This window comes from Polaromonas sp. (genome assembly GCF_012927485.1).
Taxonomy (GTDB): domain Bacteria; phylum Pseudomonadota; class Gammaproteobacteria; order Burkholderiales; family Burkholderiaceae_C; genus Polaromonas.
The window spans coordinates 113,513-171,183 of record NZ_JABBPC010000013.1 but is presented as its reverse complement, the minus strand read 5'-3'; the positions used below and the strand labels follow the sequence as shown (position 1 = coordinate 171,183).

Below are 57,671 nucleotides of genomic sequence, written 5' to 3'. Positions count from 1 at the left end.
CTGCTGCAGCCGAGATATCCCGCCGGATTACGGTCGCCTTATTGGTGACCAGTTCTTTCAATCCTTGTGCGGCTTGGTTGGAGCGCCGCTCCTGCACAAACCGAATCAGAGTCGAGAGCACGACCATGCTGCCAATGACAATTGCCGCCTTCAAGTCCTCGGTGAGGTAAGACACAACGGCCAGTGCGGTTAGCAGAAGGTTGAACGGATTCTTGTAGCTGAGCCACAGGTGTAGCCACCAGGGGAGCGGCTTTTCGTGCTCCACCTCGTTGGAGCCGACTTTTTCACGGACGGCATCGGCCTCGGTACTGGTCAGTCCCTCCCCATGGGTATCGAGCCGCTCAAATACCGCGGAGAGATCTTCAGTCGCGTCGCGCACCAATCGGCGGGCCAATTGGTCCGGTACCGCCCTGGGGGGACCTTCTGTCGACAAAGACTCAAAAATGACGCGGCGGCGAAAGAGGTGACTGGTGCGGCGTGATTTGAGGAACACTCCAAAGAGTTGGCCGAAGAAATTCATGGGTTTTCCTCTAATTCACCACAAGGGTCGCCAGGGTCTAGCGTCCTGCTGAAATACTTTTTTCAACGCAGATTTCCTGGGTGAACTTATTCCACCTGGTTTCGCTGGTCGCGAGGAGTCTCGTGCCAGCCCGTAGCCAGCCGCTTCTGCCTCGGTTAGTGTTTCGGCCTGGTTGCATCAGTTTCAAAAACGATTCGGCAGCGAGAGATGGAAATTTACTTGCGAGGGCTTGCCGCCAGATTGCAACAGCACCGGCATCGCCTATTTAGGGTTGTGAGGATCTCACCCTGCAATAACGGCGTCGGCATTCGCGCATGCTGATCGGCTGAAACCGCAATCGACATAAGTGATCTCAGCGGTCACGCCACTGGCCAGGTCGCTCAGCAAAAAGGCCGCGACATTGCCCACATCCTCGATGGTCACATTGCGGCGTAACGGTGATGCGGCGGCTACCATGCCCAGCAGTCTGCCGAAGTCCTTGATGCCACTGGCCGCCAGTGTCTTGATGGGTCCGGCGCTTAGGCCGTTGACGCGCATGCCCTTGGGTCCCATGGATTCGGCCAAATAACGCACGCTGGCCTCCAAGCTGGCCTTGGCCAGACCCATGGTGTTGTAGTTGGGAATGTTGCGCTGGGAACCGAGGTAGGTCAGGGTAAGCAATGCGGACCTGGCGTTGAGGTAAGGTAACGCGGCCTTGGCCATTGCCGGAAAGCTGTAGGCACTGATGTCGTGGGCAATCCTGAAGCCTTCGCGCGAAAGGCCTTCCAGGAAATCTCCTCCGATCGCTTCCCGCGGCGCGTAGCCAATGCTGTGGACAAAGCCGTCAAATGTGGGCCAGGTTTTAGACAAATCTGAAAATAGATTGTCGATCTGGGTGTCCTCGCCAACATCGCAGTCAAAGATCAGGTTGGAGTCAAACTCTGCCGCGAATTCGGTGATGCGGTCTTTAAAACGCTCGCCCACGTAGCTGAAAGCCAGTTCCGCGCCTTGTTCGCGGCAGGACTTGGCAATGCCATAGGCAATGGACCGAGTAGACAAAACGCCCGTGATCAACAGTTTTTTGCCCGTAAGAAAACCCATGCTTTAGCTCCAGTGTGTGCGAGTGAGCCAGCAAGCAACACTGGGGGTGCCATACCCTCAGGCCGCGAAATTTTGCCGACGTAATTAGTGCAGAATTGTCGCATGCGAATTTTGTTCTTTTTGCGGGCCCTTTTGACGGGTCTGCTGACGTGCCTTGGCTCGGTCTCATGGGCCGCGCAGGCATACGCTCAGTTCGGCGACATTAAGTACCCGGTCGGCTTCACGCATTTCGATTATGTCAACCCCGCCGCCCCGAAAGGTGGGGAGATCCGCATGGTGCCGCCCACTCAGCCCACTCACTTTGACAAGTTCAACCCGTTCACGCTGCGCGGCACTGCACCTTACGGTTTAGGAAGTTTGTTGATCGAGAGTCTGCTGACGGGAAATTTTGAAGAGCCGACCACCGCTTATGGGCTGCTGGCCGACGACGTAGAGGTAGCCGCTGACAAACTGTCTGCGACTTTTCACCTCAACGAAAAGGCGCGGTTTCACAATGGTGCGCCGGTGCTGGCCGCCGACGTCCTGCATTCCTACACGCAACTAACGAGTAAGCTCGCGGCGCCACAGTTCCGCACCATTTATGCGGAAGTAAAAGCGGTCAACGTGGTGTCAGAGCGCGTGGTGCGCTTTGATTTTCTAACGCCCAACCCCGAACTGCCGCTGGTGGTGGGCGGCATGCCGGTCTTCAGTCACGATTGGGGCAGAGTTGCCGGCATCGCCAAGCCTTTCGACAAGATCGTGTCCGAGATACCTATCGGATCGGGGCCTTACAAGCTTGCCAGCCCGACCATGGGGCGCGATGTGACCTATGTGCGAGACCCGGGTTACTGGGGGGCTGATCTTCCGAGTCGGAAGGGCCAGTTCAACTTCGACCGTATCAGTTTCAAAATTTATTTGGACGAAACTTCACGATTTGAGGGGCTGAAAGCGGGCGAATTCGATTTTTTACGAGAATTCATTTCGCGCAATTGGGCGCGACAGTACACGGGCAAACAGTTCACCTCCGGCGAGCTGGTAAAGCGCGCGTTTGAAAATCACAACCCTGGCGATTTTCAGGGTTATGTGTTCAACCTCCGCAATCCCAAGTTCCAAGATGTACGGGTGCGCAAGGCAATTGGCTTGGCGATGGATTTTGAATGGATGAACCGCCAGCTGTTTTACGGCCTCTACAAACGCGTCAACGGCTATTTTCCTAACAGTGAGTTTCATGCTGAAGGCTTGCCCCAAGCGGACGAGCTGGCCTTGCTGGAGCCTTTGCGGGGCAAACTCGATCCCGAAGTTTTTGGACCTGTGCCCGTTTCACCCGCTACCACGCCGCCCGGTAGCCTGCGCCAGAACCTGCGGCAGGCGCAAGCCTTGTTGCGTGAGGCGGGCTGGACTTATCGCGAGGGTGCGCTACGCAACGCGCAGGGACAAGCCCTTAGGTTCGAATTGTTGAACGATCAGCCTTCGCTGGTGCGGATTGTCGGACCATTTCAAAAAGCGCTTGAGAAGCTCGGCATCGCGATGACTTATCGCGTGGTCGATTTTTCATTGAGCAAACAGAAGATGGATGCTTTTGATTTTGAAATCACGACACTGCGCTTGCCCGGAAGCACCGCGCCTGGTGGCGAGTTACTGGAACTGTTCGGATCCAAAGCCGCCCAAACACCCGGTTCCTCCAACGTATGGGGCATTGCCGATCCTGCCGTGGATGCTCTTTTGCGGAAAGTCGTCAGCGCCAAAACCAGACCGGAACTCAGCGCCGCCATGCGCGCTTTGGACCGCGTGCTGACCCATGGCTACTACTCGGTACCGCAATACTATGGCGATGCGTTTTTGATCGGCTACCGCCCGGGCCGCTTTACGTTGCCAGAGACCATTCCGCCGTATTACCAGCCTGACAGCTGGGCCATGAGCACCTGGTGGGCGTCGCCCTCCAACAAGTAGCCGACCGGGAAATAAGCAAGATCTTATGGCAAACTATATTTTAAAACGACTGCTGCTGATGATTCCGACCTTGCTCGGCGTACTGTTGCTGACCTTTGCCATGGTGCAGTTCGTGCCCGGCGGCCCCGTAGAGCAAATGGTGGCGCAGTTACAAGGCCGGGATTCAGGCGGTGAGCGAGCTGCAGCGACAGGGGCGGGGTACCGCGGAAGGCAAGGTGTGGACGCGGAGCGAATCGAAGAAATCAAAGCGCTTTATGGTTTTGACAAACCGGTGCATGAGCGCTTTTTTCAGATGTTGGGACGCTTCGCTCGTTTTGACCTGGGCAATAGCTTTTACCAACACAAGGATGTGTGGCAGCTGGTGAAGGAAAAACTGCCGGTTTCAGTCAGTCTGGGCCTTTGGACATTTTTTATCAGCTACCTGATCGCCGTGCCGCTGGGCGTGGCAAAGGCTGTGAGGGCCGGCACCCGTTTTGACTTTGTCACCACATTGATCGTCCTGGTGGGCTATGCAATTCCGGGATTCGTGCTGGGCGTGGCATTGCTGGTGGTCTTTGGCGGGCAATTGCAATGGTTTCCGCTGCGCGGGCTGACCTCGGCCAACTGGGAGACGCTGGGCTGGGGCGCCCGCATTACCGACTACCTCTGGCATATCACGCTGCCGATCATCGCCATGGTGCTGGGCAGCTTCGCCGTGACGGCTGTGCTGACCAAGAATTCGTTTCTGGAAGAGATCCGCAAGCAGTACGTGCTGACGGCCCGGGCCAAGGGGCTTAGCGAGCGGCAGGTGCTCTGGAAGCATGTGTTTCGCAATGCGCTGATTCCCATCATCACGGGTTTTCCCTCGGCCTTTATTGGCGCATTTTTTACCGGCGCGTTGCTGATAGAAACCCTGTTTTCTCTCGACGGCCTGGGCTTGCTCAGCTACGAAAGCGTGATTCGACGGGATTATCCCGTCGTGCTTGGCACCCTCTATCTTTTCACGTTGATCGGCCTGGTGACTAAGCTGGTCAGCGATCTTTGTTATGTGTGGGTAGATCCCCGCGTGAAGTTCGATTGAGCCATGGCGACCGCTGCTCCATCGACCTTTTCTCCTTCTCTCTCACCGTCGCGCCGAGCCTGGATGCGATTCCGGCGGAACCGGCTGGGCTATTGGAGTCTGCTGCTCTTTTGCCTGTTGCTGGTACTCAGTCTTTTTGCCGAGGTGCTGTCGAATGACAAGCCGCTGATCGTTCGTTACAAGGGCGACTTGTACTTTCCGCTACTCAAAGATTATTCAGAGAAAACCTTCGATGGCGACTTTGAGACGCCTACCGACTACCTCGACCCTTTCATACGTAAAAAGCTGAGCCAAAGCGGTAATTGGGCAATTTACCCGCCCAATCCCTACGGCCCACGCACCATCAATTACTTTTCAAAAGAGCCGAATCCATCCGCGCCTTGCCGCGACAACCTGTTCGGTACCGACGATCGGGGGCGAGATTTGCTGGCGCAGTTAATTTATGGCTTCCGCTTGAGCGTGCTGTTCGGGCTGGCGCTGACCGTCATCGGTGTCGTGGTTGGCGTCATCACCGGGGCCATTCAAGGCTACGTGGGAGGCAAAACCGACCTGGTGTTTCAGCGCTTCATGGAGGTCTGGGGTTCCATGCCCGAGCTTTACCTGCTGATCATTTTCAGTGCCATCTTTGCGCCCAGCGTGGCGTTACTGCTGTTCTTACTCAGCCTGTTTGGCTGGATGGGGCTTTCCGACTACGTCCGCGCCGAGTTTTTGCGCAACCGTCAAATGGACTATGTGCGTGCGGCCAGAGCCTTGGGGGTGGGCAACCTGCATATCATGTGGCGGCACATCCTCCCCAATAGTCTGACGCCTGTGGTCACTTTTTTACCTTTTCGCATGAGCGCGGCCATTCTCGCCCTGACGTCGCTGGACTTTCTTGGCCTGGGGGTGCCGCCGGGAACGCCGTCTTTGGGCGAGTTGTTGAGCCAGGGCAAGGCCAATATCGACGCCTGGTGGATTTCGCTGTCGACGTTTGCGGTACTGGTCGGGACCTTGCTCCTGCTGACTTTTATGGGCGATGCCTTGCGCGATGCCTTAGACCCTCGAAAGGTCGATCAATGACGTCTCCCGCGCCCTTGTTGGAGGTCAAGAAGCTCAGCGTCGCCTTTGCCGGTAAAGCGGTGGTCCACGGCATCGATTTCTCCATCGCAGCCGGGGAAAAGCTGGCATTGGTGGGCGAGTCAGGCTCAGGCAAGACCGTCACGGCCTTAAGCCTGCTGAGGCTGGTTCAAAACGCCGAGATCAGCGGGCAGGCATGGTTTGGCGCGCAAGATGCGCGGCCAAAAGCGCCGGTGGATTTGTTCACGCTGCCTGAACGCGCGTTGCGCAGTATTCGGGGGCGTGACATCGCCATGATTTTTCAGGAGCCCATGACGGCACTGAACCCCTTGTTCAGCATCGGCGATCAGATTGCCGAAGTGGTGCAGTTAAAACAAGGTCTGACTAAAGCAAAGTCGTTGCAAATGGCTATCCAATTGCTATCAGATACCGGTATCACCGAGGCGGAAAAGCGGGCCTATTCGTATCCCCACCAGCTCTCCGGCGGGCAGCGTCAACGTGCCATGATTGCGATGGCACTGGCTTGCCAGCCCAAGCTGCTGCTTGCAGACGAGCCCACCACCGCGCTGGACGTCACGCTGCGCGGCCAAATTCTGGACCTGCTTAGCGATTTACAGCGGCGAAACGGCATGGCCGTGCTCCTGATCACACACGACCTCAACCTGGTGCGACGCTTCGCCGACCGCGTCGCGGTCATGGAAAACGGCCATCTCGTGGAACAGGGTGCAGTGGCTGAGGTGTTTGCCAATCCGCAGCACCCCTACACCCGTAAATTGATCGACAGTAAACCGGTTCGCGCCGTGGTCGAGGGGGCGGCCGACATGCCAGGCGTATCCGTTATGCAAGCCAGCCATGTCCGCGTGGCTTACCCGGTGGCCATTCCTGGCTTCAGGGGCTGGTTCAAAAGCGGTGAATTTGTGGCAGTTAAGGACGCTAGCTTCACTATTCCGGTCGGCAAGACGCTTGGCGTCATCGGCGAATCAGGCTCCGGCAAGTCCACCTTGGCGTTGGCCAGCCTGGGGTTGCTTCCTTTTCAGGGGAAATTGCAGGCGGCTGGCCAATCGTGGAGCAAGCGGGCCGCCCGTAACAAGGCGATTCGACGGCTTGTGCAGGTGGTGTTCCAAGACCCCTTTTCCTCGCTCTCACCCCGCATGACGGTAGAAGCCATTGTGGAGGAGGGCTTGTTGGTCCATGAGCCCTTGTTGACTCAAGCTGAAAGAAGGCAGCGGGTTGAGCAAGCGCTGGCGGATGTAGGGATGGGGGAGGGCGCCAAACCGGGCGCTAACGCACCGCAGTTTGCGGGTTTACTTCAGCGCTATCCGCATGAGTTTTCGGGTGGGCAACGTCAGCGATTGGCGATTGCGCGCGCGCTGATCATCAATCCCAGACTGTTGGTTCTTGACGAACCTACCAGTGCCCTGGATGTGACTATTCAGAAGCAGGTACTGGCGTTGTTGCAAGGCTTGCAGCGTCAGCGCGGGTTGAGCTATCTATTAATCACCCACGATGTTGATGTCATTCGGGCGATGGCCCATGAGGTCATCGTGATGAAGGACGGCGCGGTAGTGGAATCCGGTTCGGTGGAGGGCGTTCTGAACGCGCCGCGTCACCCGTATACCCGAGTCCTTGTGGCGCAGATGTAACCGGGTGCTGCCAGCCGATCAAGGCCTGCAAAATGTTTTGCATCTAGCCGTGTGGCACGTTACAATATCGACTTCACGACCAAATGGGCGGGTTTTCACCGCCCATTTTTTTTGGGCGTTTGTTTTTACGGACTGATTTAAAAAGACTGAATGGCCTTACAAGAAACGATTGAGCAAACTGTTACGGGGCTTGGTTACGAACTGGTAGAGATCGAGCGGACCGGCGGTGGGCTGTTGCGTGTCACGATTGACATGCCTTTCGTATCCGGAGCCGAGCAGTTCATCAATGCAGAAGACTGTGAAAAGGTAACGCGCCAGTTGCAGTTCGTGCTGGAAGTCGAGGGCGCCGACTATGTGCGGCTGGAAGTCAGTTCTCCCGGTATTGACCGGCCTCTGCGCACTGAAAAGGATTTTGAGCGCTTCGTCGGCGAGTTGATCGACATTACTCTCAAGGCGCCGATCGGTATCGCTGCCAGTGCTGGCTCGGCGGTTTCGGCGAGTCGCAAAAAATTCCGTGGCACGCTGGAGCGTGCTGAGACTAAAGATGGACTGGCCGGTTGGCAGATTGTGTGGACCGATGAGATCGCGGCCAAGCCGGGCCAGAAAGTCAGTAAAAATAAAATTCCCGCACCGCTGCAAGCGCTGGGTTTTACCCTCGACGAAATTCACCAGGCGCGCTTGGCACCTGTGGTTGATTTCAAAGGGCGCAAACCTAAAATCGCGCCGGTTGCAGATAGACCTATAGAGAAATAATTTAGAAAGGCAGGCATGTGAAATGAATCGCGAACTGTTGATGTTGGTTGATGCTATCTCACGTGAGAAAAATGTTGAGCGTGACGTCGTCTTTGGCGCTGTCGAGCTCGCGCTTGCCTCGGCTACCAAGAAGGTCTACCAGGGCGAGGTGGACATCCGCGTTGCGGTCGACCGCGATAGCGGTACTTACGAAACCTTCCGCCGTTGGCTGGTTGTGCCGGATGAAGCTGGCCTTCAAAACCCGGAAGCCGAAGAGCTGGTAAGCGATGCGCGCGACGAACTCCCCGATATTGAAGAGGGTGACTTCATTGAAAAGCCGGTGGAAAGTTTGCCGATTGGCCGCATTGGCGCGCAGGCCGCCAAGCAGGTCATTCTGCAAAAAATTCGGGATGCAGAGCGCGAAATGCTGCTCAACGACTTCATGTCGCGGGGCGACAAGATTTTTGTCGGCACTGTCAAACGCATGGACAAAGGCGACCTGATTGTCGAGTCCGGCCGCGTCGAAGGCCGCCTGCGCCGCAGTGACATGATTCCAAAGGAAAACCTGCGCTCTGGAGACCGGGTCCGCGCCATGATTATGGAAGTGGACACCACGCTGCGTGGTGCCCCCATCATCCTGTCGCGCACCTCGCCCGAGTACATGATGGAGTTGTTTCGTCAGGAAGTACCCGAAATCGAACAGGGTTTGCTGGAGATTAAATCCTGCGCCCGGGACCCCGGCTCGCGGGCCAAAATCGCCGTGCTTTCACATGACAAGCGCGTCGACCCGATAGGCACCTGTGTGGGTGTCCGCGGCACTCGCGTCAACGGCGTAACCAATGAGCTTGCCGGCGAACGCGTCGACATCGTGTTGTGGAGCGAAGACCCGGCCCAGTTTGTGATCGGTGCGCTGGCTCCGGCCAACGTGTCTTCCATCGTGGTAGATGAGGAGCGTCACGCCATGGATGTGGTGGTGGACGAGGAGAACCTCGCCATTGCCATCGGTCGCGGCGGCCAAAACGTGCGATTGGCTTCTGACCTGACCGGCTGGAAAATCAACATTATGGATGCCAACGAATCTGCAGAGAAGCAGGCCAACGAAACCGACACCAGCCGCAAGCTCTTCATGGAAAAGCTCGATGTAGACGAAGAAATCGCCGACATCCTGATTTCCGAAGGCTTTACCAGCCTCGAAGAAGTGGCGTATGTGCCGCTGCAGGAAATGCTCGAGATCGAATCTTTCGATGAAGACACTGTCAATGAGCTGCGAACTCGCGCCAAAGACGCTCTGCTCACAATGGAAATCGCCAAGGAAGAAAGCGCTGAAGGTGTTTCGCAGAATCTGCGTGACGTTGAAAGCCTGACCCCCGAATTGATTTCCAAACTCCTCAAGGCGGGCATTAACACCCGTGACGACCTGGCCGATCTGGCTGTGGACGAACTTACCGATATCACCGGCCAGTCTGCGGACGAAGCCAAAGCCCTGATCATGATTGCACGCGCTCATTGGTTTGCCAATGACGATACGGACACCGCTGCACCTGCAACGGCCCAAGAGCAATGATCATGGAGGCCAGCAGGAAAACCAAATATGTCCAGTACCACTACCGTCGCTGAATTCGCAGCTGAATTGAATAAATCCCCCGCCACCCTGATCGAGCAATTGAACAGCGCGGGCGTTGGCAAGACGCAGGCCAGCGATTCCCTGTCCGAAACGGATAAGCAGAAGTTGCTCGGCTATCTGCAAGCCAGCCATGGAACCGTCACCGCTGAGCGTAAAAAAATTACGTTAGTGAAGAAATCCACGACCGAAATCAAGCAGGCCGATGCCACGGGCAGGGCCCGTACGATTCAAGTGGAAGTTCGTAAAAAACGCACTTTCGTCAAGCGCGCGGACGGCTCTGATTTGCCGGTTGAAGAGATTCAGCCAGAAGTGGCCGCTGCGCCATCGATTCCGATGGTAGAAGATGCCGAGCTGATTCGTCGCGAAGAAGAAGCCAGCCGCCATGCAGAGTTGCTGCGCCGGCAGGAAGAGGAACTGGCAGAAAAACGCCGCTTGCGTGAAGAGCAGGAGGCGCAGGAGGCCGCACGCGAACAGGAACGCCAGCAGGCCATAGAAAAAGCCCAGGCGGCGGCCGAGGCAGCTGAAGCGGCCAAAAATGCCATGCAGGCGACCGTAAAAGCGAAAGCATCTGCCCCACGAGTCATGGCGGAGGCGTCAAAAGCCACTGAGGCTGTAACTGCCGTACAGACCAGCAAAGCGGCCGAAACGGCGGCGGCGCTAGCGGCCGTCAAAGCCAAAGCTACTGCGGAGTTCCAGGCGGACGCCGCCAAGGCCCAGGATCTACAGGAACGTCGCCGCAAGGCCGAAGCCGAAGCTGCCGGCATCCGGGCCATGATGTCCGCTCCTAAACGGGTGCTAGTACCTTTCGTCGACCCCAAGCTCGCCATGAAGGGCACGCTGCACAAGCCCGCCGTGACGCCGGGGGCAGTCAAGCCTGGCGCACCGGGTGCCGTTACAGCCGCCGGTGCCGCCGGCAAAAAAGAAGTCAAGTCCGAGAATTTGTCTTCTACCTGGAAAGATGACGCGGCCAAGAAGAAGGAACTTAAGAGCCGTGGCGCGCCAGTTATACCCGGGCGTGGTAATTTCCGCAGCGGCCCGCGTGGTCGCCGCAGCCCAGGCCGCGAGGTCCGCACCGACTCCACTTTTGTAGCCCCTACCGAGTTTAAGGTGCTTGAGGTTCATGTGCCTGAAACCATCACGGTGTCAGAGCTGGCGCACAAGATGAGCATCAAGTCCTCAGAGGTGATCAAGCACCTAATGAAGCTGGGCCAGATGGTTACTATCAACCAGCCGCTGGATCAAGACACGGCCATGATCGTTGTGGAGGAAATGGGCCACCAGGCGATCACGGCTGCGCTTGACGATCCGGAAGCGTTTACCGACGACGACGTGCAGGGTCAGCAGGCTGAAGCGCTACCTAGAGCGCCGGTGGTCACTGTCATGGGTCACGTTGACCATGGTAAAACCTCGCTGCTGGACTACATTCGCCGCGCTAAAGTCGCGTCCGGCGAAGCGGGGGGCATAACCCAGCACATCGGCGCCTACCACGTGGAAACACCGCGCGGCATGGTGTCCTTTCTGGATACTCCGGGCCACGAAGCGTTTACCGCCATGCGTGCCCGCGGTGCTCAGGCCACCGATATTGTGATTCTGGTCGTGGCCGCCGATGACGGCGTGATGCCCCAAACCAAAGAAGCTATCAAGCATGCCCGTGCCGCCGGTGTTCCTATCGTTGTGGCGATCAACAAGATCGACAAACCGGATGCGAACCTGGAGCGGGTCAAGGGCGAACTGGTGACCGAGGGCGTTGTGCCGGAAGAGTTTGGTGGTGATTCACCATTCGTGCCGGTTTCCGCCCGAACGGGTGCGGGTGTCGACGCCCTGCTTGAGCAGCTGCTGTTGCAGGCCGAAGTACTGGAACTTAAGGCGCCGGTCGATGCCATGGCCAAGGGCTTGGTCATTGAAGCCCGGCTCGACAAAGGCCGCGGCCCGGTTGCAACGGTGTTGGTGCAGTCCGGAACGTTGAAAGCCGGAGACGTGGTGCTGGCCGGTTCGACCTATGGCCGTGTGCGTGCCATGCTCGATGAAAATGGCAAGACAATTAAAACTGCGGGACCCTCCATCCCGGTGGAAATCCAGGGTCTGACCGAAGTGCCGCAGGCTGGCGACGAATTCATGGTAATGACAGATGAACGTCGTGTCCGGGAAATCGCCACCTACCGCGCTGGCAAGTTCCGGAATACCAAGCTGGCGAAGCAGCAGGCTTCGAAACTGGAAAATATGTTTTCGGACATGTCCGGAGGCGAAGTCAAGATGTTGCCCATCATCATCAAGGCTGACGTGCAGGGTTCCCAGGAAGCGCTGTCGCAGTCCCTTCTCAAACTCTCGACTGACGAGGTGAAGGTTCAACTGGTGTACTCCGGTGTAGGCGGAATTTCGGAATCCGATGTGAACTTGGCGATTGCCTCCAAGGCGGTGCTGATCGGTTTCAATACCCGCGCAGATGCCCAAGCGCGCAAGCAGGCCGAAAACAACGGTGTGGATATTCGTTACTACAACATCATCTATGACGCTGTGGATGAGCTCAAGGCTGCCATGTCCGGCATGCTGACGCCAGACAAGAAAGAAGAAGTTATCGGCACTGCTGAAATCCGCCAGGTCTTCAAGGTCAGCAAGATCGGCTCGATCGCCGGGTGTATGGTCACCGCTGGTGTGGCCCGCCGCACTGCCAAGCTGCGCTTGCTGCGCGACAATGTGGTCATCTTTACGGGCGAACTTGATTCGCTCAAGCGTTTCAAGGACGATGCCAAGGAAGTTAAAGAAGGATTCGAGTGCGGCTTGAACATCAAGAACTACAACGACATCCAGGAAGGCGATATTCTTGAATTCTTCGAGATCAGAGAAGTTGCAAGAACGCTTTAAGGACTTGAGCCATGAGTGATCTGAAAAAAATGTGGGGACAACACAAACGCTTTGTGTTCTTCGTCAGCTTGATGTTTGTGTTCCGGTCTGCCGTAGCCGACTGGAACTACATTCCATCTTCCTCGATGAATCCAACCCTGCTTGCCGGTGACCGGGTAGTGGTGAGCAAGCTAGCGTACACCCTGCGTGTGCCGTTCACCTTGCATCAAATTGTTCGCTGGGACAGTCCTCACGCGGGCGATGTCATCACCTTCGATTCCCCGAAGGATGAGCTCAACCTGATCAAGCGGGTGGTGGGTGTGGCTGGCGACGTTGTCGCCATGAAAGACAATCAGCTGTCGATCAATGGGCACCCGGTGGAACGCACCTTACTTGACGCGCGACGCGAGTTACCCACCGAGGCGGGTAGCTTGCAAGCCGAAGTTTGGGCAGAGCATCTGGGCAATGAAACCATCGAGGTCGCTCGCCTGCCTGCGGCCAACCGTTTCCGTGATTTTGACGCGGTGCGGATACCGCCCGGCATGCTTCTGGTTCTCGGTGATAGCCGTGATAACAGTAACGACTCGCGCTTCATCGGTTTCATTGACGTGGACCGCGTCACCGGTCAGGCGCTGCGCGTGGCGCTGTCGCACGATCCAGACCACTTCTATCTGCCACGCAGCAACCGCTGGTGGGTGCCTTTGCACAGTTAACCGCTCATGCGTAAAAAGTCATCTACCCCCAACCGCGCCTTTCGCGTTGCCGATCAGATCCAGCGGGATTTGACGGACCTGATCGCCCGTGAATTAAAGGACCCCCGAGTCGGCATGGTGACAATTCAGGCGGTTGAAGTCACGCCGGACTATGCGCATGCGAAGGTATTTTTTAGCGTATTGGTCGGTGATCCCAAAGAGTGCGAAGAAGCGCTCAATCAAGCCGCGGGTTTTTTGCGAAATGGCCTGTTCAAGCGGTTGATGACGCACACGGTTCCTACCCTGCATTTTCATTTCGACCGCACTACTGAACGTGCCGCTGACCTTAACGCTTTGATTGCCAAGGCAGTTTCTTCCCGCGCCCAGGACGACTGAGTTCTCGCCGTTTCCCTTTGACAGGTTCAGGGACAACGGTGTTAACTGAGCGCTCGGGCAGGCCCCTGCGCTGAGCCTGTCGGAACCCTATGACGCAAATCTCTTCTCATCGCCAGAAAATCCAGCGACGTCCCGTGCATGGCGTGTTGCTGCTCGACAAGCCCTTGGGCCTGTCGAGTAATCAGGCGCTGCAAAAAGCAAAATGGTTGCTGCGTGCCGACAAGGCCGGCCATACCGGCACGCTCGATCCCTTGGCTACCGGTGTCTTGCCCCTGTGTTTTGGTGCCGCCACCAAATTCAGCCAGATTCAGTTGGATGCCGATAAGACCTATGAAGCCATTCTGCTATTGGGTCAGAAAACTACTACTGGCGATGCCGAAGGCGATGTGATTGAAACGCGCCCGGTACCAGCGATCAGCCCCGAACTGATCGAGGCGACGACGCGGCGCTTTACCGGTCCACTGTCCCAGATTCCACCGATGTATTCAGCGCTCAAGAAAGACGGCAAGGCGCTGTATGAATATGCCCGAAAGGGGCTGGAGGTGGAGCGGGAGCCGCGGGACATCATTATTTACAAGCTAAATATGGTTTTGACCCAGGATGAACGAGCTCCTGCAGCCATTAAAATCACGGTGGTCTGTAGCAAGGGCACCTATATTCGGACACTGGGGGAAGACATTGGCGAGGCGTTGGGTTGCGGCGCCCACCTGGGTTCGCTGCGGCGGCTCGAGACGGGTGGCTTTGAAGCCGCGCAGTGCCTGAGTTTGTCGGCACTGGAAGCCATGACTGAGCCAGAGCGCGAAGCCTGTTTGCTGCCGGTGCAGTCGCTGGTAGCGGCATTCCCGTTGGTCACATTGGACGCCGATAATTCAACACGGTTTTTGAACGGCCTGCGTCGCCGAGGCGAACCCGGCCAGTGGGGTGCTGATGCGCCGCTGGTGCAGGTGTATGGTAGCGAACCGGCTGCGTTTCTGGGCTCGGCCCAGATCACGGCCGATGAATTGATTCCTCATCGTTTGCTGAGCCCGATTGAAATACGGGAGATCCTGCAAGCGACACCCCTTACCGCAGAAAGTGACACGACATCTCCCGCGTAGAGTTTTATCGCCGCGCCGTCAGGCGTCGGTAGACCGAATTTTTAACATCAACCTTGTACCCGTTTCAAGTCTCCAGAAAGCGAACCATGAGTGAAAAACAAATCCGAAACATCGCCATCATCGCCCACGTCGATCATGGCAAGACCACCATGGTCGATCAATTGCTGCGCCAGTCGGGCACCTTTGCCGAGCACGAGAAGGTGGTCGACACCGTGATGGACAACAACGCCATCGAGAAAGAACGTGGCATCACGATTCTGGCCAAGAACTGCGCCGTGACTTGGCAAGGCACCCACATCAACATCGTTGACACCCCGGGCCACGCCGACTTCGGCGGCGAAGTGGAACGGGCATTGAGCATGGTCGATGGTGTGGTGCTGCTGATCGATGCGCAGGAAGGCCCGATGCCCCAGACGCGTTTTGTGACCAAAAAGGCCTTGGCCCTGGGGCTCAAGCCGATCCTGGTGGTGAACAAGGTGGACAAGCCCGGTGCGCGTCCGCAATGGGTAGTCAACGCCGCGTTCGATTTGTTCGACAAGCTCGGTGCCACGGATGAACAGCTGGATTTTCCCGTGGTCTACGCCTCGGGCATCAACGGCTGGTCGTCGATGGAAGAGGGTGAGCAGGGCGAGCAGTGGGGCCCCGACATGTCGGCCCTGTTCAACACCGTGCTCGAACATGTGCCGCACCAGCAAGGCGATCCGGCAGCGCCGCTGCAACTGCAAATCTCGGCACTCGACTTTTCGACCTTTGTGGGCCGGATTGGTGTCGGCCGCATCAGCCAGGGAACGATCCGGCCCATGATGGACGTGGTGGTGATGGAAGGGCCGGATGGCAAGGCCGTCAAAGGTCGTGTCAACCAGGTCCTGACCTTCCAGGGTCTTGAGCGCGTCCAGACCACGGATGCAGGCCCCGGCGAAATCGTGCTGATCAACGGTCTGACCGACATCGGCATTGGCGTGACCATCACCGATCCCGTCAATCCGGCGCCGCTGCCGATGCTCAAGGTCGATGAGCCGACCCTGACGATGAACTTCTGCGTCAACACCAGCCCGCTGGCTGGCCGTGAAGGCAAGTACGTCACCAGTCGCCAGATCTGGGACCGCTTGCAAAAAGAACTGCAACACAACGTGGCCTTGCGCGTCAAGGAAACCAGCGAAGAAGGCATTTTTGAGGTCATGGGTCGCGGCGAACTGCACCTGACCATCTTGCTGGAAAACATGCGGCGTGAAGGCTTCGAGATGGCCGTCAGCAAGCCGCGCGTGGTTATGAAAGAAGTGAACGGAGAAAAGTACGAACCGATCGAGTTGGTGACTGCCGACATCGAAGAGCAACATCAGGGTGGCGTGATGCAGGCTTTGGGCGAGCGCAAAGGCGACCTCGTCAATATGGAGCCGGACGGCCGTGGCCGCGTGCGCCTGGAATACCGCATCCCGGCGCGCGGCCTGATCGGATTCACCAATGAATTTCTGAACCTGACGCGTGGCACTGGCCTGATCTCCAACATTTTCGACAGCTACGAGCCGCACAAAGGCGACATCGGCGGCCGCAAAAACGGTGTGTTGATTTCCATGGATGCGGGTGAAATCTTCACCTACGCGCTCGGTAAACTGGACGACCGGGGTCGCATGTTCGTCCGGCCTAATGACCCGGTGTACGAGGGCATGATTGTGGGTATCCACAGCCGTGACAACGATCTGGTAGTGAATGCCACGCGCACCAAGCAGCTGACCAACTTCCGCGTTTCCGGCAAGGAAGATGCGATCAAGATCACGCCGCCGATTGATGCGACGCTTGAATATGCGGTGGAATTCATCGAGGACGACGAGCTGGTGGAAATTACGCCCAAGTCGATTCGTCTGCGCAAACGTCACCTGACAGAGAGCGAGCGCAAACGCGCCGGCCGTTAATTCTGAAACAACACTGCCGTTAAGGTGATCAGGCTGAAAAGCTTGCCAAGGCGACATAAGGGTCACTGCCATGCGGTGGCCCTTTTGCCGTTCGCAGCGGTCGGCGCTGCGCCGGGTATTCCATGAAGCTGACACACGCCAAGGCAGTTGGCCTGATGGTTCTTGCAACCCTGATGTGGTCTATCGCTGGCGTCGTGACGCGGCAGCTGGAAGTGGCGCGTAGTTTTGAGGTGACGTTCTGGCGGAGTTTATTCACGCTGGCGGCGCTGCTGGTGCTGCTACCTGCTTTTCAGGGGCGTGTCGTTTTTTCGAAAATCCGCAATGGCGGCCTTGCGCTCTGGCTGTCGGGCGTTTGCTGGAGCGTGATGTTCACGGCCTTCATGGTGGCCCTGACGCTTACCACGGTGGCCAATGTATTGGTGGCAATGGCGCTCGGCCCCTTTATCACGGCCCTGCTTGCGCGTGCTTTTATTGGTCACCGGATTCCTTCGCGCACCTGGTCGGCCATTGCGCTGGCCAGTATTGGTATTGCATGGATGTATGGCGGACAGGTGGACCTGAACAGCCAGCTGGCTGGCACGCTGGTGGCGCTGCTGGTTCCACTGGCGAGCGCCTGTAACTGGACCGTGGTGCAGCACAGCCGCACGCAGGGTCAGAATATCGACCTGGTGCCTGCCGTGCTGGTCGGGGCGGCACTCTCGGCACTGTCGACCTTGCCGCTGGCGTTCCCTTTTTTAGCGACGCCGCATGACCTCGGCCTGCTGGCGGTGCTCGGGCTGTTTCAACTGGCAATTCCCTGCGTGCTGGCGGTGAAGTGCGCTGGGGTTCTGAAGGCGCCCGAGGTCGCCTTGCTGGCTTTATTGGAGGTTGTTTTTGGCATCTTGCTGGCATGGTTTGGTGCCAATGAGGTGCCGGGTCCCAGCGTATTAACCGGCGGCGTGCTGGTCATCACTGCGCTGGTAGTCAACGAATGGATTGGATGGAGACAGCGATTATGAGTACTGAAGTTATGGTGACTGAAAAGAAAAATGATGACCTTCTTGCAGTGCGCTGCGGCAGTGTCGGAATGATCACACTGAACCGGCCCAAGGCGCTCAATGCGTTGTCGCTGCAGATGGTGCGCGATTTGCTCAATACCCTGCTGGCCTGGCGTGATGATCCTGCGGTTCTGGCTGTGGCGATTCGAGGCACCAACAAGGTGGGGCGGCCCGGGACCCCTGAAGGTCATTTTGGCGGCTTTTGCGCTGGTGGCGATATCCGTTTTTTCTACCGGGCCGCGCTGGCCGGTGATGCGGTGCTGGACGATTTTTTCACCGAGGAATATACCCTCAATTACCTGATCCAGACCTACCCCAAACCCTTCATCGCCTTCATGGACGGCATTGTGATGGGCGGCGGCATGGGCATCAGTCAAGGTGCGAGAGTGCGCATTGTCACCGAGCACACCAAGATGGCCATGCCAGAGACCCAGATCGGACTATTTCCGGACGTCGGAGGTGGCTATTTCCTGAGCCGCTGCCCGGGCCACATCGGCGAATATCTGGCGCTGACTGGTGACGTCATCGGTGCCGACGAAGCGATCCGTTTTGGTCTGGCGGATGTCAAACTGGAAGTGGCCAGCCTGCCCGCCCTGTGGGAGGGATTGGCCGCTCAAACTTTTGACTCGACGATGGCGCTTGAGTCCTGGATCACTGCTAATTTGAAAGTGGGCAGCGGGCGTTTTGCTGGACTGGAAACTGAATTCGATACCTATTTTTCGCTGCCGACCGTGGGGGAAATCATTCGGGCGTTGGAATCGGCCAAGAGCGACTGGGCACGCAAGACCGCTGCCACGTTGCGCAAACGCTCGCCGCTGATGCTGCATGTGGCACTGGAGCAGATTCGCCGTGCCCGCACAATGACCTTGGCCGATGATCTGCGGATGGAGCGGGACATGGTGCATCATTGCTTCCATCTGCGCTCAGGCACAAGCAGCGAAACCGTCGAAGGCATCCGGGCGCTGGCGGTCGACAAGGACTATTCGCCGCGCTGGAACCCACCGCGCATCGAAAACGTCAGTGCAGAGGTGGTGCGCCAATTCTTCGTCAGCCCGTGGCTTCCAGAGGCGCATCCGTTACGACATCTGGGTGTCTGATTTACAACGCGCCGCAATGCATCAGGCTGTCGCGCTCCGCAGCGCAGAGCAGGGGACGGCGGGACCTGTATAAGCTCCAAAATCGAAAATACAGTACTGCATAAAAATTCCATTTTTTTAGACCTCGCATTGATCCTGAGTTATTCGAACTAAACCAACTATGCGGCTGTGCGGTTCTTTTTCATCTTCGACGCGCCAAACCTCGCAAGGATCGCCGTGTGAATAATGAGGGCGATTAATGCCACGCAGGCTGCCAGCAACGGCAATCGCGACAAGCCGCCTGTGGCGATGATCACGCCACCGAGGGCGGCCCCGACCGCGCCTCCAAGGTAGTTCGCCGAGCTGTTCAAAGCGACGGCGGCGGCACCATGCTCAGGTTGTAAGTCGAGCAAGGTGTGTTGTTGCGGCGCTTGTGAGGCCCAGCCCGTCGCCCCCCAGACCAAAAATGGAAGATATCCCAACAAGGGCGAGTGAAGCGCGGTCGGCAGTAGGGCTAGCGCCAACGTCAGCAGGGTGAGGAGGCCCAGCATCAGATGCAGGGGGCGCTGCGTCCAATCGATCGCGGCCCCGATCAGGAAACTACCCGCCATGCCGCCCATACCCCACGCCCAAAAATAGGAAGTAGCCGTGTCGATGTTCGCGATGCCTTGCAGGATCGGCGCAACATAGGTATAGAGGCCAAGACTGGCGACGGCGGTCAGAAAAGATACGCCAACCGTCGCCGCCACGAGCGGATTGGCTAACATCCCGGCTCGTTGCCGCAACGACGGCGGCGGCACGGCGGGAATATCAGGGAGGCGCAGCAGAATGCCGATCAACCCGATGAGGCCCAGGGCTGTCACAAGCCAAAGCGTGCCCTGCCAGCCGATCCGGCTCGCCACCCACAATCCGACCGGCACGCCGATCACTGTTCCGGTACTCATGCCGCCTAAGGTCAATCCGAGGGCGCGGCCCTTTTGTTCTTTGCTGACCAGGGCGACAGCTGCCGCGACGGCGATCGGTGAAAACAAACCGGCGCCGAGACCCGCAACCGCGCGAGCTGCCAACAACCACTCAAGACTGCCAGCAAGTGCGCTGGCGGCATTGGCACAAGAAAACACGGCCAGCGCCAAGGCAAGGATTTTCCGGATTGGCTTGCCGGCGAGTAGCGTCGCGAAAACTGGTGCGGCCAGCGCGTAGCAGAGCGTGAAGACGGTCACGGTCTGACCGACCTCCGAGGGGGTGGCATGGAAGGTAACCCCGATTTCCGGCAAAAGACCGGCGACGACATAGGCATCCAGGCCGAGCGCGAACATGCCGAGAGCGAGAAGAAAAATATTTTTCATGGTGGTCTATTCATGTACTATGTATTACGTACCTAATACATAGTACATCAACAGGAGTCACCATGAACGCACGCGAATTTTCCCACCCGGAAACGGCAGACCTTAGCCTGCATCGGGTGCTGTTCGCCTTGAGTGATCTGACCCGGCTTGCCATTGTTTCCGGGCTATTGCGCATCACCGAGAGTTCGTCCGGTGACTTGTTGGAGGGGGGCGTGCCCAAATCGACGATGACCCATCACCTCAAGATACTGCGTGAAGCGGGTGTGACCCGCACCCGGCCAGAGGGTATGCGTTGCATGATTTCGCTTCGGCTGGAGGACCTCGGAAAGCGCTTTCCTGGTTTGTTGGAAAGCATCATGGCGCATAACTTGCAAGACACACGGCCGCGTTGATCGCCCGGTGTTGGCTGAAGCGGCTTGTTGCGTATAAGCACGAGCGCGGATTGCATCGCCGCCAAGAAGCTGGCGGAACCTCGTGGAGGCCCCCTTTAACGACTTACGCTACACCGTAACCGTCTCGATCTTCTCGGTTAATTCCAGCCAACGTTCTTCCAGCGTACCCAAGTCGTTTTCAATCGCCTTCAGGCGTCTGCCGGTCTGGGCGATTTCAGCTGCATTCGTGGTGCTCGTCAGCAGGGATTGCAGGCTGACCTGTTCGTTGCTTAAAGCTTGCATCTGGCGATCTGTCTTTTCCAATTCCTTACGCAGCGGTTTGGAGCTATCAGACTGTTGCTGACGGCGTTGGGCGTCGTCCTTTTTGTTAACGGATCGGTGGGTTTCAACGGCGCCTCTCGACTTCGACGGCTCCGCGCCAGTTGCCACGACTTTACTAGCGTTGGCAGCAGGCGCCGTAGCGCTGTTTGTCGACTTTTTGGCTTCTTCGCGCTGGCGTTTGGCTTCATCCAGCAGGTAACGCTGGTAGTCGTCCAGATCGCCGTCGAACGGTTCAACGCCGCCCCGCGATACCATCCAGAACTCGTCACAGACCGCCCGCAACAGCGCGCGGTCATGGCTGACCAGCATCACGGTGCCTTCGAATTCGTTGAGCGCCATTGCAAGTGCTTCCCGCGTGGCCAGGTCCAGGTGATTGGTCGGCTCATCAAGCAGCAGCAGGTTGGGGCGCTGCCAAACGATCATGCAAAGGACCAGCCGAGCTTTTTCTCCCCCGCTCATGCTGCCTACGGCCTGCTTGACCATATCACCGCCAAAGTTGAACATACCCAGAAAACTCCGCAAGTCTTGTTCGCGAGTTTGCTGACCGCTGATTTTTCCGGCAGCGGTAACTTCCTTGACAAGGCGGATCATGTGTTCGAGCGGCGTGTCGGCGGGACGCAATACGTCAAGCTCCTGCTGCGCGAAGTAACCGATGTTGAGGCCTTTGCCTTCGGTCATATCGCCGCTGATAGGGGCGAGCGCGCGCGCGACGGTTTTGACAAGGGTCGATTTACCTTGACCGTTGGCCCCCAGGATACCAATGCGCTGGCCGGCTAACACCGATTTACTGACGTTCTGCACGATGACGGTGGGCGGCGTGCCCTCGGGCGCCTCTTCGGGTGCCGGATAGCCAAAGTAGGCATTCTGCATCGACAGCATGGGGTTGGGTAAATTGGCTGGTTCCTTGAACTCGAATGTGAAGTCAGCTTCAGCCAGCAGCGGCGCAATTTTTTCCATTCGATCCAGCGCCTTGACCCGGCTTTGTGCCTGCTTGGCCTTACTCGCCTTGGCCTTAAAGCGGTCAATGAATTTTTGAAGGTGGGCGATTTTGTCCTGCTGCTTGGAAAACGCGTTTTGCTGCAAGGCCATCTGCTCGGAGCGCAAGTCTTCGAATGCGCTGTAGTTGCCGCCGTAGCGCGTTAGTTTGGCGTTTTCAATGTGCACGGTGATCTGCGTTACCGCATCGAGGAACTCGCGGTCATGACTGATGACCAGCATGGTGCCGCTGTAGCGCTTGAGCCAGGCCTCCAGCCAGACCAGGGCGTCCAGGTCCAGGTGATTGGTCGGCTCATCCAGCAGCAGCAGGTCGGAGGGACACATCAGCGCGCGCGCCAGTTGCAGGCGCATGCGCCAGCCACCGGAAAAGCTGTTGACGGGATTTTCCAGCTCGCTGAGCTTGAAACCCAGACCAAGAATCAACGCCTGTGCGCGGGCCTGGGCATCGTGCGCGCCGGCATCGTACAGGCTCATGTAAGCGTGCGCCATGCGATCGCCGTCGCCGCTTGCCTCGGCGGCATCTACCTCGGTCTGCGCGGCCAGCAACACCACGTCGCCATCGACTACATAACCGGTAGCGCTTTGCTCGGTTTCGGGCATGTCCTGCGCGACCTGTGCCATGCTCCATTGCGCGGGGATGAAATAATCTCCGCCGTCTTCATGCAGCGAGCCGTTGAGCAATGCAAAAAGGGTGGATTTACCCGCACCGTTGCGACCGACCAGACCGACTTTTTCGCCAGGATTAATGGTGACAGACGCGCTGTCAAGCAGAACTTTGGCACCGCGACGCAGCACCACATTTTTAAGGGTAATCATTTAAACAAATAGACTCAAGAAAATTATTCGGGCCGAAGTGGCGCTATTGCCCGATTAGAAAGCAGGGATTCAGGCCAGCTGTTCTCGGGTCAGTAGCATCACTTGGTCGCCACCAGCGCTGGTGTCGAACCAGAGCGGCTCAAGGTGAGGAAAAGCGCATTCAAAATTAGCGCGTTCGTGGCCTATTTCCAGCACCAATACCGCATTTTCGTTCATTTGCGTGGCGGCGGTTAGAAAAAGGTCTCGAATGAAGTCCATTCCATCTGCCCCGCCGGCTAAGGCCAGGTCCGGTTCGGCCCGGAATTCAGCGGGTAAGGCCGCCATGCTGACGGCATTGACGTAAGGTGGATTGCACAAAATAAGGTCGTAGGGGCCACTGCAAGCGGCCATGCCGTTGGATTCGATCATGGTGATTCGGCTGGCCAACTGATGCCTGTCCACATTGATGCGGGCAACGGCCAGGGCCTCCGGGCTGATATCGGCGGCGTCCACGATGACCTCGGGGTAAGTCATCGCCGCCAGCACGGCCAAGCTGCCATTGCCAGTGCATAAGTCGAGCACGCGGTGGGTCGTCTCGCTCAGCCAGGGGTCGATGCTCGCGTCATTCAATAATTCGGCAATGAAGGAACGCGGAATGATCACACGTTCGTCGACATAAAAAGGCACGCCCATCAGCCAGGCTTCGTGAGTAAGGTACGCAGCAGGCTTGCGCAAGTGGATGCGTGCGTCCAAAAGCAGCGCTACCTGCCTTTGGTCTGCCTGCGTGACTGCCTGGTCCGCCACTGCATCGAGGGCGTCCAGCGGCAGGTTGAGCTTCCAAAGCACCAGCCAGGCGGCTTCGTCGAAGGCGTTGCTGGTGCCTTGACCAAAACCGTCGGAATAAGTCAACCCTGCCGCCTCTAGCCGGGCCGCCATCTGCTCAATCAGCGCCAGCACGGTGGGGGGCATCGCCGCCGTTTGGGGAGACGCAAAGGTCATGCCGTAGCGGCGAGTCGCTCCAGCACGCCTCTGTAAATGTTTTTAAGAGGGTCGAGCGAGCTCACCTCTACCCACTCGTTAATCTTGTGAATCGATGCGTTGATGGGGCCGAATTCGATTACTTGTGAGCAAACTTTGGCGATGAACCGACCATCGCTGGTGCCGCCGGTAGTGGACAGCTCGGTGTTCAGACCGGTTTCAGTCAGAATCGCAGCGCGTACGGCGTCCACCAACTCGCCCGGCTTGGTCAGAAAAGGTCGACCTCCCAAAGTCCACTTGAGATCATATTCAAGCTGGTGCCGGCTCAAAACGGCTTGCAAGCGCTGCTGCAGGCTGTCAGGGGTGGATTCCGTACTAAATCGAAAATTGAAGTCCACGACCAGCTCGCCTGGAATGATATTGGAGGCGCCAGTGCCTCCCTGCATATTGGAAACCTGCCAACTGGTGGCGGGGAAAAATTCATTACCCCGGTCCCACTCGGTCGACACCAGCTCCGCCAGAGCGGGCGCAAACAGATGAATTGGATTTTTCGCGAGGTGAGGATAGGCGATATGACCTTGCACGCCTTTGATGGTGAGCTTTCCACTCATGGTTCCGCGGCGGCCGTTTTTGATCACGTCGCCCAGGTGGTCTACAGAGGTAGGTTCGCCCACGATGCAATAGTCCAGCATTTCGCCTCGCGCCAACAGCCTTTCGCAGACCGTCACGGTCCCGTCGAGCGCCGGGCCTTCCTCGTCACTGGTGATCAGGAAGGCGATCGACAGCGCAGGCTGTGGGTTGGCAGCTAGAAACTCTTCGACTGCCACGACCATGGCGGCAATGGACGTCTTCATGTCGGCGGCGCCCCGCCCATACAACTTGCCGTCACGATGGCTGGGCGTGAAAGGGTGGCTGTGCCACTGCTCCAGCGGGCCGGTGGGCACCACGTCGGTGTGGCCGGCAAATACAAGCGTTTTGACCTGTCTTTTTTGGGTGACTGTACTGGCTATTGATTCAGTAGCTCCCTGTGAACGTTCCGACGGGTCGAAAGGGCGAAAACCTTCAAATTTCGCCCATAGATTAGTGACGCGAAAGTGATCGGGGCCGCTGACCATGGTTTCGCACTTGAATCCGAGCGGGGCTAGTCGTGCGGCCAGAATAGTCTGGCAGTCAGCGTCGTTGGGTGTGACTGATGGGCGCGAAATCAGCTGTTCAGCCAGATGCAGTGTTCGAGACATGGTGCTTTAGTTGCCTTAATAGCGGTCCCAAACGAAAACCATGGGAATGATGGCCATTAGTGCCTCACATCCAGCGTAATTTCCGTGAAAGACGGCTCGTCATTCGGATCCTTTTCAGGTTCTGGCGTCTTGGCGTTAGCCATCGCAAGGTCGTTTTCCAGCAGCCACATAAGGTTGGTCGGTGAGTCGGCATAAAGAATGCCTTCCTTGCGCGTTACCGTGCCTTGGACAATCAGTTTCGCGAGGTCTTGCTCAAACGTTTTTGAGCCTTCGGCCATGGATTTTTCCATCGCTTCCTTGACCCCCGAGAAGTCGCCTTTTTCAATCAGTTCGGCCACCAGTTTGGTGTTAAGCATCACCTCTACCGCCGGGGTGCGGTTGCCATCTTGCGTGCGCAGCAAGCGTTGTGACACGATCGCTTTGAGCGCCGCAGCGAGGTCGCCCAGCATGGTAAGCCGGACTTCTACCGGGTAAAAACTCAGGATTCGGTTGAGTGCCTGATAGCTGTTATTGGCGTGCATTGTGGCCAAGCACAAATGACCGGACTGGGCATACGCAATGGCCGCCGACATCGTTTCACGGTCGCGAATTTCGCCAATCATAATGACGTCCGGCGCCTGACGCAGCGCGTTTCTCAGCGCTACCTGCAGTGATTGGGTATCGCTGCCAATTTCTCGCTGATTGACCACTGATTTCTTGTTGGCGTACAAAAATTCGATCGGGTCTTCGATCGTGAGAATGTGGCCCGAGGCGGTTTCGTTGCGGTGGTCTATCATAGACGCTAGCGTCGTGCTCTTGCCTGCGCCGGTGGCGCCCACCATCAACAGCAGGCCGCGTTTTTCCATCACCAGGTCGGCCAGAATGGGCGGCAGGTTCAGGCTGTTCAGGGGCGGAATCTCGTTCGGGATGTAGCGGATCACTGCCGCATAGGTGCCCCGTTGCCGGAAGCCGCTGATGCGGAAGTTGCCCACGCCGGCGACGGCCAAGGCCATGTTGAGTTCGCCTAGTTCTTCCAGCTCTTCAATCCGTGCGGGCGGCAGCACTTCAGCCAGCAGGTTGCGAGGGGCGTCCGCTGGCAAAATCTGGACGTTGATGGGGACTGTTTGACCGTTGATCTTGATGAGCGCGGGCGAGTGGGCTGACAAATAAACGTCCGACGCTTTTTTCTCAGCCATCAGACGCAGAATTTTTTCCATAGTGCTCATCGAGCGTTTCTCAATTGTCATTAATTTATGCGGTTAAGTGCCGAGCCGCATCAATCGCGCAGTAAATCATTGAGACTGGTTGTGGCCCGCGTTTTGGCGTCTACCCGCTTGACGATCACCACGCAGTACAGGCTGTATTTTCCGTTCGCTTTTGGCAAGTTGCCAGCCACCACAACGGAGCCTGCCGGAATGCGGCCATACGTCACGGTGTCCGTTTCGCGGTCGTAGATCGGCGTGCTTTGGCCAAGGTACACGCCCATGGAAATCACCGAGTTTTCTTCGACGATCACGCCTTCAACCACTTCGGAGCGTGCACCGATAAAGCAGTTGTCTTCAATGATGGTCGGGTTAGCTTGCATTGGTTCCAGCACGCCGCCAATTCCCACGCCGCCCGAGAGATGCACGTTCTTGCCGATCTGCGCGCAGGAACCCACGGCTGCCCAGGTGTCCACCATCGTGCCTTCGTCCACATAAGCCCCGATGTTGACGTAGCTGGGCATCAAAATCGCGCCCTTGGCAATGAAGGAGCCTCGGCGAGCCACGGCGGGTGGCACTACACGCACGCCGGTAGCGCGCATCTCGTCTTCGCTGAGGTGCGCAAACTTGGTTTGAACTTTGTCGAAAAACCCCAAATCGCCAGCCCGCATCAGCTCGTTGTCTTTCAGGCGAAAGCTCAGCAACACCGCCTTTTTAATCCATTGATGCGTGCGCCACTGACCGACGCCTTCCCGGGTGGCCACGCGTAACTTGCCCGTATTGAGCTGGTCAATGGTGTGCTCCACGGCCTCCAGCACCTCTTTGGGTGCAGAGGTGGGGGACAGATTGGCGCGATTTTCCCAAGCTGCATCAATGGTGCTTTGGAGATTGCTTTGCAGAGTGTCTTGAGTCATTGAATAAGTTTTTAGTGAACTTTGGATTGGATAAATTGAACCATGCGTTCGGCGGCCTCGACGCATTCGGCAGTTTCCGCCACCAGCGCCATCCGGATTCGGCCAGCGCCCGGATTGTGGCCCTGCGCATCACGTGCCAGGTAGCTGCCCGGTAATACGACGACATTGTAGAGAGCGAACAGCTCGCGTGCGAACGCCGTGTCCGAGCCCTTGAATAATTCAGGAATCTCCGCCCACAGGTAGAAGCCCGCGTCGGGCAAGGCCACCTTCATCACCGAGGCCAGCAAGGGCGTGACTTTGGCAAATTTCTCGCGGTACAAGGCGCGGTTAGCTTGCACATGCTGCTCATCGGCCCACGCTGCCATGCTGGCGGCTTGCACGATTGGGCTCATGGCGCTGCCGTGGTAGGTGCGGTACAACAAAAAAGACTTGATCAGGGCGGCATCACCGGCAACAAAACCGCTGCGCAAGCCGGGCACGTTGCTGCGCTTGGACAAGCTGGTCAACGCGATCAAGTTTTTGAAATCTTGCCGGCCTAACCGGGCGGCGGCCTGCAGCGCGCCCAAAGGCGGCTCGTCACGAAAATAAATCTCGCTGTAGCACTCATCGGAGGCAATCACAAAGCCGTATTGGTCACTGAGCTTAAACAGCAGTTCCCATTCCTCGAGCGACATGACCGCGCCGGTCGGATTGCCGGGGGAGCAGACAAAAACCAGTTGGGTTTTGGCCCACACCGTTTCGGGTACACCGGTCCAGTCCACCGCGAAGTTACGCAATGGTTCGCTCGGAGCGAACCAGGTTTGCGCCCCGGCCAGCAGCGCAGCACCTTCGTAGATTTGATAAAAAGGATTTGGGCACACCACGGTGGCGCCCGGTTGGCTGGGGTCGAGGACGGTCTGCGCCAGTGAAAAAAGCGCTTCGCGGGACCCGTTGACCGGCAGGATTTGCGTCGCCGGATCAAGCTTCACGTCGTAGCGGCGCGCCAGCCAGTCGCTCAGGGTCTGGCGCAAGCGAGGCTCGCCCATCGTGCCCGGATAACTCGCCAGACCAGCGAGGCTGGCCGTCAGCGCATCTTTAATCAGCTGGGGCGTCGCGTGCCGTGGCTCACCAATCCCGAGACTGATGGGCTTGTAGGCGACATTGGGTGTGATGTCGGCGTGCAATTGGCGCAGCCGCTCAAAAGGATAGGGCTGAAGGCGGGAAAGCAGGGGATTCATGTCCAGATTATCCAGCCTCGGCGCAAAGTCCTGATGCGATGGGTCTGGTTACCGACTACGCCAGAGTGACTCCATGCTATAGAATCTATAGCTAATAGTCGGCGTTTTTAGAAAAAAGACTGACGATTTGGTGTCTATTTTTCCGCTGTATGGGTTCTGGTCCGCAGCGGAGCTTGGGCGGGTCGCCCGCGTTGCGCCGTGCGCAGCAAGTGGGTTCGCGACCAGGGAGGCAAGGGCTTATTCCTTACAAAATATCACTCGGCGCTCGGGTAACATTAGAGGTCGTGCATTGCGGCAAGTGGTGCACGTCGTGCAAGCGCCTCGTAAAAAGCGTTAGAAGAATTAACGAGTTTGCTTCAGGCTCAAGAAAACAGGGACAGCTGTGCGTCTCAATTCGATCAAGTTAGCAGGGTTTAAATCGTTCGCGGAGCCCACCAATTTCATACTGCCGGGGCAATTGATCGGCGTGGTAGGACCGAACGGTTGCGGCAAGTCCAATATCATGGACGCAGTGCGCTGGGTGCTGGGTGAAAGTCGCGCCTCCGAGTTGCGCGGTGAGTCGATGCAAGACGTGATCTTCAACGGCACCACTACCCGCAAGCCCGCCAGCCGGTCCAGTGTCGAGCTGGTGTTTGACAATGCCGACCATCGCGCCGGTGGCCAGTGGGGGCAGTTTGCAGAGATCGCCGTCAAGCGCGTGCTGACTCGGGACGGTGCGTCGAGTTACTACATCAACAATCAGCCGGTACGCCGCCGCGACGTGCAGGACGTATTCTTGGGAACCGGCTTGGGACCGCGCGCTTACGCCATCATCGGGCAAGGCACCATCAGCCGCATCATTGAGTCCAAGCCTGAAGAGTTGCGCCTGTTTCTTGAAGAAGCAGCCGGTGTTTCCAAATACAAGGAACGCCGACGCGAGACGGCGAACCGGCTTTCGGACACCCGCGAGAACCTGACCCGCGTGGAAGATATTCTGCGCGAACTCAATGCCAACCTCGACCGGCTGGAAAAGCAGGCCGAAGTCGCTTTGCACTACAACAGCTTGCAGGCGGCCGGCACCTTAAAGCAGCATCAACTGTGGTTTTTGAAGCGTACCGAGAGCGAAGCTGACCAAGCCAAGGTGAAGTCTGATGCTGAAAAGGCGGTGAACGATCTTGAGAGTCGGGTCGCTGATCTGCGCCACATCGAAGCCGACCTGGAAACCATCCGGCAGGCGCATTATTCGGCTGGCGACCAGGTCAATCAGGCTCAAGGCAAGCTTTATGAGGCCAGTGCCGAGGTGGGTCGTTTGGAAGCGGAGATCCGCTTTGTCGTGGATGGCCGGCTTCGTGTGGAGCAGCGCCTGACGCAACTCAAGGAACAAACTGCACAGTGGGCCAGGCGCAGGGAAGACGCAGCGGTCGAGACGGAAAACCTGATCGAACAGGCGGTTGAAGCGGAGGAAAAAGCTGAGCTGCTGGCGGCACAAACGGAAGAGCAGCAAACCGAGTTGCCGGCCCTTGAAGACACGCTGCGTCAAGCCCAAAGCAAAGCCAATGAGCAGCGTGCGAGCGTCGCCCAGGTCCAGCAGCAGATTCAGGTGTTGGCCGCCGACCAGCGCAATATTGAAGAGCAGTCGCGCACCCTGACCTTGAAACGCGAGCGGCTGACAGCGGACCGCAATGCGCTGAATGCGCCGGATGAAGCGCGTCTGTTCAATCTCACTGCGCAATTCGCCAGCGCACAGGAGTCGCAGACGGTGGCAGAGGCCCGTCTGCACGAACTGACGGACACGGTACCTCAGCGTGACGAGGAACGGCGTTCGCTGCAGCAGACCGTTAATGCCGAGTCGGCCAAAAGAGCCAGCTTGACTGCCCGCATGGAAGCACTCAAGGCCTTGCAGGAAAAAGTCAAAACCGACGGCAAACTCAAACCTTGGCTGGCTAAGCATGGTCTGGACAGCCTGCAGGGTTTGTGGAGCCGTATCCATATCGAGTTGGGCTGGGAGAACGCCCTTGAAGCTGCGTTGCGTGAGCGTTTGGGCGCACTCGAAGTCAGCCGGCTGGACATGGTGCGCGGTTTTGCGGGCACCGATGGTCAAGGCACCCCGCCAGCCAAGCTCTCCTTTTACACGGCACCTCCCGCGGTGACGCCGGGACGCTCCAATCCATCAATCGCTCTCAAACCCCTTGCGGACTTGCTGCGTCTGAACGACGCCGGGCAGGCAGCGCTCTTCGGTGATTGGCTGCACGGCTGCTACACCGCACGGGATCTTGACGAGGCCTTGGCGGCGCGCGACAAGCTGCAGGCCGGTGAAGCGATTTACGTTATGAGCGGCCATGCGGTGATGCAACACAGCGTGAGTTTTTATGCGCAGGATTCTGAGCAGGCGGGGCTGCTGGCTAGAGCCCAGGAAATTGAAAATCTTGAAAAGAGTTCCAAGGCCCAAGTACTGATCAGCGAGGAAGCCCGATCCGCCTTGATCCGTGCTGAAGCTGCTTATGCAGACGCCGCCCAGCGGCTGGCCACGGCACGCCGTGAGGCCGCAGAAGGCCAAAGCCGGGTTCATGAGTTGCAGGTTGAAGTGCTGCGCCTGAGCCAATTGGCCGAGCAGACCCGTGCCCGAAGCGAGCAAATTCAGGCTGACATGGCTGAAATTGACGCTCAGCTGGATGAGTTACAGGAACGCAAAGTTATTGCGGAGGCTCGTTTTGAAGAGCTCGACATGCAGCTGGCCGACACCCAGGAGCGGCAGGCACAGCTGGATGACCGGGTGATTGAAACAGAGCGCAAACTGGGCGAGGCGCGCGAACAGCAGCGCGCGCTGGAGCGTCAGGCGCAGGAAGCGCAGTTTGCACTGCGAAGCTTGGCCTCGCGTCGTGACGAGCTGGCGCGCTCCCTTGCTGTGGCAGCCCAGCAGGCGGCTAGCGTCGCGGCAGAAGAAGCGCGCGCACGCGAAGAACTTTCCCGCCTGAACGATGCCGCTGCACAAGGCGGCCTGCAAAGCGCGCTGAGCGCCAAGATGGAGCGCGAAGCCGATTTGGGTGCCAAACGCAGCCAGTACGACGACCTCACCAACAAGCTCCGTGCCAGCGACGAACGCCGGCTTCAGATGGAGCGTGAACTCGACCCGCTGCGACAGCGAATCACCGAGTTCCAACTGAAGGAACAGGCTGCGCGGCTGGGCTTTGAGCAATACGCGCAGTTGCTCCTGGACGCTCAGGCGGATCTGGCCGCTGTTGAGCTATCCCTTCAAAGCGGTACGGTGCGATTGGCCGGTCTTCAGGGCGAGATTGACCGCCTCAACCGGGAGATCCAGTCGCTGGGTGCTGTCAATCTGGCCGCGCTGGAGGAACTAAGTACCGCTCGCGAACGCAAGCAGTTTCTGGATGCCCAGTCGGCTGACCTGAACGAAGCCATGGCGACACTGGAAGATGCGATCAAGAAGATCGACATGGAAACGCGCGATTTGCTTTCTAGTACCTTTGAAGCGGTGAACGGGCATTTTGGCCGCATGTTCCCTGAGCTGTTTGGCGGTGGCAATGCCAAGCTCATGATGACGGGCGAAGAAATTCTTGACGCCGGTGTTCAGGTGATGGCACAACCGCCGGGCAAGAAAAACCAAACAATTCATCTGCTCTCGGGGGGTGAAAAAGCGCTCACCGCGATCGCGCTGGTGTTTGCGATTTTCCAGCTCAACCCGGCGCCGTTTTGTTTGCTCGACGAGGTGGACGCGCCGCTCGACGATGCCAACACCGAGCGCTATGCCAAACTGGTGTCGAGCATGAGCCGGGAGACCCAGTTTCTGTTTATTAGCCACAACAAAATCGCCATGGAAATGGCCGAGCAACTGATCGGCGTGACCATGCAGGAGCAGGGCGTCTCCCGCATCGTAGCGGTAGATATGGAAGCCGCCCTAAGTTTTGCAGAGGCGGCCTGAGTGACTATGAGCACACTTCAAATCAGTCTAGCGGTGGTCGGTGGCCTGGTGCTGGCAGGCGTGGTAGCCCAAAGCACCTGGTCGTCACGTAGAAACCTGCCGAAACAGGCCACCCCTAAAGCCGTTTCCGAGCAGGAGTCGGCCCAGAATGAGACGACGCATGAAGCGTCGGGACCTGACGAACTGGCAGACCGGCAAGAGCCCAGCTTTGACACGGACTCTAGCTTGTCTTCCTTGAGTCAGCTCACAACACTGGAACGCAAACCTGGCTTAGACATCTTGATTGACGCTATGGCGCCCGTGGTGCTGGAGTCCGTCGTTTCGGGGGATGCCGCGTTGGCGGCCATGCCCAGTACGCGCCGCGTGGGGAGTAAACCATTTGGGACAGAAGGCTTGAATGTGGCCACTGGTGAGTGGGAGTTTCCTGTTGCCGGCCAGCGCTACAAGGCATTCCAGTGCGCGGTGCAGTTGGCCAATCGAACCGGCGCGCTTAACCAGATCGAATACTCCGAATTTGTTATCAAGGCACAAGCCTTTGCCGACGCTATCGGTGGCGAAGCGGAGTTTCCGGAAATGCTCGACGAAGTTGCGCGCGCCCGTGAACTGGATCAGTTTGCCAGCGGGCACGACGCGCAATTAAGCTTTAGCCTGCGCGCCATGAACACAGCCTGGAGCCCCGGCTATGTGCAGCAAAGCGCGTCAAAGTTGGGTTTTGTTGCCGGCACTATCCCGGGGCGCATGGTGTTGCCCGCGACTCAGCCGGGCCATGCCCCCATCCTCGGCTTGGCCTTCGACACCCAGGCCGCAATGGCTGAAGACCCTGAACAAACGGCGCTGCGAGAAGTCACGCTGTCACTGGATGTGCCGCAGGTGTTGCGCTCCGAGCAGCCTTTCGCGCGCATGTGCGAGACCGCAATAGCCTTGGCCTCCAGCATGGACGGTGTCATCATCGATGACAACGACAACCCCATCAGGCCCGAAGCGATGGACGGGATTCACGCTGAACTGGAACAGCTTTACGACTTGTTGGATGGTCGCGAGCTGTCGGCAGGCTCGGCGTTGGGGCGGCGCCTCTTTTCCTGATGTCCTGTTGTTTCTGATTTTTCGGGTTTTTCGCATGCTTTGTTTTGATCTTTCCCATGGCAACCCTTGACCTGTTTGGGCGGTCAACGTCGCCGCTGACGTCCGTCGCTGATCGCATAGCGGCATTAAGAACCGAGCTTCAGACTCACGCCCACCGCTACTACGTGCTCGATGAGCCGACCCTTCCCGACAGCGAATACGACAAGCTGTTTAAAGCGTTGCAAGACCTTGAAGGAGCCCATCCCGAGCTGTTGACAGCGGACTCTCCGACGCAGCGGGTGGGGGGCAAGCCGCTGGACCAATTTGCCAGCGTGCGCCACAAAGTGCCCATGCTCAGCATTCGCACCGAGACTGACACCGAGGCGACGGGGGTACAAAATTTCGACACCCGGGTGCGCAAAGAGCTGGGTCTGACCGACACCGATTCGGTGGTTGAGTACGTCGGTGAGCTCAAGTTCGATGGCCTCGCCATGAGCTTACGCTACGAGCATGGCGTGCTGGTGCAGGCCGCCACGCGTGGCGACGGCGAGGTCGGTGAGGACGTTACGCAGAACATTCGCACCATCCGGCAAATTCCGCTGCGACTGCCTGCAGACGCGCCTGACGTGATGGAAGTGCGCGGTGAGGTCTACATCCGTCGTGCCGATTTCGAAGCACTGAACGAAAAGCAGCGTGAAAAAATTGCTCAAGGTGCGAAGGGCGAAAAAACCTTTGTGAATCCACGCAACGCCGCAGCCGGCGGCGTACGCCAGTTGGACCCCGCCATTGCAGCGCAACGGCGTCTGAGCTTCTTTGCTTACGGCGTGGGCGACATGACACCGGTACCACAAGGCGGCCCTTTCTTCGACACCCATTTTCAGCTGCTGATGACCTTGAAATCGTGGGGATTTCCGGTTGCAGCGCAGACGCAGATTGCACAGGGAGCTGCTGAATTAATAGCCTTCCATAAGAACATAGGCGAGCAGCGTGACCGCCTTCCCTATGACATTGATGGCGTGGTTTACAAGGTCAACAGCCTCACGCTGCAAAAAAAGCTGGGGTTTGTCACGCGCGAACCACGTTGGGCGGTGGCGCACAAATACCCCGCCCAGGAGCAGCTCACGATCGTGCTCGGTATTGAGGTTCAAGTGGGCCGCACCGGCAAGTTGACGCCGGTGGCCAAACTGGCGCCCGTGTTTGTCGGCGGCGTCACAGTCACCAACGCTACCCTGCACAACGAAGACGAAGCGCGCCGCAAGGACGTTCGAGTGGGCGACACGGTCATCGTTCGCCGCGCCGGAGACGTCATTCCCGAAGTTGTGAGCGTGCTGCTCGACAAGCGCTTGCCCGATGCGCAGCTATTTTCCATGCCGCGCGTTTGCCCCGTGTGCGGCTCGGCAGCCGTGCGCGAAGAAGGCGAGGCCGACTACCGCTGTACCGGAGGCTTGTTCTGCGCGGCCCAGCGCAAAGAAGCCATCCTGCATTTTGCGCATCGGCGCGCCGTTGAAGTTGACGGCCTGGGCGACAAACTGGTCGAACAATTGGTGGATGCCAACGTGGTTCGGGTTTTGCCAGACCTTTACAAGCTGGGCCTCACGGCGCTCGCCAGTTTGGACAGAATAGCCGAAAAATCGGCCAATAACCTGCTGGAAGCGTTGGAAAAATCAAAGCAGACCACGCTGCCGCGCTTTTTGTTCGGCTTGGGTATTCGACATGTGGGGGAGGCCACCGCAAAAGCATTGGCACGCCATTTTGGTAAGCTTGATTCTGTCATGGCGGCTACGGTAGAGCAGCTGCTTGAGGTCGACGACGTCGGCCCCATCGTCGCGCAAAGCCTGCGCACTTTCTTCGACCAACCGCACAACCGTGAAGTGGTCGAGCAACTTCGCGCGTGCGGTGTGAATTGGGAGGAGGGTGAGCGGATCGCAGTTGCCGCCAAACCGCTGGCAGGCAAGACCTTTGTGATTACGGGCACCTTGCCGACCTTGAGCCGGGACGAAGCCAAGGACCGCGTTGAGGCCGCAGGCGCAAAAGTGGCAGGCTCAGTCAGCAAAAAAACGGATTACGTGGTGGCGGGCGCCGAGGCGGGCAGCAAACTGGCCAGGGCGGAAACGCTGGGTGTGACGGTAATTGATGAGGCCGCCTTGCTGGTCCTTTTGGCCTCCACGGTTCAGTGAACATCAGCCGACTTTTAAGGAGAGCGCATGCAGGCGTTCCAGAATATTAATTTCCCCGCACTACTGAATTCGGTGGTGAGCCTAACTGCGGCCTTTGTGTTGGGCGGGCTGATTGGACTGGAGCGCCAGTACCGGCAACGCACCGCTGGCCTGAGAACCAACGTGCTGGTCGCGCTAGGCGCTGCTATTTTTGTGGATATGGCCAGCCGGCTGATGGGTCAGGACGGTGCCGTGCGGGTGGTCGCCTACGTCGTTTCGGGCATCGGGTTTCTGGGGGCGGGCGTGATTATGCGGGAGGAAGGGAATGTGCGCGGGCTCAATACCGCCGCCACCCTGTGGTGCTCTGGTGCCGTGGGTGCGTGCGCTGGCGCGAGTCTGGTGGTGGAGGCGGCGCTGGCCACGCTCTTCGTGCTGGCTGCCAATACCTTGTTGCGGCCGATTGTTGACCAGATCAACCGCCAGCCGCTGGATGTAAAGTCTGCCGAGGTGACCAACTCGGTTTACGTTGTCACCAGCGGAGAGCGACAAAAAGAGGTCTTGGTCATTCTCGAAAAAGAGCTCGAAAGCTTGCAATATCCGACCCATGATCTGGAAGTCCACGCTTTCGGGGATGAGGATGTCAAGATCGAGGCCACCTTGGCCGCCACCGCTGTCGATGGCAAGGTCATGGATCAGATGGTCCAGCGGCTGGCTGATTTGCCGATGGTCAGCCAAGCCTACTGGAGTGCCAGCACCACCGACTAGCGCTTTGCAGAGCGCCGCCGACCAAGACGGCAGCTAGCGTCTGCTTACAAGGCGTTACCGAAATTTGCATGGCGTGCGTCATGCCGCGCGGGAAAGTCTCACGTTAAGAGCTCTCACTGCACAGGAGCTTTTCATGAATGTCCTTCGTTTTTCCGCTTGGCTTGCCGCCGCCGGCTTCGCCACATTGTTGTCGGGCTGCGTGGTAGCGCCTATCGGGTTGCGCCCGGTTGCCGTGTATCCTGCGCGTGCTGTTTACGTTGAGCCGGCGCCAATCATCGTAGTGCCCGGCCCTGGTTATTACGGATACCAAGAGCACCATGGCCATAGGGATTGGCGTTAAGACGAATCACGCGCTGCACAAACGGGTCTGCGCCGCGATAATTGGTGCATGACCATCCGCGAAATTTTAAAAATGGGCGACGTACGGCTGTTGCGCGTTGCGCCACCCGTGACGCAATTTGACACCGACGACTTACACCTGCTGATTTCAGACATGTTCGACACCATGCAGGCGGTGGATGGGGCAGGGCTGGCCGCGCCGCAGATTGGTGTCGCTCTGCAGGTAGTTATTTTCGGTACTGATGCACCCAATCTCCGCTACCCGGACGCACCGCAGGTGCCTCGAACTGTTTTGCTTAACCCGTTGATCACGCCCTTGAGCCCGCAGGAAGAAAGCGACTGGGAAGGGTGCCTTTCGGTGCCCGGTCTGCGTGGCGTTGTGCCGCGTTTTTCGCACATTCGCTACACAGGTTTTGATCAATACGGCGATCCGATTGACCGTACGGTGGCTGGCTTTCATGCCCGCGTCGTGCAACATGAATGCGACCATCTGATTGGCAAGCTTTACCCCATGCGGATCCGGGACTTTGCCCAGTTTGGCTACACCGAGGTGCTGTTCCCGGGACTTGATGCCTCCAAAGACGACTGATCCGGGGCGATTCTCGTGACTGCCTGTAGCTTCTCCGCGCCACTGAATTTCCATCGTCGCGTAGCGGACGCGGGAAGTTTTTAGCCATGCCGCATGCCCCCGACGTGCCGTCCAAAGCAACGGTCTCTGAACCGGAGAGCTATCAGGTCAAGCTTGAGACGATTCACGGCATCGGAGCCGACCTGCAACTGCGCTCCCTGCTGGATCGGCAACAATTTTACGATCCCCTCGGCGCGGCTGATCGCGAAGGCATTTCCTCGTCGGCCTGGCCGATTTTCGGCCTGCTTTGGCCATCCGGTCGCGTCCTCGCCCATGCCATGCTGACGTTTGAAGTGGAAGGCAAACGCATTTTGGAATTGGGGTGCGGCTTGGCATTAGCCAGTCTGGTCATTCATCGGCGAGGCGGCGACATCACCGCCAGCGATTGCCATCCCCTGGCCGCTGATTTTTTAGACGAGAACCTCAAACTCAATCGGCTGCCTCCCATCAAATACCTGACCGCAAACTGGGCCCGCAACAACCCGCTGTTGGATCGCTTTGACCTGATTATTGGCAGCGATGTTTTGTATGACCGGGGGCAGCCGGAAGTGCTGTCGCGCTTCATAGATCTGCATGCGCGGCCCGAGGTGGAAGTGCTGATTGTGGATCCCGACCGCGGCAATCGGGTCAGATTTAACCGGAAAATGGAGTCCCTGGGCTATTCACGCAGCGAGACGCATATTTCCGCACTGCCCGACGACGGTGGCAAGTACAAAGGTCGATTACTCCGATACTTCAGAACGTCAACAGCCTGACAAAGTGCCTCAAAAAGACACGCGATGGGCCAACACCCGCCGTGTCTTCAGGCGTTCAGCGCTTCCAGCAACTCGGTCTCGATCGCAATCTGCGCTTTGTTGTGTTGCAGTTCTGGACCGTCAATCAAAAAGGTATCTTCCACGCGCTCACCCAGCGTCGTGACCTTGGCCAGTTGCAGGTTGATGCGGTGCCGGGCCAGGACCCGAGCGATTAAGTACAGCAGTCCGACGCGGTCGCTTGCCGAGACACTGAGCAACCAGCGTTGAGCATGTTCATCGGGTCGCAAATCGACCCGTGGCGCAATCGGGAAGCTTTTGACGCGGCGCGAGACACGGCCCTTGCCCGGAAGCGGCAGTGGCCCCTGATTTTCAAGCGTGCGTTCCAGTTCCGCTTCGACCATGCTGGCCAGCTCGCGGTAATGCTCGGCCAGCGTCGGGCTGACCACCTGAAAGGTATCGATTGCGTAGCCATTGTTGGCCGTGTGAACCTTGGCGTCCAAAATGCTGAAACTTGCCTGGTCAAAATAGCCGCAGATGCGCGCGAACAGGTCAGGCGTATCGGGTGTGTACACCAGCACCTGCATGCCTTCGCCGGCGAGGGAGCGGCGTGCGCGAACGATCACCTTGGCTTTGCCCACGTGGCGCGACAGCTGCCGCGCGTGCCAGGCAATATCGCTGGCCTCGTGGCGCATGAAGTAACTGACATCCAGCGTGGCCCACAGGGCCTTATGCGCCTCAAAAGGTTCGGCGTGCAGGGCAAGCGTGGTCAGCGCTTCGCGCTTGCGGGCTTCCACTTCGGCCGCTGCATCGGGTGCGCGGCCGCCCAGTACGCGCAGCGTGTAGCGGTAGAGGTCTTCGAGCAACTTGCCTTTCCAGGCATTCCAGACTTTGGGGCTGGTACCGCGAATGTCTGCCACGGTCAGCAGGTACAGGGCAGTCAGGTAGCGTTCATTGCCCACGCGTTCGGCAAATGCGGCAATTACTTCGGGGTTGCTGAGGTCTTCCTTCTGGGCGATACGGCTCATGCTCAGGTGTTCGCCCACCAGAAATTCGATCAGTTGAGCGTCTTCAGCAGCGATGCCGTGTTGGCGGCAGAAAACACGCACTTCTTGACGCCCCAGTTCGGAATGATCGCCGCCGCGTCCTTTGGCAATGTCGTGGAAAAGCGCCGCGACATACAAAATCCAGGGCTTGTCCCAGCCAGCGGCCAGCTGTGAGCACTTAGGGTACTCGTGCGAATGCTCCGCAATAAAAAAGCGCCGCATATTGCGCAGCACCATCAGGATGTGCTGGTCGACGGTATACACGTGAAACAGGTCGTGCTGCATCTGCCCGACGATGTTCCGGAAGATCCAGAGGTAACGGCCTAGCACCGAGGTCTGGTTCATCAGGCGCATAGCGTGTGTGATGCCCTCGGGCTGTTGCAGTATGCGCAGAAAGGTGCTGCGATTCACCGGGTCGTTGCGAAACTTGCTGTTCATCACGCCCCGGGCGTTGTAGAGCGCACGCAAGGTACGGACCGAAAGCCCTTTGATGCCCACCGTGGTTTCATACAACAGGAAAGTTTCCAGAATGGCATGCGGCTCGCGTGCGTACAAGTCGTCGCTAACCACCTCCAGCATGCCGGCCTTGTCGCAAAACCGTTCATTGATTTGACGCAGCGGGTAGGTGGTGGGGTTGAGGCGCTCTTCGATATTGAGCAGCAAGATCTGGTTGAGTTGGGTCACCGCTTTGGCGGCCCAGTAGTAGCGGCGCATCAGCGCCTCGCTGGCGCGGCGTGGCAACCTGATGCCATCGTCAGATTCGGCGGAATAACCAAAGGATTCTGCGACAGCCGTTTGAAGGTCAAACACCAACCGGTCTTCGCGCCGTCCCGCAATCAGATGCAGGCGCGCGCGTATCAGACTAAGCAACGCTTCGTTGGCCTTAATTTGGCGTATTTCAAAAGCGGTGGCGAGGCCGCTTTCGGCCAGATCGTCCCACGACTTGCCCAGCCCGGCTGCCCGCGCGACCCAGAGCACCACCTGCAGGTCCCGCAGGCCACCCGGTGACTCCTTGCAATTGGGCTCCAGTGCGTAGGGCGTATCTTCAAACTTGTTGTGACGTTGGCGCAGTTCCAGCGTCTTGGCGACATAGAACGCCTTGGGGTCGAGCACTGCATCAAGTTGCTGTTGGAGCTTGGCGAAGTTCTCCTTCGAGCCAGCAATCAACCGCATCTCAAGCAGGGAGGTCTGGACCGTGACGTCTTTGGCCGCTTCTTCGACGCAGTCGGCCGTTGTTCGTACGCTGGAGCCAATTTCCAAGCCGCTATCCCAGCAATTGCTGATAAAGCTTTCGACCTTGGCCTTGAGGGTCGGATCGTGTTCGACGTCGACATCGTCGGGCAGCAACAGCAACACATCGACGTCTGAATGCGGAAACAGCTCGCCTCGGCCAAAACCGCCTGCCGCGATCAGACACGCGGCTGCGGGAAAGTCTGCGCGTTGCCAAAGCAATCGCAACGTGGTCTCCGTGTGTTTGCTCAGCTTTCGCAGCAGGCCGTGAATGCTGCGGTAGGACGAACCACTGGTCGCCAGCGACGTCAGCAATGCAGTTTTCCCTGCGCGGTACTGATCGCGCACATCACCCAGTTCAGTCATACCAGTTCAGTCATGGGTGAATCGGCTCTGAGCCGTGGTTAGCAAACGTTCAACAGTTCAATAGCGCAAGGGGTAGTGATGACGGCAACGGCAGCAGGACGTCAGGCGCCCACGGTGGCTTGCTGCGGATTATTTTGGGGAACAAACGCGGGAATCGGCGGGCTGCCGGCGGACAGTGTTAACACCTCGTACCCCGTTTCGGTGACCAGAACAGTGTGTTCCCATTGGGCTGACAGCGAATGGTCGCGGGTCACGATGCTCCAGCCATCTTTTTCAGGACCGTCCTTGATGTCGCGCTTGCCCGCGTTAATCATCGGCTCGATCGTGAACGTCATGCCAGGCTTGAGTTCTTCCAGCGTGCCGGGACGGCCGTAGTGAAGCACCTGAGGGTCCTCGTGGAAGCCGGCACCAATGCCGTGGCCACAAAACTCACGGACGATGGAAAACCCTTGTTTTTCAGCAAATAGCTGGATCGCAGAACCAATATCCCCCAGCCGTGCCCCAGGTTTCACACGCATGATGCCGTGCCACATGGCCTCGTAGGTGACATGGCAGAGCCGCTTGGCGGCAATTGAAACCTCGCCCACCAAGAACATACGACTGCTGTCGCCGTGCCAGCCATCTTTGATGCCGGTCACATCGAGATTGACGATGTCGCCTTTTTTAAGCGGCTTGTCGTTTGGAATGCCGTGGCACACCTGGTGATTAACAGAACTGCAAAGCGATTTCGTGTAGGCGCTATAGCCGGGCGGCTGGTAGCCGAGGGTGGCCGGAATAGTGCCTTGAACCTGCGTCATGTAATCATGCGCGAGGCGGTCTATTTCATTGGTGGTCACGCCCGGTTTGACGAAGGGGGTCAGGTAATCCAGCAACTCGGAAGCGAGCCGGCAGGCCACCCGCATACCTTCAATTCCGGCCGCATCTTTGTAAGTAATACTCATGCAGTGATTATCCCACTGGACTATTTCGTATGTATTCCGGTGGGCCTGCCAAGGGCTTTTAGCGTTTCTCCGGGTCCCGCGATAAAAGACAAGTCAATTGAAACGGTTCCGGGAGGGGCTGATAAAATTGGGGTTAACGCGAACCCCGCAAATTTTTAAACAATTGTTGCTAAAGTTCTTTGCGGCGGGCAGTGTTAAACCCCAAAAAATCCAACTTGCCGGCTGTCTCTTTTCACACTTCACCACAAGGCCACCGCTGTGACCCTGCATCTGACGACTTTTGAGGGCGATCCCCACGGGATCAGCGCCCTGAGCGACTTCCGCGTTCAGCAACTGCTGCCGCGTCTGCAAACAATTCACGACAAAATCGTCGGCATCAGCGCCCGTTTTGTGCACCTGGTGGCCACCGAGACAGCGCCGACGGATTCGTTAAAAAACCAATTGACAGCGTTGCTGACCTATGGCGACCCTTCCGCTCAACTGGGGGGAGACGCTGCCGACACCTTGTTGTTTATCGTGTCGCCGCGTTTTGGCACGGTGTCGCCTTGGGCCTCTAAAGCAACCGATATCGCGCACAACTGCGGCTTGGCAATCAAGCGCATTGAGCGCATTACAGAATTTCGCTTGACGCTGAAGTCCGGTTTTTTCAGCAAGACTGCGCTGACGGCTGCGCAGCACGACCAGGTCGCTGCGTTGCTCCACGACCGCATGACTGAAAGCGTGGTGTTCGACCGGGCGCAGACTGCGGCAGGCCTTTTCACCGAGCTGCAAAGCGCGCCGCTGCAAGTCATCGACGTTCTGGAAGGCGGTAAAACGGCGCTGGAGCGGGCCAACACCGAGTATGGCCTGGCGCTGGCCGCTGATGAGATCGACTACCTGGTGACTGCTTTTACCCAGCTCCAGCGCAACCCCACCGATGTTGAGCTCATGATGTTCGCCCAGGCCAATAGCGAGCATTGCCGTCACAAAATATTTAACGCTGACTTCACAATTGACGGTGTTGTGCAAGACAAGAGCCTGTTTGCCATGATTCGGAACACCGAGCGGCTGCACTCCCAGCACACGGTAGTGGCGTATTCAGACAACGCGTCGGTCATGGAAGGCGCAAAAATCCAGCGTTTTTATGCGAAATCGCCGGCTACTCCCGCACCACAAGGCGCAGGCAGCTGTCAAACCTACAGCGCCACAGACGGCGTTCTGACCCATGTGCTGATGAAGGTCGAGACGCACAACCACCCGACGGCGATTTCCCCGTGTCCGGGCGCAGCAACCGGTGCGGGCGGGGAAATCCGCGATGAAGGTGCTACCGGTCGCGGATCGAAACCTAAAGCAGGGTTAACGGGTTTCACGGTTTCAAAACTTTTTGATGGTGACTACGGCAAGCCGGAGCAGATTGCCAGCGCGTTGCAGATCATGATTGAGGGCCCGCTGGGCGGCGCAGCTTTCAACAACGAGTTTGGTCGTCCCAATCTTGCAGGCTATTTCCGCGAATACGAGCAAACCGTAGGCGGCCAACGTTGGGGTTACCACAAGCCCATCATGATTGCTGGCGGCATCGGCACCATCGATGCGGGGCTTACCCACAAAATATTGTTTCCCGCCGGTTCGCTGCTGATCCAGCTGGGCGGCCCCGGCATGCGCATCGGCATGGGCGGCAGCGCAGCAAGTTCCATGGCCTCAGGCGCCAATGCAGCCCAACTCGACTTCGATTCGGTGCAGCGTGGAAATCCCGAGATCGAACGCCGCGCGCAGGAAGTGATAAACCAGTGCGCACAGCTGGGTGCGGCCAACCCGATTCTGGCGATTCACGACGTGGGCGCCGGTGGGCTGTCCAATGCGTTCCCTGAGCTTGTTAATGACGCCGGGCGCGGCGCGCGTTTCGACCTGCGGGCCGTCAAGCTCGAAGAAAGCGGCCTGTCGCCCAAGGAAATCTGGAGCAACGAAAGCCAGGAACGCTATGTGATGGCGATTGCTCCCGAATCGTTGCCACAGTTTGAGGCCTTCTGCGAACGCGAGCGCTGCCCGTTCGCCGTGATCGGCGTAGCGACTGAAGACCAACAACTGGTGTTGTCGAACGGCGTCGCTGCCGCACCGGTCGACATGCCCATGAATGTGTTGCTGGGCAAGCCGCCCAAAATGCACCGCAGCGTAAAAAGCACCGCAAATGCCATCAAGCCGATGGACCTGACCGGGATCGATCTGCAAAAAAGCGGTATTGACGTGCTGAGCCACCCCACGGTGGCGTCGAAACGGTTTTTGATCACCATCGGCGACCGCACGGTGGGCGGACTCACACACCGCGACCAGATGGTCGGGCCCTGGCAAGTGCCGGTGGCTGATTGTGCGGTGACGCTGGCGGACTACAAAGGTTTCTCCGGCGAGGCCATGAGCATGGGTGAGCGCACGCCGCTGGCGACCAGTAACGCCGCTGCTTCGGGCCGCATGGCGGTGGCTGAAGCCATTACGAACTTATTGGCGGCTCCCATCGAGTTGCCGCGTGTGAAGCTGTCGGCCAACTGGATGGCCGCCTGTGGCGAGCCAGGACAAGACGCCGCTTTGTACGAAACCGTCAAGGCGGTGGGCATGGCGCTGTGTCCGGCGCTGGGCATCTCGATTCCGGTTGGCAAGGATTCCCTGTCCATGCGCACGGTCTGGTCCGATGGCAACGAGCGCAAAAAAGTGTTGTCGCCGGTGTCGCTGATCGTCACTGCTTTCGCCACGCTGGCGGATGTGCGCGGCACACTCACGCCCGCGTTGAACGCGCAAGAGGCTGACACAACGCTGATCTTGATCGATCTGGGCAAGGGTCAGCGTCGCATGGGTGGATCCATCCTGTCTCAAACCCTGAACCTCGAAGGCGGCGAGGTACCTGATCTGGACGATCCGAAAGACTTGGTCAATCTGGTCAACGCCATTAACGAGTTGCGCACGCAAGGGCGGATTCTGGCGTACCACGATCGCAGCGATGGCGGTCTGTTTGCGACCGCCTGCGAGATGGCCTTCGCCGGACATGTGGGGGTATCACTCAACGTCGACATGCTGATTCTTGAGGGCGACGGCATCAGCGATAGCCGCATGGACGCCGGTGATAGCAAAAACTGGGCGACACAAGTCGCCCCACGCCGTGAAGAGCTGACGCTCAAGGCGCTGTTTAACGAAGAGCTGGGGGCCGTCATTCAGGTGCGGACCGAAGTCCGCGATGAGGTGATGCAAACCTTGCGTAAGCACGAACTTTCCAAGTTCAGCCACTTGATCGGCAAGACCCGTCCTCAGCACGCCGCGTTAGAAGTGGGCAAGGGCGAGGTTCAGATTTGGCGCGATACCAAAGTGGTATTCAAGGCCAAACTACAGGATCTGCATCAGGTGTGGGATGCCGTTAGCTGGAAAATTTGCCAGCAGCGCGATAATCCGGCGTGTGCCGATGCCGAGCATGCCTCGGCGGGCGACCTTGCTGACCCGGGCCTGCACGTCCACTTGACGTTTGATCCAGTCAAGGTACTGGCGTCACCCGCACTAAACCTCTCCCGGCCGAAAGTGGCTGTGCTGCGCGAGCAAGGGGTCAACTCGCATGTGGAAATGGCTTACGCCTTCACACGGGCCGGATTTGAAGCTTTCGATGTGCACATGACCGACTTGCAAAGCGGCCGTGCCAGGTTATCGGACTTTGCCGGCCTAGTGGCCTGCGGTGGCTTCAGCTATGGCGATACCCTGGGCGCGGGCGTGGGCTGGGCACGATCAATTACCTTTAACCCGGCGCTGGCCGACCAGTTCAAAACCTTCTTTGCCCGACCGGATACCTTTGGCTTGGGCGTGTGTAACGGATGCCAGATGTTCGCCGAACTGGCCGATATCATTCCGGGCGCTGAAGCCTGGCCCCGATTTACCACCAATCGCAGCGAACGCTTCGAGGCGCGCCTGAGTCAGGTCGAAGTGTTGGATTCCCCCAGCCTTTTTTTGCAGGGCATGGCGGGTACGCGCCTGCCGATCGCGGTGGCGCATGGCGAGGGATACGCCAACTTTGCCTACCGCGGCGATGCGTCAAAAGCGATTGCCGCCATGCGCTTTACCGACCACCACGGCCAAGCAACCGAAGCCTACCCCGCCAACCCTAATGGCAGCGCAGGCGGTTTGACGGCAATCACTACCGCCGACGGCCGTTTTACCGCCATGATGCCGCACCCCGAGCGCGTGTTTCGCAACATTCAGATGAGCTGGACCCCTGAGGATCCGGCAAGCTTGAGTCCGTGGATGCAGTTGTGGCACAACGCGCGCCGATGGGTGGGCTAGTCGGGCAGCTTTACGAAGCGCTGCAAGCTGCCGCCGAGCACCTAAGCACTAGCGCTTATCTGGCGAACCCTGGAGGCCGCCAGGGGGTGAAATAGAACGCAGGGAGACCCGCCGGTGATCATCTGTCGCTCGCTGGTGCTGGCACCAGCAAAACCGGGCTATCGAGCGTCTTCGAAGTCGCTGTCGATTGCCTCGGGTTCCTGAGGCGGTTTGACTATCAGCACGGGCACCGGCGCGTCATGCAGCAGCGTTTGCGCAACCGAACCGTTGAGCGCGCTGCGCAGCAGGCCTCGGCCGCGCGTGCCCATGATGACCAAGTCGCAGCCGTACTGCTCAATCAGTTCCAGCACGGCGTGGGCCGGATCACCCGACACGACCTCGGTTTCGCAGGCAATACCAGCATTCTGCAACAGCGCGAGCGCGGACTGCAGCGCGTCTTCGCCTGCGGCGTGGCTCACGTTCTCCAGCACTTCGGGATCAGGCGCAGTGACGATTTCATACAGGTTGGCCGCTTCCTGCACATTGACCAGCAAAAAATTGGCCTGCAGTCCTTCGCTGACCAGCCGCAGCGCAAAACGCACTTCGTGCAGTGACAGTTCGGTGCCGTCAATGGGCAGAAGAATTTTCATCAGGTATTCCTTGTTAAAGACGGGTAATGGCCAGTGAGCGACAACGGCTGACCAGACGCTTGGAAAGCTCTATTGGTCGTTCTGTCGGCTATCTACTTTGCAGGATCTTACCTACCCCGAGAGTGCTTGGGTTTTTGGCGCGGCCATGCTTGCGGTATCGTTACCGTATGACCGCCCCACCCAACCACCCTGCAGCCTCCCGCTTTGACTCCGTGGACGCCCTGCGCGGTGCGGCGATCGTCTGGATGACTGCGTTTCACTTCTGCTTTGACCTGAATCACTTTGGTTACCTGAAACAAAACTTTTATGCCGACCCGTTCTGGACTTGGCAGCGCACGGCGATTGTCAGCCTGTTTCTTTTTACAGCCGGCCTTGGGCAGTCGATCGCCGTGCAACGGGGTCAGGGCTGGCCGCGTTTTTGGCGCCGCTGGGGCCAGGTGGCGGGGTGCGCGTTGCTGGTCACAGCAGGCTCTTACTGGATGTTTCCACAAAGCTTTATTTATTTTGGGGTATTACACGGCATGGCTGTGATGCTCCTCATCGTGCGCTTCACGGCTGGCTGGGGCGGCTGGCTATGGGTTCTGGGAGGGGCGGCAGTTGCGATGCAATTTGTAGCTGGTTACGCGCATTCCGCCTGGGCCGGAGTCGATTTTCTGAACCAAAACACATTTAACTGGCTGGGTCTGATTAGCCGTAAACCCAACACCGAGGACTATGTGCCGCTGATTCCCTGGCTGGGGGTCATGTGGTTCGGCATGGCGACCGGCACCTGGGCGTTGCAGCACCGGCCTCAATGGTTCCGACACGACGGAGGTGCGGTGACTCGTCCGCTGGCGTGGTTAGGCCGCTGGAGTTTGAGTTATTACCTGCTGCACCAACCCGTTCTGATCGGGCTGCTCATGATCGTGGGTGCGCTGAAATAGCGTCAACCTGAAAGAAGAAGTGCGGCCCAAGCCCTTTTTTGAAGCCCGCGCTTAAAACATAGGCAGCATCGCACAAGCCCCGCCCCGCCTCGGTTTTTCGCTTTTCCAAGTGTCTCATCAACAAACTTGTCCACACGAAGCAAGGACAACTTTCGCGCCAACAAAATACTGGCTGCGATGAACGGCGGTGCCCTACAACGTTGGAAAATGAAACTAAAAAGACCGGGAGCATGGCGCCGGAGGGCGTGAATGCCAGCATTGAGTCCTTGGACCGCGTGGGCTGGCCAAACCCGCCAAGCCTGAAGTCACTGTTTCCCCGACGCTGTCTTTGACGGCATGGCCGGGCGACGGCTCCATCCAAGGCCGCAAAATCGCGCTATTGATGGCGCCTGGCGTGGACGGCGAATTGGTCTTGCAGGTGCAGGAAGCGTTGTTGGCTAAAGGAGCGGTGCCGTGTCTGGTGGGTCCGCGCATCGGGCTTGTCGCCACTGCGGACGGTGGCGCGCTCACGGCAGAGGTGTCGCTCGAAAACGAAGCCGGTTTCCTGTTTGATGCGCTGGTGTTGCCGGATGGCAAGGCAGGCGTCGAAGCGCTGGCCAAGGAGGATCACACGATGGAGTTCATCAAGGACCAATACCGCCACTGCAAAGCGCTACTGGTACTGGGCGCCTCGAAGGGGTTGCTTGATAAAGCTGGCGTGCCCACCACGCTGCCGGACGGTAGGCCAGACACTGGCTTGATCATCGCGGCAGCTGGTTCTGGCCGCACGGCCGAAGTCACTCAAACGTTTATTGCAGCCGCGGCGTTGCATCGGCACATGAAGCGGGAAACCGATCCGCCGAGGGTATGAATCCTTTAGCGCCATAAAAAAAACGGCCGAGGCCGTTTTTTTTATGAGCTTAGATTTCTCACTATTCCACTTTGGCTTTTTTACGCAGTTCTTCCTGGAAAGCCCCAAGCTTTTGCTGCAACATCTGCTGAGCGATTTGCGGCTTGACTTCCTCGAACGCTGGCAACTTGGCCGCCCGCACGTCGTCTACCCGGATGATGTGATATCCAAATTGCGTTTTTACGGGCGTATCCGTCGTCTGGCCCTTGTTCAGCTTCAGCAACGCCGCGCTGAACTCAGGTACATAGCTTGAAGGATTGGCCCAATCAAGGTCACCGCCTTTAGCGCCAGAGCCGGTATCTTTGGATTGCTTTTTCGCAATGTCTTCAAATTTTCCACCTTTTTTCAGGCTGGCAATAATGGCCTTCGCCTCGGCTTCTTTCTCGACCAGAATGTGATGAGCTTTGTATTCCTTGCCGCCGTTGGCCGCCGCGAATTTGTCGTACTCCGCTTTGAGTTCGGCATCAGTCACCGGATTTTTTTTCTGGTAGTCGGTAAACAGTTCCCGAATCAAAATCGCCTGGCGGGCCAGTTCCATCTGCGCCTTGAAGTCGTCGCTGGTGGACAGGCCCTGTTTTTCGGCTTCCTGCACGAATACTTCGCGCGCGATGACTTCCTCGCGCAACTGACCTTCCATCTCGGGCGTGACCGGACGGCCAGAGCGAGCCACTTGTTGCGCCAGCGCATCCAGACGAGTCTTGGGCACCGCTTTGCCATTGACGATGGCCAGATTCTGGGCGAGGGCACCCTGCGCACCCAGTACTAGTAAGCCTGCAACGGCGGTTGCCAGGAAAAATTGTTTCTTCATGATTTTCTTGAATTCCTTTGGTGGTGTGGGGAGTTGATTACGATTGGCAATTGGGTTGCCGTTTTGCGGCAAATCAATGGGTCTCAGGGCGATTCAATGATTTCAATGACCAAGGCGTGAAGGCCCTGATCAATGAAATTTTGAAGTGAATCATACACAAGCCGGTGTCGCGCCACGCGGCTTTTGCCGACAAATTGCGGACTCGCAATACGGACGCGAAAATGCGAGCCGAAACCCTGAGCATTAGCACCACTGTGGCCCGCATGGGCGGCGCTTTCGTCTAGCACTTCCAGCAGCGTCGGCTGGAGCCGATCCGTCAGCTGCTGCTCGATCTCGGTTGCGCGAACAGGTCGGAGCATCCTACCATTTCCTCCAAGGCCTGCACCTATGCTTCCGCTCATGGCGTGGTGCCCGGTTTGATGTGTTTATTCAGGTAAACCGCCTGAATAAACACAAATAGCAGCATCAGACCCAAACCACCAAAAAGTTTGAAGTTGACCCAGGTACTGGTCGGAAAGTTAAAGGCCACCCATAGATTAAGAAATCCCATGAGGATAAAAAACGCAACCCAGCTGAAATTCACGGTGCGCCAGACAGTATCCGGCAGGATCATCTGCGCGCCCATTAATGACTTGATGCCGTTCTTCTTGAGTACCAATTGGCCAACCAGCAATGCGCCGCCCATAACCCAGTACAGCACCGTCGGTTTCCATTTGATGAAGCTTTCGCTGTGGAAGTAAATGGTGGCGCTGCCCAGCACGGTGACGAGTGCCAGGCTGACCCAAAGCATGGCATCAATTTTTCGGCCACGGGCCTTTAGCCAGAGAATCTGCGCAAGCGTAGCGACGATCACCACTACCGTCGCCAGCAGAACGGGCGCTTCAGTCAAACCAACCACGCCACCCGACACCATAAAACCCAGCCAGTCCGTGGCGATGCTGGCGGCCCAGTCTTTGTGGCCTTCGGCATACTTGAACATGCCAAAAAAAAGGGCAATCGGCAAAAAATCGAACAAAATTTTCATGGTGTGATTATGGCGGAGCTGTAGGTCGCGAGCGGACCTGTGGGCCAAACAAAGCAACCTGTGGTCTCGCCAACAAAGATCTAAGCCCTCAGGGCTGCGTGATACGCAAAAAACTCTGCGCCTTTTTTAACGCGGCTTGAAGTCCAGCGAGGCGGAGTTCATGCAGTAGCGCAATCCGGTGGGGGTAGGTCCATCGGGGAATACGTGGCCAAGGTGCGCACCGCAGTTTGCGCAGACGGTTTCAGTGCGGGTCATGCCATGCGCCCGGTCAACATGCTCTTCAATCGCGCCGACCTTGACTTCCTCGGAGAAGCTGGGCCAGCCACAGCCTGCATCGAATTTGGTAGATGAGTCAAAAAGCTCGGCGCCGCAACACATGCAGCGGTAGCTTCCGCTTACCTGGTTTTTATCGTATTTTCCCGTAAATGGGCGCTCAGTGGCGGCATGACGGGTGACCTCGAAGGCGCCCGCCTCCGCTTTTTTCTCTGCTAACAAAGCCTGCCATTCGGCATCGGTTTTCTGAATTTTGGTGCTCATGATTAGGGGAGTCCTCGCGGGTTGAAAGAAAAGCAGCGCTACGAGCTGCAACTGATTTCTATGGAAGCCGCCCAGTCGGGCGGAAAGTCGGCAAGGTGCTCGTGGTCAGGGTGTTCAGCAAATGGGGTCTGCAGGACGGTCAACAAGGTATGGATGCCGGAAAAGTCTTTTAGTTTCGCGGCGCGTATGGCTTCCTCGCCAAGATGATTGCGCAGTACAAACTTCGGGTTGTTTTTAAGCATCAAATCGGCCCTTGGCGCTGGGTCTTCTTGGCCGATCCGCTCTGAATACTGCTGCGCCCAAGTAGTGAAGGACTCTTGATCGAAAAACAGATCGCGCACCGGTTCGTGACCACTTTGCGGGGTAAAACCGCTCAAGCGGCGCCAGAAAATGGTGTAGTCCACCTTGTTGCTGGCGAGTAGTCTGAAGGTGTTTTCTATGAGCTGCTTGTCTTGCGGTTGCTCATCGCTCAGGCCTAGCTTGTTGCGCATTTTGGCTTCCAGCGCCTTGGGGAAAACGGTTTTATACGATTCGAGGGCGGCCAACGCCTGGTCTTGGTCGTCTATCAGCGGCAGCAAAGCCTGCCCCAGACAAAACAGGTTCCAGTAGGCGATGTTGGGTTGCCTGTTATAGGCGTAGCGGCCCTGGGTGTCGGAATGGTTGCAGATGTGGGCGGGATCGAATGCATCGAGAAACTGGAACGGGCCGTAATCGATGGTCAAACCCAAAATGCTCATGTTGTCGGTATTCATGACACCGTGGCAAAACCCCACCGCTTGCCAGGCCGCCATGAGGTGCGCTGTGCGTTCGCTGACCGCTTCAAGGAGCGCCGCATAGGGCTGCTTTGCTTCACGGCAAGCGGGGTAAAACCGGTCGATGACGTAGTCGGCCAGCATTTTGAGCTGGGTCTGCTGGCCGGAGTAACTGAAGTGCTCGAAATGGCCGAAGCGGATAAAGCTGGGTGCGGTGCGCGTCACGACGGCAGCGGTTTCCATTTCTTCGCGCCGCACCAGGGCATCCGAGCCCGTGACACACAAGGCTCGGGTGGTCGGAATGCCCAAGCCATGCATGGCTTCTGAGCACAAAAACTCGCGAATAGAGCTGCGCAGCACGGCGCGGCCGTCTCCCATGCGCGAGTAGGGCGTGCTGCCCGCGCCTTTGAGTTGGATTTCCTGCGGTCCCTGCGAAGTTTGGATCTCTCCAAGCAACAGCGCCCGGCCATCCCCCAATTGCCCGGCCCACATGCCGAATTGGTGGCCGCTATAAACGCTGGCCAGGGGGTGGGAACCGGCCAGCACCTGGTTGCCAGTTAGCGCTGCAAGTGCCTCGCTGGACTCAAGCCAATGGTCTCCTAGCCCAAGTTCACGCGCAAGGGCTTGGTTGCGCCCCATCCAATAGGGGGACGGCATGGGTTGAGGCTGAAGTTCCGTATAGAAATCAGGGCCCAAGCGGGCAAAACTGTTATTCCATTTCAGACCCGGTTCGGCAAAATTCAGCGCAGCAGGTGGGTTGTCGGTGGCAGCGGTCATAGCAATATTGTGCTATCGCGCCAACAGCCCTGCGCGGACGAGGTTAAGTCGTTTCGGAGTCGGGTAAATGAATGTCGCCAAGGTGGCGCAACTACGGATTTTCCCGAGGCAGGCGGGGCGGTAGGCACTGTACTATCCACGCACAAGATATTCGAATTTAAAAGCACGCCTATCCGGGCAAGAAAGGGAGTAATCGATGTTAGGTTTGATGCAAAACCAGCCACTGCTGATCTCGTCATTGATCGAATTCGCGGCACGCCATCATGGCGACGCGGAAATCGTGTCGCGCCGTGTGGAAGGCGACATGCATCGCTACACCTATAAGGATGCCGCTCATCGGTCGCGCCAGGTCGCCAATGCCCTGGATGCGCTGAAGCTTGGTTTTAGCGACCGCGTGGCCACGCTGGCGTGGAATGGGTACCGGCACTTCGAACTTTACTATGGAGTCAGTGGCTCGGGCCGGGTGCTTCACACCATCAATCCCCGCCTGCATTCCGACCAGATTGCATGGATCGCCAACCACGCAGAAGACCAAGTACTGTGTTTTGATCTGAGCTTCTTGCCGCTGGTGCAGGCTGTGCACAGCAAGTGCCCCACCATCAAGCACTACATTGCGCTCTGCGATGCGGACAAACTTCCCGTCGATTCGGGTATTCCCAATCTTTTAAGCTACCAAAGCTGGATCAATGCGCAATCTGGCGACTACATTTGGCCTAGTTTTGATGAGAACACCGCTTCGAGCATGTGTTACACCAGCGGCACTACCGGGAATCCCAAGGCGGCGTTGTACAGCCACCGCTCCAGCACCTTGCATGCTTATGCGGCGGCACTGCCCGATGTGATGTGCATATCGGCGCGCGATGCCATCCTGCCTGTCGTGCCCATGTTTCACGTCAACGCCTGGGGCATTCCCTACTCGGCGGCGCTCACCGGCGCCAAGTTGGTGTTTCCGGGTCCAGCGCTGGATGGCAAGTCGGTTTACGAACTGATCGAAGCGGAAAAGGTGACCTACGCAGCGGGCGTGCCCACCGTCTGGCAAATGCTTTTGACGCATATGAAACCAGCCGGTCTGCGGTTTTCCACACTGCGCCGCACGGTTATTGGCGGCTCGGCCTGCCCCCCCGCCATGATCAAGGCCTTCAATGACGACTATGGCGTGGAAGTGCTGCATGCCTGGGGCATGACGGAAATGAGTCCTCTGGGCACGCTCTGCACACTCAAAAACAAGCATGACGTCCTGTCCGCTGAAGAAAAAATGAAGATCCGACTCAAACAGGGGCGGGTCATTTACGGTGTCGACATGAAAATCGTCGACCAGGCTGGCAAGGAACTCCCTTGGGATGGGAAAACCTATGGCGATCTTTACGTCAAGGGTCCGTGGATCCTGCGTGAGTACTACAAGGGCGAGGGCAGTGACCCCCTGGTCGATGGCTGGTTCCCCACCGGTGACGTAGCGACCATTGACGCGGATGGTTATATGCAGATCACCGACCGCAGTAAAGATGTCATCAAATCGGGCGGCGAGTGGATCAGCTCCATCGACATTGAAAACATTGCTGTGGCGCATCCGGCCGTGGCCATGGCGGCGTGTATCGGCGTCGCGCATCCCAAGTGGGATGAGCGACCCATCATCGCCGTGGTCAGGAAGCCGGGCATGGAAGTCACACGCGATGAACTCATCAAGTTCTACGAGGGCAAGACAGCCAAATGGCAAATACCTGATGACGTGGTGTTCGTCGATGTGATGCCGATGGGCGCCACCGGCAAGATGCTGAAAACCAGGCTGCGGGAACTGCTGAAAGACTACAAGCTGCCAATCTGAATCTGCAACGAGTCACCCACGTGATAGTCAGAGGGTGTTCTAGGGGCAATCCCTGATCTGTGCGGTGAACAAAACTTGTACGCTCAAGCGTCAATAAACGAAGGAGACATGCAATGAGGTTTGCTCTGAAATTTTTAGTGGTAGGGGTGATGCTGGCTGGTGCATCGATGGTTTATGCCCAAAAGGGCGAAACCGTCAAAATCGCCATGATCGAAGGTCTATCGGGACCTTTCGGGAACGTGGGTCAGAACCAGCTGAAAAGCTGGCAGTTCATTTCTGACCAGCTTAGCGGCGCCAAGAATGTGGCGGGTGTCAAATTCGAGATTGTGGGCATCGACAGCAAGAACTCCCCTCAGGAAGCACTCAATGGACTGAAGTCTGCGATTGACCAGGGGATTCGTTACGTCGCTCAGGGCAATGGGTCGGCGGTGGCTTTGGCGCTGGCAGACGCTATTGCTAAACACAATGAGCGTAACCCTGGTAAAGAAGTTGTTTTTCTGAATTACGCAGCGGTTGATCCTGCATTGACCAATGAGAAGTGTTCCTTCGCTCATTTTCGGCTGGATGCAGACACCTCCGAGAAAATGGAAGCCTTGACCTCCTTCATGAAGGATCAGCCCAAGGTCAAAAAGGTGTATTTGCTGAACCAGAATTACTCGCACGGCCAGCAGGTTGCCAAGTATTTCAAGGAAGGTCTGGCCCGCAAGCGTCCAGACGCCAAGATCGTAGGGGAAGATTTGCATCCTTTCGGGCAAGTGAAAGACTTTGCACCCTACGTGGCAAAAATCAAAGCGTCAGGTGCAGATACATTGGTCACGGGCAATTGGGGGCAGGACATGACCCTGCTGGTCAAGGCGATTACCGAGGCTGGCTTGAAGATTCCAATTTATGCCTATTACGCAGGCGTGTCAGGCACACCGACTGCGCTTGCGGCGGCGGGTGACATTGAGGTTTACCAGATTGCCTACAACCACTCCAACTACACCGGAGAGCTCGGCACCCTCATGAGAGAGTTCAAAAAGAAGTACAACGACGATTTTTACACTTTCTCTATTTATAACGGTATTGTCCTGTTGTCCGAAGCCATGAAAAAAGCCAAGTCGACCGATCCCATGAAGGTGGCTTCAGCCATGGAAGGCTTGACATTCAAGGGCTTCAACGGCGAATCGCAAATGCGCAAATCGGACCATCAGATGCAACAAGGCCTGTTCATCTCGAAATGGCAAAAGGTGGATGCCAAAAACAGCTACAGCGTCGAGAACACCGGCTATACCTTTGCACCGGTTAAATACCTGGACTCCTATATCGCAAGTACCCCGACCAGCTGCCAAATGAAGCGCCCTTGATTGGCTGTTGCAGACCACTTGGCGCCCGGGTGGCTGCAGCTTCAACTGGCCTTTTATATCGTCTTGCCGACACGTTTAGGACAAGTCGTGACAGGCTCCTTTTTTAAAGCGGCTGGACCAAGCCGCTGATTTGATGGGTACCGCATGGAGTTTTTCACTATTTCGCTCTTGAACGGGCTGAGCTACGGTCTGCTGTTGTTTATGCTGAGTTCGGGCCTTACGCTGATTTTCAGCATGATGGGCGTGCTGAACTTTGCGCACGCCTCCTTCTATATGTTGGGCGCCTACTTTGGCTATACAGTCACCAGTCTGGTGGGCTTCTGGCCCGCGTTGATCATCTCCCCTTTGCTGGTCGGCGTGATTGGCGCGGTGTTCGAGAAATTCTGCCTGCGTCGTGTCCACAAATTTGGTCACGTTCCTGAACTGCTCGTCACTTTCGGTTTGAGCTACATCGTGGTGGAGCTGGTACAACTTGTATGGGGTCGTATCGCCGTCGACTACCGAGTGCCTGAGGCCTTGAAAGGTCCCTTATTTACGCTCTATGGAACACAGTTTCCGATGTACCGCGGATTCATGATGCTGGTAGCGCTTTTTATGTTGTTGGCGATCTGGTTGCTGCTGACTCGGACCCGTATCGGACTGGTGATCCAGGCCGCTTTGACCCATCCAGAGACGGTGGAGGCGCTTGGCCATAATGTGCCACGCGTATTCATGCTGGTATTTGGCGGTGGTGCGGCACTGGCCGGTTTGGCCGGTGTGATTGGTGGCAACGCCTTTGTGACAGAACCCGGCATGGCCGCCGCGGTTGGTTCGGTGATTTTCGTGGTCGTGGTGGTCGGTGGTATGGGTTCGCTGGCCGGAGCGTTTCTGGCCTCTGTGTTGATTGGCGTTATCCAGACGTTTGCAGTCGCCGTGGACAGCTCCCTGGTAAGTGCCGCTGCAGGGCTTGGGTTGACCGTGTCGCCAGAAACATTCGGCTACGCGGTATTGAAGCTGAAGATCAGTCAGATCGCGCCGATCCTGCCTTACCTGTTTCTGGTGCTGATGTTGACGTTCCGGCCCAAGGGTCTTCTGGGTACCAGAGAGGGCTAGTCATGGGATCCAATTTTTACCCCCTCAAGCGTCTGAATATTGGACGCCTCATGATCTGGAGCCTTTTTGCACTGTTGTTAGTGCTGGTGCCGCTGGTCTTCACCAGCAGCCTGAGCCAGACCATCCTGTCGCAAATGGGCATCGCCATCATTGTTTGTCTGAGCTACAACATGCTCTTGGGGCAGGGCGGCATGCTGAGCTTCGGACATGCGGTGTACTCAGGGCTGGGCGCATTTATCGGCATTCATACCTTGAATTTGGTCAGCCAGGGGCGGCTGCCATTGCCTGTCAGCCTGATCCCGTTGGTGGGTGGCTTGGCCGGCCTGCTGTTTGCCGTAATTTTGGGCTGGGTCACCACCAAAAAGGCCGGGACTACCTTTGCCATGATCACCTTGGGCATCGGTGAACTCGTCTGGGCCATGTCGCTCATGTTCCCCGAGTTTTTCGGTGGTGAGGGAGGCGTTTCGGGCAATCGCGTCACGGGCCCCCACCCGCTGGGTATTACTTTTGGCCCCCAAATTCAGTTGTACTACCTGATAGCGGTATACACCTTCATCTGTACCGGCTTGATGTTTGCATTTACCCGCACGCCGCTGGGTCGCATGTTGAACGCCGTGCGAGACAACCCGGAGCGGGTTGAATTTGTCGGTTACGACACTCAAAAAATACGTTACGTCTCTTTCGTCATCGCCGGCTTTTTTGCCGGCATTTCTGGTGGCCTGGCAGCGCTAAATTTCGAAATCGTTACCTCCGAGGTGGTGAGCGGTTACCGTTCCGGCGCCTATCTGTTGTTCACCTTTTTGGGCGGTGCGACTTTTTTCTTTGGTCCCATCATTGGTGCAGTGCTGATGGTGCTGGCGTTTGTCTTGTTGAGTGAGTTCACCAAGGCCTGGCTGCTCTACCTTGGACTGGTGTTTTTGTTCATGGTCATGTTTGCACCCGGCGGCTTTGCCAGCCTGATCATGATGAACGTTCGGGTCGCTGCTTTTGGGAAACTCAAACCGCTCTGGAGTAATTATCTGGCGTTGCTGGTTACCGGCTTCACCGCTTTTGTTGGCGCGGCGGTGATGATTGAAATGCTTTACCACTTGCAGCTTGATGCGGCCCTCGGCTCGCAGCTTCACTTCATGGGCCTGGAGCTCAACGCGTTCGCTGTGGGTACTTGGGCGACCGCTGCCGCGGTGATGTTGGTGGGCCTGGGGTTTTTTGAGATGGCTCGCCGGAGTTTTGCCCTGAAATGGGGCGAAGCGCAGGCATCGATAGAAAATGAAATCAAAAGGAGGGAGGCCCTGTGAGCGCAGCACCACAGTACGCACTGGAACTCAAAGACCTTCGCAAAAACTTTGGAAAAACCGCCATCATTCGGGGGGCTAATCTGGCAGTCAAACCCGGGGAGCGGGTGGCAATCATTGGTCCTAACGGCGCTGGTAAATCGACCTTGTTCAACCTGATCAGCGGGCGGTTTGAACCCAGCAGTGGGGAGGTGTTGCTCAACGGTCAGGTCATCAAT

At 57.7% G+C, this 57,671-nt stretch carries 46 protein-coding genes (2 of these 46 running past the window's edge); 29 read left to right on the top strand and 17 right to left on the bottom strand.

The features are described from left to right. Both mgtA and fabI read right to left on the bottom strand, forming a co-directional pair. A protein-coding gene (gene mgtA, locus HHJ16_RS06765) for a magnesium-translocating P-type ATPase (RefSeq protein ID WP_293641777.1) crosses the window boundary here: on the bottom strand, positions 1-520 show its 5' portion. It extends 2,237 nt beyond the left edge of the window; 520 of the gene's 2,757 nt are visible here — the first part of the coding sequence; its start codon is at positions 518-520; its stop codon lies off the left edge, out of view. 282 nt (positions 521-802) lie between these two features. Beyond that, complete coding sequence (gene fabI / locus HHJ16_RS06760) at positions 803-1,600, bottom strand: enoyl-ACP reductase FabI (RefSeq protein WP_293641775.1); 798 nt, start codon at positions 1,598-1,600, stop codon at positions 803-805. 102 nt (positions 1,601-1,702) lie between these two features. On the opposite strand from fabI, the gene HHJ16_RS06755 reads away from it, so the two are divergent. The 13 genes from HHJ16_RS06755 to HHJ16_RS06695 all read left to right on the top strand — a co-directional run bounded on the left by HHJ16_RS06755 (position 1,703) and on the right by HHJ16_RS06695 (position 18,714). Then, positions 1,703-3,529 carry an extracellular solute-binding protein gene (locus HHJ16_RS06755; protein WP_293641774.1) on the top strand — a complete coding sequence of 609 codons (1,827 nt, stop codon included), beginning with the start codon at positions 1,703-1,705 and terminating at the stop codon, positions 3,527-3,529. Positions 3,530-3,554: 25 nt separating this feature from the next. Then, entirely contained in the window at positions 3,555-4,589 is a 1,035-nt protein-coding gene (gene yejB, locus HHJ16_RS06750) for a microcin C ABC transporter permease YejB (protein WP_293641772.1), read from the top strand. A gap of 3 nt (positions 4,590-4,592) precedes the next feature. After that, positions 4,593-5,648, top strand: coding sequence for an ABC transporter permease (locus HHJ16_RS06745; RefSeq protein WP_293641770.1), 1,056 nt, complete (start codon positions 4,593-4,595; stop codon positions 5,646-5,648). Next, entirely contained in the window at positions 5,645-7,288 is a 1,644-nt protein-coding gene (locus HHJ16_RS06740) for an ABC transporter ATP-binding protein (RefSeq protein ID WP_293641768.1), read from the top strand. Before HHJ16_RS06745 ends, HHJ16_RS06740 begins: the two co-directional genes overlap by 4 nt. 150 nt (positions 7,289-7,438) lie before the next feature. Beyond that, positions 7,439-8,041 carry a ribosome maturation factor RimP gene (gene rimP, locus HHJ16_RS06735; RefSeq protein WP_293641766.1) on the top strand — a complete coding sequence of 201 codons (603 nt, stop codon included), beginning with the start codon at positions 7,439-7,441 and terminating at the stop codon, positions 8,039-8,041. A gap of 22 nt (positions 8,042-8,063) precedes the next feature. Then, positions 8,064-9,584, top strand: coding sequence for a transcription termination factor NusA (gene nusA, locus HHJ16_RS06730; protein ID WP_293641765.1), 1,521 nt, complete (start codon positions 8,064-8,066; stop codon positions 9,582-9,584). 27 nt (positions 9,585-9,611) lie between these two features. After that, positions 9,612-12,506 carry a translation initiation factor IF-2 gene (gene infB, locus HHJ16_RS06725; RefSeq protein WP_293641763.1) on the top strand — a complete coding sequence of 965 codons (2,895 nt, stop codon included), beginning with the start codon at positions 9,612-9,614 and terminating at the stop codon, positions 12,504-12,506. 11 nt (positions 12,507-12,517) lie between these two features. Continuing rightward, the gene (lepB, locus tag HHJ16_RS06720; protein WP_293641762.1) at positions 12,518-13,198 is read left to right on the top strand and encodes a signal peptidase I; all 681 of its coding nucleotides are present in this window, start codon (positions 12,518-12,520) and stop codon (positions 13,196-13,198) included. A 6-nt stretch (positions 13,199-13,204) separates the two neighbouring features. After that, entirely contained in the window at positions 13,205-13,573 is a 369-nt protein-coding gene (gene rbfA, locus HHJ16_RS06715; protein ID WP_293641761.1) for a 30S ribosome-binding factor RbfA, read from the top strand. A gap of 89 nt (positions 13,574-13,662) precedes the next feature. Continuing rightward, a complete protein-coding gene (gene truB / locus HHJ16_RS06710; protein WP_293641760.1) occupies positions 13,663-14,670 on the top strand; it encodes a tRNA pseudouridine(55) synthase TruB in 1,008 nt (335 codons plus the stop codon). Positions 14,671-14,756: 86 nt separating this feature from the next. Continuing rightward, positions 14,757-16,580, top strand: coding sequence for a translational GTPase TypA (gene typA, locus HHJ16_RS06705; RefSeq protein WP_293641759.1), 1,824 nt, complete (start codon positions 14,757-14,759; stop codon positions 16,578-16,580). Positions 16,581-16,702: 122 nt separating this feature from the next. Then, positions 16,703-17,578 carry a DMT family transporter gene (locus tag HHJ16_RS06700; protein ID WP_293641758.1) on the top strand — a complete coding sequence of 292 codons (876 nt, stop codon included), beginning with the start codon at positions 16,703-16,705 and terminating at the stop codon, positions 17,576-17,578. Further along, positions 17,575-18,714, top strand: coding sequence for an enoyl-CoA hydratase/isomerase family protein (locus tag HHJ16_RS06695; RefSeq protein WP_293641757.1), 1,140 nt, complete (start codon positions 17,575-17,577; stop codon positions 18,712-18,714). The genes HHJ16_RS06700 and HHJ16_RS06695 overlap by 4 nt, the downstream gene beginning before the upstream one ends. A 158-nt stretch (positions 18,715-18,872) precedes the next feature. Here HHJ16_RS06695 and HHJ16_RS06690 read toward each other — a convergent pair whose 3' ends face one another. Continuing rightward, the gene (locus HHJ16_RS06690) at positions 18,873-20,039 is read right to left on the bottom strand and encodes an MFS transporter (RefSeq protein WP_293641756.1); all 1,167 of its coding nucleotides are present in this window, start codon (positions 20,037-20,039) and stop codon (positions 18,873-18,875) included. Positions 20,040-20,101: 62 nt separating this feature from the next. On the opposite strand from HHJ16_RS06690, the gene HHJ16_RS06685 reads away from it, so the two are divergent. Next, positions 20,102-20,431: a helix-turn-helix domain-containing protein gene (locus tag HHJ16_RS06685; protein WP_293641755.1), complete on the top strand. Its 330-nt coding sequence runs from the start codon at positions 20,102-20,104 to the stop codon at positions 20,429-20,431. Positions 20,432-20,539: 108 nt separating this feature from the next. Here HHJ16_RS06685 and HHJ16_RS06680 read toward each other — a convergent pair whose 3' ends face one another. The 6 genes from HHJ16_RS06680 to dapC form a co-directional block, all read right to left on the bottom strand. Continuing rightward, complete coding sequence (locus HHJ16_RS06680) at positions 20,540-22,564, bottom strand: ATP-binding cassette domain-containing protein (RefSeq protein WP_293641753.1); 2,025 nt, start codon at positions 22,562-22,564, stop codon at positions 20,540-20,542. A 69-nt stretch (positions 22,565-22,633) separates the two neighbouring features. Then, positions 22,634-23,542 (bottom strand): 50S ribosomal protein L3 N(5)-glutamine methyltransferase, encoded by a 909-nt coding sequence (gene prmB / locus HHJ16_RS06675; RefSeq protein WP_293641751.1) that lies wholly within the window; start codon positions 23,540-23,542, stop codon positions 22,634-22,636. Continuing rightward, complete coding sequence (gene dapE, locus HHJ16_RS06670) at positions 23,539-24,759, bottom strand: succinyl-diaminopimelate desuccinylase (protein ID WP_293641749.1); 1,221 nt, start codon at positions 24,757-24,759, stop codon at positions 23,539-23,541. Before dapE ends, prmB begins: the two co-directional genes overlap by 4 nt. 56 nt (positions 24,760-24,815) lie before the next feature. After that, positions 24,816-25,985, bottom strand: coding sequence for a PilT/PilU family type 4a pilus ATPase (locus HHJ16_RS06665; protein WP_366557470.1), 1,170 nt, complete (start codon positions 25,983-25,985; stop codon positions 24,816-24,818). 29 nt (positions 25,986-26,014) lie between these two features. Continuing rightward, on the bottom strand, positions 26,015-26,839 hold the full coding sequence (gene dapD / locus HHJ16_RS06660; protein WP_293641821.1) for a 2,3,4,5-tetrahydropyridine-2,6-dicarboxylate N-succinyltransferase: 825 nt from the start codon (positions 26,837-26,839) through the stop codon (positions 26,015-26,017). Between the two features lie 26 nt (positions 26,840-26,865). After that, positions 26,866-28,071, bottom strand: coding sequence for a succinyldiaminopimelate transaminase (gene dapC, locus HHJ16_RS06655; protein WP_293641747.1), 1,206 nt, complete (start codon positions 28,069-28,071; stop codon positions 26,866-26,868). Positions 28,072-28,453: 382 nt separating this feature from the next. Here dapC and smc point away from each other — a divergent pair, with 382 nt between their 5' ends. The 7 genes from smc to HHJ16_RS06620 all read left to right on the top strand — a co-directional run bounded on the left by smc (position 28,454) and on the right by HHJ16_RS06620 (position 37,695). Then, positions 28,454-31,990 carry a chromosome segregation protein SMC gene (gene smc, locus HHJ16_RS06650; protein WP_293641745.1) on the top strand — a complete coding sequence of 1,179 codons (3,537 nt, stop codon included), beginning with the start codon at positions 28,454-28,456 and terminating at the stop codon, positions 31,988-31,990. 6 nt (positions 31,991-31,996) lie between these two features. Next, a complete protein-coding gene (locus tag HHJ16_RS06645) occupies positions 31,997-33,073 on the top strand; it encodes a cell division protein ZipA C-terminal FtsZ-binding domain-containing protein (protein WP_293641744.1) in 1,077 nt (358 codons plus the stop codon). A gap of 56 nt (positions 33,074-33,129) precedes the next feature. Further along, positions 33,130-35,229: an NAD-dependent DNA ligase LigA gene (gene ligA, locus HHJ16_RS06640; protein WP_293641743.1), complete on the top strand. Its 2,100-nt coding sequence runs from the start codon at positions 33,130-33,132 to the stop codon at positions 35,227-35,229. Between the two features lie 27 nt (positions 35,230-35,256). Continuing rightward, the gene (locus HHJ16_RS06635; protein WP_293641742.1) at positions 35,257-35,973 is read left to right on the top strand and encodes an MgtC/SapB family protein; all 717 of its coding nucleotides are present in this window, start codon (positions 35,257-35,259) and stop codon (positions 35,971-35,973) included. A 133-nt stretch (positions 35,974-36,106) separates the two neighbouring features. Further along, positions 36,107-36,313: a hypothetical protein gene (locus tag HHJ16_RS06630; RefSeq protein ID WP_293641740.1), complete on the top strand. Its 207-nt coding sequence runs from the start codon at positions 36,107-36,109 to the stop codon at positions 36,311-36,313. Between the two features lie 48 nt (positions 36,314-36,361). Beyond that, on the top strand, positions 36,362-36,901 hold the full coding sequence (gene def, locus HHJ16_RS06625; protein WP_293641739.1) for a peptide deformylase: 540 nt from the start codon (positions 36,362-36,364) through the stop codon (positions 36,899-36,901). A gap of 86 nt (positions 36,902-36,987) precedes the next feature. Further along, positions 36,988-37,695, top strand: coding sequence for a methyltransferase domain-containing protein (locus tag HHJ16_RS06620; protein ID WP_293641738.1), 708 nt, complete (start codon positions 36,988-36,990; stop codon positions 37,693-37,695). A gap of 47 nt (positions 37,696-37,742) precedes the next feature. Here HHJ16_RS06620 and HHJ16_RS06615 read toward each other — a convergent pair whose 3' ends face one another. Then, complete coding sequence (locus HHJ16_RS06615) at positions 37,743-40,334, bottom strand: [protein-PII] uridylyltransferase (protein WP_293641737.1); 2,592 nt, start codon at positions 40,332-40,334, stop codon at positions 37,743-37,745. A gap of 101 nt (positions 40,335-40,435) precedes the next feature. Next, entirely contained in the window at positions 40,436-41,275 is an 840-nt protein-coding gene (map, locus tag HHJ16_RS06610; RefSeq protein WP_293641736.1) for a type I methionyl aminopeptidase, read from the bottom strand. A 258-nt stretch (positions 41,276-41,533) separates the two neighbouring features. Here map and purL point away from each other — a divergent pair, with 258 nt between their 5' ends. Continuing rightward, positions 41,534-45,562, top strand: coding sequence for a phosphoribosylformylglycinamidine synthase (purL, locus tag HHJ16_RS06605; RefSeq protein ID WP_293641735.1), 4,029 nt, complete (start codon positions 41,534-41,536; stop codon positions 45,560-45,562). A gap of 158 nt (positions 45,563-45,720) precedes the next feature. Here the strand turns inward: purL and HHJ16_RS06600 are convergent, their stop codons facing one another. Then, positions 45,721-46,191, bottom strand: coding sequence for a universal stress protein (locus tag HHJ16_RS06600; RefSeq protein WP_293641734.1), 471 nt, complete (start codon positions 46,189-46,191; stop codon positions 45,721-45,723). 167 nt (positions 46,192-46,358) lie between these two features. On the opposite strand from HHJ16_RS06600, the gene HHJ16_RS06595 reads away from it, so the two are divergent. Both HHJ16_RS06595 and HHJ16_RS06590 read left to right on the top strand, forming a co-directional pair. Beyond that, positions 46,359-47,114 (top strand): heparan-alpha-glucosaminide N-acetyltransferase, encoded by a 756-nt coding sequence (locus HHJ16_RS06595; protein ID WP_293641732.1) that lies wholly within the window; start codon positions 46,359-46,361, stop codon positions 47,112-47,114. Between the two features lie 328 nt (positions 47,115-47,442). Continuing rightward, positions 47,443-47,964 (top strand): DJ-1/PfpI family protein, encoded by a 522-nt coding sequence (locus HHJ16_RS06590; RefSeq protein WP_293641730.1) that lies wholly within the window; start codon positions 47,443-47,445, stop codon positions 47,962-47,964. Between the two features lie 61 nt (positions 47,965-48,025). Here the strand turns inward: HHJ16_RS06590 and HHJ16_RS06585 are convergent, their stop codons facing one another. From HHJ16_RS06585 to HHJ16_RS06565, 5 genes are all read right to left on the bottom strand, one after another. Continuing rightward, entirely contained in the window at positions 48,026-48,811 is a 786-nt protein-coding gene (locus HHJ16_RS06585; protein WP_293641728.1) for a peptidyl-prolyl cis-trans isomerase, read from the bottom strand. A gap of 83 nt (positions 48,812-48,894) precedes the next feature. Then, positions 48,895-49,170: a BolA family protein gene (locus HHJ16_RS06580; RefSeq protein WP_293641726.1), complete on the bottom strand. Its 276-nt coding sequence runs from the start codon at positions 49,168-49,170 to the stop codon at positions 48,895-48,897. A gap of 38 nt (positions 49,171-49,208) precedes the next feature. Further along, the gene (locus HHJ16_RS06575) at positions 49,209-49,835 is read right to left on the bottom strand and encodes a septation protein A (RefSeq protein WP_293641724.1); all 627 of its coding nucleotides are present in this window, start codon (positions 49,833-49,835) and stop codon (positions 49,209-49,211) included. Positions 49,836-49,961: 126 nt separating this feature from the next. Next, entirely contained in the window at positions 49,962-50,372 is a 411-nt protein-coding gene (msrB, locus tag HHJ16_RS06570) for a peptide-methionine (R)-S-oxide reductase MsrB (RefSeq protein ID WP_293641722.1), read from the bottom strand. Positions 50,373-50,410: 38 nt separating this feature from the next. Further along, the gene (locus HHJ16_RS06565; protein WP_293641720.1) at positions 50,411-51,901 is read right to left on the bottom strand and encodes a protein adenylyltransferase SelO; all 1,491 of its coding nucleotides are present in this window, start codon (positions 51,899-51,901) and stop codon (positions 50,411-50,413) included. A gap of 196 nt (positions 51,902-52,097) precedes the next feature. On the opposite strand from HHJ16_RS06565, the gene HHJ16_RS06560 reads away from it, so the two are divergent. From HHJ16_RS06560 to HHJ16_RS06540, 5 genes are all read left to right on the top strand, one after another. Next, entirely contained in the window at positions 52,098-53,723 is a 1,626-nt protein-coding gene (locus HHJ16_RS06560; protein ID WP_293641719.1) for a 3-(methylthio)propionyl-CoA ligase, read from the top strand. A gap of 113 nt (positions 53,724-53,836) precedes the next feature. Then, positions 53,837-55,069: a branched-chain amino acid ABC transporter substrate-binding protein gene (locus tag HHJ16_RS06555; protein WP_293641718.1), complete on the top strand. Its 1,233-nt coding sequence runs from the start codon at positions 53,837-53,839 to the stop codon at positions 55,067-55,069. A gap of 144 nt (positions 55,070-55,213) precedes the next feature. Further along, positions 55,214-56,161 (top strand): branched-chain amino acid ABC transporter permease, encoded by a 948-nt coding sequence (locus HHJ16_RS06550; protein WP_293641717.1) that lies wholly within the window; start codon positions 55,214-55,216, stop codon positions 56,159-56,161. Positions 56,162-56,163: 2 nt separating this feature from the next. Further along, positions 56,164-57,456 carry a branched-chain amino acid ABC transporter permease gene (locus HHJ16_RS06545; RefSeq protein ID WP_293641716.1) on the top strand — a complete coding sequence of 431 codons (1,293 nt, stop codon included), beginning with the start codon at positions 56,164-56,166 and terminating at the stop codon, positions 57,454-57,456. Then, positions 57,453-57,671, top strand: the beginning of a protein-coding gene (locus HHJ16_RS06540) for an ABC transporter ATP-binding protein (protein ID WP_293641714.1). 564 nt of this gene lie beyond the right edge of the window; the window shows 219 of its 783 coding nt (coding positions 1-219); the start codon lies at positions 57,453-57,455; the stop codon falls past the right edge of the window. The genes HHJ16_RS06545 and HHJ16_RS06540 overlap by 4 nt, the downstream gene beginning before the upstream one ends.

What these genes read in the sequence shown, in the direction of transcription:
- fabI (WP_293641775.1), bottom strand. Translation starts at nt 1,600, where the DNA reads ATGGGTTTTCTTACGGGCAAAAAACTGTTGATCACGGGCGTTTTGTCT.
- HHJ16_RS06755 (WP_293641774.1), top strand. Translation starts at nt 1,703, where the DNA reads ATGCGAATTTTGTTCTTTTTGCGGGCCCTTTTGACGGGTCTGCTGACG.
- yejB (WP_293641772.1), top strand. Translation starts at nt 3,555, where the DNA reads ATGGCAAACTATATTTTAAAACGACTGCTGCTGATGATTCCGACCTTG.
- HHJ16_RS06745 (WP_293641770.1), top strand. Translation starts at nt 4,593, where the DNA reads ATGGCGACCGCTGCTCCATCGACCTTTTCTCCTTCTCTCTCACCGTCG.
- HHJ16_RS06740 (WP_293641768.1), top strand. Translation starts at nt 5,645, where the DNA reads ATGACGTCTCCCGCGCCCTTGTTGGAGGTCAAGAAGCTCAGCGTCGCC.
- rimP (WP_293641766.1), top strand. Translation starts at nt 7,439, where the DNA reads ATGGCCTTACAAGAAACGATTGAGCAAACTGTTACGGGGCTTGGTTAC.
- nusA (WP_293641765.1), top strand. Translation starts at nt 8,064, where the DNA reads ATGAATCGCGAACTGTTGATGTTGGTTGATGCTATCTCACGTGAGAAA.
- infB (WP_293641763.1), top strand. Translation starts at nt 9,612, where the DNA reads ATGTCCAGTACCACTACCGTCGCTGAATTCGCAGCTGAATTGAATAAA.
- lepB (WP_293641762.1), top strand. Translation starts at nt 12,518, where the DNA reads ATGAGTGATCTGAAAAAAATGTGGGGACAACACAAACGCTTTGTGTTC.
- rbfA (WP_293641761.1), top strand. Translation starts at nt 13,205, where the DNA reads ATGCGTAAAAAGTCATCTACCCCCAACCGCGCCTTTCGCGTTGCCGAT.
- truB (WP_293641760.1), top strand. Translation starts at nt 13,663, where the DNA reads ATGACGCAAATCTCTTCTCATCGCCAGAAAATCCAGCGACGTCCCGTG.
- typA (WP_293641759.1), top strand. Translation starts at nt 14,757, where the DNA reads ATGAGTGAAAAACAAATCCGAAACATCGCCATCATCGCCCACGTCGAT.
- HHJ16_RS06700 (WP_293641758.1), top strand. Translation starts at nt 16,703, where the DNA reads ATGAAGCTGACACACGCCAAGGCAGTTGGCCTGATGGTTCTTGCAACC.
- HHJ16_RS06695 (WP_293641757.1), top strand. Translation starts at nt 17,575, where the DNA reads ATGAGTACTGAAGTTATGGTGACTGAAAAGAAAAATGATGACCTTCTT.
- HHJ16_RS06690 (WP_293641756.1), bottom strand. Translation starts at nt 20,039, where the DNA reads ATGAAAAATATTTTTCTTCTCGCTCTCGGCATGTTCGCGCTCGGCCTG.
- HHJ16_RS06685 (WP_293641755.1), top strand. Translation starts at nt 20,102, where the DNA reads ATGAACGCACGCGAATTTTCCCACCCGGAAACGGCAGACCTTAGCCTG.
- HHJ16_RS06680 (WP_293641753.1), bottom strand. Translation starts at nt 22,564, where the DNA reads ATGATTACCCTTAAAAATGTGGTGCTGCGTCGCGGTGCCAAAGTTCTG.
- prmB (WP_293641751.1), bottom strand. Translation starts at nt 23,542, where the DNA reads ATGACCTTTGCGTCTCCCCAAACGGCGGCGATGCCCCCCACCGTGCTG.
- dapE (WP_293641749.1), bottom strand. Translation starts at nt 24,759, where the DNA reads ATGTCTCGAACACTGCATCTGGCTGAACAGCTGATTTCGCGCCCATCA.
- HHJ16_RS06665 (WP_366557470.1), bottom strand. Translation starts at nt 25,985, where the DNA reads ATGACAATTGAGAAACGCTCGATGAGCACTATGGAAAAAATTCTGCGT.
- dapC (WP_293641747.1), bottom strand. Translation starts at nt 28,071, where the DNA reads ATGAATCCCCTGCTTTCCCGCCTTCAGCCCTATCCTTTTGAGCGGCTG.
- HHJ16_RS06645 (WP_293641744.1), top strand. Translation starts at nt 31,997, where the DNA reads ATGAGCACACTTCAAATCAGTCTAGCGGTGGTCGGTGGCCTGGTGCTG.
- ligA (WP_293641743.1), top strand. Translation starts at nt 33,130, where the DNA reads ATGGCAACCCTTGACCTGTTTGGGCGGTCAACGTCGCCGCTGACGTCC.
- HHJ16_RS06635 (WP_293641742.1), top strand. Translation starts at nt 35,257, where the DNA reads ATGCAGGCGTTCCAGAATATTAATTTCCCCGCACTACTGAATTCGGTG.
- HHJ16_RS06630 (WP_293641740.1), top strand. Translation starts at nt 36,107, where the DNA reads ATGAATGTCCTTCGTTTTTCCGCTTGGCTTGCCGCCGCCGGCTTCGCC.
- def (WP_293641739.1), top strand. Translation starts at nt 36,362, where the DNA reads ATGACCATCCGCGAAATTTTAAAAATGGGCGACGTACGGCTGTTGCGC.
- HHJ16_RS06620 (WP_293641738.1), top strand. Translation starts at nt 36,988, where the DNA reads ATGCCGCATGCCCCCGACGTGCCGTCCAAAGCAACGGTCTCTGAACCG.
- HHJ16_RS06615 (WP_293641737.1), bottom strand. Translation starts at nt 40,334, where the DNA reads ATGACTGAACTGGGTGATGTGCGCGATCAGTACCGCGCAGGGAAAACT.
- map (WP_293641736.1), bottom strand. Translation starts at nt 41,275, where the DNA reads ATGAGTATTACTTACAAAGATGCGGCCGGAATTGAAGGTATGCGGGTG.
- HHJ16_RS06600 (WP_293641734.1), bottom strand. Translation starts at nt 46,191, where the DNA reads ATGAAAATTCTTCTGCCCATTGACGGCACCGAACTGTCACTGCACGAA.
- HHJ16_RS06595 (WP_293641732.1), top strand. Translation starts at nt 46,359, where the DNA reads ATGACCGCCCCACCCAACCACCCTGCAGCCTCCCGCTTTGACTCCGTG.
- HHJ16_RS06585 (WP_293641728.1), bottom strand. Translation starts at nt 48,811, where the DNA reads ATGAAGAAACAATTTTTCCTGGCAACCGCCGTTGCAGGCTTACTAGTA.
- HHJ16_RS06580 (WP_293641726.1), bottom strand. Translation starts at nt 49,170, where the DNA reads ATGCTCCGACCTGTTCGCGCAACCGAGATCGAGCAGCAGCTGACGGAT.
- HHJ16_RS06575 (WP_293641724.1), bottom strand. Translation starts at nt 49,835, where the DNA reads ATGAAAATTTTGTTCGATTTTTTGCCGATTGCCCTTTTTTTTGGCATG.
- msrB (WP_293641722.1), bottom strand. Translation starts at nt 50,372, where the DNA reads ATGAGCACCAAAATTCAGAAAACCGATGCCGAATGGCAGGCTTTGTTA.
- HHJ16_RS06565 (WP_293641720.1), bottom strand. Translation starts at nt 51,901, where the DNA reads ATGACCGCTGCCACCGACAACCCACCTGCTGCGCTGAATTTTGCCGAA.
- HHJ16_RS06560 (WP_293641719.1), top strand. Translation starts at nt 52,098, where the DNA reads ATGTTAGGTTTGATGCAAAACCAGCCACTGCTGATCTCGTCATTGATC.
- HHJ16_RS06555 (WP_293641718.1), top strand. Translation starts at nt 53,837, where the DNA reads ATGAGGTTTGCTCTGAAATTTTTAGTGGTAGGGGTGATGCTGGCTGGT.
- HHJ16_RS06550 (WP_293641717.1), top strand. Translation starts at nt 55,214, where the DNA reads ATGGAGTTTTTCACTATTTCGCTCTTGAACGGGCTGAGCTACGGTCTG.
- HHJ16_RS06545 (WP_293641716.1), top strand. Translation starts at nt 56,164, where the DNA reads ATGGGATCCAATTTTTACCCCCTCAAGCGTCTGAATATTGGACGCCTC.